This window comes from Halobacillus karajensis (genome assembly GCF_900108515.1).
Lineage (GTDB): Bacteria > Bacillota > Bacilli > Bacillales > Halobacillaceae > Halobacillus > Halobacillus karajensis.
This window is the reverse complement of the sequence record NZ_FNWW01000007.1, coordinates 173,015-230,685: the sequence shown is the minus strand read 5'-3', so window position 1 is coordinate 230,685 and position 57,671 is coordinate 173,015. Positions and strand designations below refer to the sequence as shown.

The following is a 57,671-nucleotide window of genomic DNA, read 5'->3' as shown; positions in this document are numbered from 1 at the left end:
CATTACATTTCTAGAAAAATATTTGGGGTGGAAAAATAGGAAAGAATTTTTTAAGGTTAGGTCATAATAGAGGCCGCCGCTTTCATAAGTGCGCCTCTTACTTATTTTTTAGGAAGATTAACTTTCGATGTTTTACATCGATTTAAGGAGGTCAAGTATGAATATGTTATTCGTGAAGAGTTTAATAAGTTGGATTATAAAATGGATGAATTGGAGAAAGAGTAAACTCAAACCATGCAAAGAGTCCAGCATGCTGAGCAGAAGTTGGACATAATTGAAAGTAATTCTACGTGTGGATCCTGCGCCTAATCCTAGGGAATTTATTTTGGGGGGCATTTTAAGTTTGGTATTCAAATCACCTAAACAGGTGACATCTTTAGGAGGGTTGTTATAGGTAAAATGATATCATGAAAAACCCGTCCCTTCTATTCGGAAAAGATAACGGGCGTCCATCGTTGGCCCCCCTGTTTTTATTTAAGATGATGTTTATCGGCTATTTTTATGGCATTATCCGAGCGTGAATTGGAACGTCAAATTCAAACGAATGTCGCTTATCGTTGGTTTTTGAACCGTCCAATGCGTCTTCAAAGATACCGACATCTTTCAGGAGGTCTTCGATGAAATCGTGCTTCAGGCGATGAACCACAGTATGGTTCCGTTAAGAGTGCTCTTTACCGTCTCTGCTCTCTTGAAAGCTAATGCCAATAAGAAGAAATTCTCCAAACAAGATATCCATGCAGAAACGGTGGATTATATCGATGAACTCAATGAAGCTGCCTTGGAGGATCGGGAGAACCACGGAAAAAAAACTCTCAAAGAAAAGAAAGGGGTGAAGAAAACTAAGGAAGTAAAAGTCAGTGATACCGATCCAGAAAGCGGTTATTTATATCGGGAAAATAAGACGGAGGTTCTTTATCTGGACCACTGTACGACGGTTTTGAAGTACAACATTATTACGGATGTTCACGTGCCACCTGGAAATACCCATAATTCCAAGCCCTACTTAAACCGCTTGGATCTCCAAGTGAACGATTCGACTTTCCTGTGGAAGCAAGAAAAAGCTTGTAGAAAAACACGAGGTTTCTCTACAAGCTGCAAACATTTCAATTAAATGGAGGATGTGTGTTTAAAACATTGATTGTATAGCTGTAAGTAAAATATCCATTGTGTATTCCGTAGACGAAACTGTAACTCCCCTTCAGTGGAATTCTACTAGGGCATCGAGACTTTTGGCTGATTATACATGTACATCATCCGTAGAATCTATCATATGATGCTGTGCGAGCTCCAAAACTACTAGTGCTTGATTCTTCTGCACTCACAATAGTTGAAAAGGTGCTAAAGTGGAAACAAGGGGGCGGTTCTACGGCTTCCGACAAGAGGCATAATAATCCCCCTCTTTTTATTTCTTTAAATTCGAGGCTTCAGGGAAAAAGGGCGATACTGCATCATGCCTATCGCTATTATGCTGACGGAGCAGATTAGAAAAGCATGATGCCTAACCCCCATTCTGCTAAAGTGGTAATGGACGGGGGGCAGGCACAGACCCCAAAGTCTCGCCTTTCCATTCAGGATAAAGAGGAGTGAACTAATCCTGCATCTTTCTAATAACAGCCCTTCCTTCTTCCCTGATAAATACATAAGGTATGACAAGGTGTACATTTCATTAAAACGGAAGGTCGATTTTTCCTAAGAGAAGAGGTTGAAATGTAACCCTCATTAATTAGGAAGTGAGGTGAGCGGTGTGAGTAATAAAGAAATCAAACATGCATCAGAGAAATTGATTGATATGCTGGTAGGGACGACACTGAAACGTCACAATGCTGAAATTGATGGAACAAGTCTTGAGGAAGAAGAAAAAGAACAACTAAGGAAGATTGTAGAGGACCTCAAGCAAAGTGTGGAAGCTCTTAATAAAACAACGAAAGAGAAATAGTTTTATTTTGGGGAAAGTGGTTGTTAGCCTTCGCAAAAAGGGCCTTTCCCACATATACAAATGGTATAGCCATTAGAGAGGAGGGGATATCATGGGAGTAATGTATTCCAATGGGAGACCTGTCTATAATACTGGTAAAAAAACCTGTAAGCCAAAGTGGAACGCTTTAGATCCTAAAATGTGTCATCCATTTGATCAGAATGATACGCAGGATGCAAATCAGGAGATCAAAAACTACCAACAGTCTTTTGAATCGATTTTCATTAAAGATTCCTGTGACGTTGAAGTGACGACTACGGATACTCAAGCAGCTCTGAATGTTCAAGTTGGACTACAGGCTGCAATTGCGTTAATTATAAGCGTATCGATTGCAGACAGTAGTAAGGCGGATTTGGTAACACAGGATCTTTTTGAGAAGATTAAATCCAGCCAGGTGAATCAACAGCAGACGTATATTGAAAATTCACGTGGAGTCAAAGTGTCAACTACAGATACTGATATAGCGGTTAACGCTCAGGTGCTATTGCAGGTGCTTTTAGCTCTAATTGCTAGGCTGGATATTCTTTAATCTGAAAAATGAAAACAAGGGGAGTGTCATGAGGCACTCCCTGCTTTTATTTATATAGAATAAGTATCTTTGAAACACCTGGACTGATTTCTTGTGCTTCAGTCTCATGGAACTCTCACAATAAACTAATTCCTAAAAATTCCCTTAATCCAATCAGCACGTCTTTTCCCTTCTGATTGCGATACACAAACCTCTTTTATGCCCATCCGAATGGACAACCTTTTCCAAGCTTACTTCACTGGTAGTCGTATCCCAGGTAAAAACAGGGAGTGGGGATGGATGTTAGTGAAAGAAATTTACAGAAGAAAAATGCTGGCTAGCTGGAAAACATGGCTTTTTCCTACGGGTATGAAATACTGGTGCTGGAAACGTACAATGAGTAGGAAAGTGCCATCCATCCTTCCAATCGATCATCTGCTTTCGTAATCACTCCTGTCGCATCATCAGTTAATAATCGATAAAACCGAAGTTTTCTAAAAATCCAGTTAGGAGGAGTTCCCTAGCCTCATCCTCCCTGTTGATGAAACGGTTTTAGAGCTAGGAGCAGGTAAAGGGGCCCTAACGACCGTTTTAAACCAGAAAGCCAAAAGGGTTTTAGCGGTGGAGTTGATGATTAACCCGTCAGCATCGTTCCAAAGAGGTATTATGGTAATGGGAAAAGGTGCTGCAAAGAGGTTCATAGCGAAATATATGAAGGATTCCTACGTGTTAGTATGGAGGAAGTGGTTTGATATTCAGTATGTAAAAGGTATTTCTAAATTAATTTCCAGCGACGAAAGTGGACTCTGCCATGGTTAAAATTAAAAGGATGAAGAAATCTTGAAAAGAGGGAAGCTAAAGCATTTAAGGGGTTAGCGGAGTACCTGAAGTATCCAAAGGCTAAAGCCAATAATGTATTGAGAGGAATCTTTACCCCCCCTCAAATGAAACGCTTAAGAAAGAATTTAAAATTAAATCATAAAACAACTATAAACTCCTTGACAGAATAACAATCGAGTATAGTTTTTAGAACAATGGTTCAATATGTCCAATGTCATACTGCAGATTGATCGTCTAGCTGTCCATCAATTTGATCGAATAGGAATCGTCGGAAAAAATGGGAGGAAAGAGCACATTGTTAAAATTGCTTGCAGGTTCGTGCAGCCTACGAATGGAGGGGGCGATCGACCGACACGCAGACTTCGGCTATTTTGAACAGGTGGAAGGTCCAAGTGTTAACGAAGCTGACCCTAAGCTGTTAGGAAAGTGGCACGTACCTAAACATTCGGAGGCCGTTAGTGGAGGGGAAGAGACGAGGATGAAACTCGCTCAACTTTTTACGCATTATTACGAGTGTCTATTGATTGATGACCCGACGACCCATTTGGATTAGGATGGCACCTCGTTTTTACTGGAGGAGCTTCGGTATTATTATGGAGCATTAATGATGATCAAGCCACGACCGCGCTGTACTCGATGAACTTGTGGCCACCATATGGGAAATAAATGATGCAACAAAACCAGGCTCATGAACAATACTTGAAAGAGAAGACACGTCTTGAGAAAGCAGCTTAAGAAAAATGAATAAAGCAAAGAAGTTCGCGGACCATGCTTCCATAGCAAAGAAAAAATCTAAGGCAAAAGCGAATCGCATGTTTGAAAATATCCGCTTATGAAGGAACTATTTTATTTATAACCCATGATAAGAAATTTATAGAAAATGTAGCTGATTTAGAATTTCAGATATCTGGAAAGGAATTTAGGGAAAAGATTTAAGACATTAGCAAACCAACAAGGACTCCTTGGTGGTTTTTTGCCACTTTTAATTATTTGTTTCCTCATTAACAATCTCTATACGCTTATTTATGAAGTCCCATTTCGACTGGATACCAATCATCATTTATAGGGATTAATGGACAATAAAAAACCTTATCATATTCCAATTTTTTAAAGGTATAATTAGTTTCACTCAAATAAGTTATAATTTAAGTATATGGTGGCATGATGTGCTAATATCTTAACCCCGGATATGAAAGGTTTTTGTAATCTTATAAAATAGTCTTGACTGATTTTTTCAAATAATAGTGGTAAGAAAAAGCCTCTAAGTAGTTCAAGGTTGTCTATTGAGAGGTTTTTTAGGGGTAGATAATAAAACGTAAGTAGTCTATTCCTCTAGTTTCATCAAAAAAGCGTGCATGAGAATTTCATGCACGCTTCTTCTACGATTAGTCTTCGTGATCGCATCTTACAGCGTCATTCACTTCTTTTTGAGTAGCCATCAATGGTGTTGTAGGCTCCAAGCAAGTAATGCTGCAGAAACAGTCAAGGTCTACTGTGATACAAACACCTGTAGAACGAAGGTTTCTTACACTACCACCCGGGAAATAGTCGCAAACACGGTTTCTCTTTCCGGATGGACCAGGTTGTGAACCGCCTTGAGTAACTGGAATCAAAAGTTCAAGTTTGACACAGTCTTTCTTTCCATCTACAAATTTTTTCGCTTTGAAAATCGGTGATTCCAAACATTCCAGAGCAAAGTTTGGAGACATACCTAGTTGACGTCGAACCACTGAACTTCCGATAAAAGGCTTGCAATCTTTACAGTACAAAATGAATGGAACTATTGTTGGGCCATTACCATTACCATTTCCTGTCGGTGAGAGCAATTCACGAATAGAACGCTCACAACTTACGTCACAGCAGTTGTCGCGGCTCGCCACCTCATCTTGTGCTTTAATGATTTCATCGAGGACTTCTCGGACGCAATTTCCTTTTCCTTTTGAATGACATGAGCTCATCCATATCTCTCCTTTATTTTTTAATTCCTTATCATTCTATGTTGTTTTATAACTGTTGCTTGTATAGAAGTCTATTCTCTAGCGAACCTTCAAGGTTTCTAAGAAAAATAGACGAACAGTATATGGGGAACTGCCAATGCTTTCACCTTCATATGCATGATTTATATTACTTATAATTATTATAGGTGTAGGTTCATAGTCAACCACACCCCATGATAATTTCCCTACGGTTGATGCAAGAAATAACTGGTATTTTTTATGCCAAAAAACTCATTAAAAGGAGAAAACTTTAATTAATAGACGGAGGAATAGTTATAATGAGCAAAACACTAATCAATGGATTATGAGATATGTGAAGCCAAGGGAAAAAGGATACCATCTTCAACCATAGGAGAGTTTTTTCCAAAGAACTGAATAATAAAGTCTAATAAAAACAGTTCAAAGTTCAATTAATCTTGAAACCGATCCTTAAATAATCGGGGTCTGAAATCAAATAATTAAATACAAACAATAAGGATTAGTAAAAGGAGAAGGCGATGGTAAAAAGAAAACTTTTAACAGCTTTAATCACTCTAATAGTTTCAGTTCCTTTATATAGTTTTATTTCTAAAGGGCCTGTATCTGATTACGTCGGTTTTTTTCTCTTTATTTTAACTATTGCAGTTTTATGCGGGACACTTTTATCAATTTTCATTGGCTACCTTGAAAATAAGATCAATTTTCATAGCTTTTCATTACGGTTCATTCTACATATTATTATAGCCTTACTGTTAACTGCTATCTTTGTTGAAAATAGTTACTTCCAGATAACCTTTTATTTAGCTTTACCAGTTGCTGTTGGTTATTTCGTAATTGATGAAGTGTTAAGAACTAAACTGAATAGTACGATATAATTTAGGAGGCGATTGCTCAATAGAGTATTTGTCTTTGTACAAATGCATAGCTGTATTTAGCTTTTTAACTAATTTGAGCATTTTAGAGAATGGGTAATATTTTAAATATCTTGGAGGTTCATTAATGGAGGTTGTAGGAATAAGTGAAATTTCCCAGGCTAAAGTAATTGCGTTTCTTAAGAAGCATTGGGGTAGTACAGAAATGGTTATTTCTTCTGGAATTTATGATTGTAGTAAATTGAATGGGTATGCGGTATTAGATAATAACACGGAAGTTATTGGTTTAATTACTTACATAATTACCAACAACGAATGCGAAATTATTTCATTAGATAGTATAGAAGAAAATAAAGGGGTAGGGACTTCTCTTATACAAGCAGTAGAGGGATTTGCATTAGAGAATGAATGTAAATACATAAACCTTATAGCCACTAATGATAATTTGTTAGCGCTTAAGTTTTACCAAAAGCGAGGCTATGTTTTAGCAAGGATATTTAGAAATGCAGTTGAAGAAGCAAGGAAGTTGAAACCTGAAATTCCCTTGGAAGGTAACGATGGTATTCCTATCAGAGACGAAATAAAGTTGGAAAAGTTTTTAGGCTAACTGGCACGTTAGTTTAAAGTTCTAGTAAGTTTTAACTAAGCTTTTCGGGGGTGAACATTTATTCAACAGTGTAATTATTGCAAGGCTCGTTTTAGTTGGGCTAAAGTTTTTGTTTCACTAAATGTAGCATACAAACCAATTAAATGTAATGTATGTGGTTCAGAGCATAGAATTACTACTTTTTCTAGATTGTTTCTATCTTTATTTATAGTGGTACCTATTGGTATTTTTACTTATTTCGTTAATATAAAATCCTCTCTCTCAATCTCTAATGCCATAATAATAATGATTGTTTACAGTGTGATCTTTATTTTACTACTTCCTTTCTTAGTGAAATATAGATCTGTAGAATAAGTGGCCTTACAAAGGTACCAATTACATGAATTGATGAGTATCTTAAGGATTAGGGGCTTATCTGTAGTAAAGCTAAGCCTCTTTTTTATGAGTTTTTTATCCGATTTGAAATCATTGGTAGTTGCAATAGTTCACTTAAATGATGGATAAGATTATTTTGAAAATTTATTGTTGTTAGAGAGGGTGCATTAATAGTTTTTATGGCTGTTTGGTTCCCAAATATAGTAGTTCAAACCTCTAATCCATTTGTGGATGTGGCCTTTTACTATAGCTCCGGCTGGTATCGTATTTGCAAGCGGAATTTTTGGTGAATAGCACTTAATATTATTATGCTGTTTAGATTTTTATCTTATTGTTTGCCGGATATTTTATTAATACATAACTGACGGAACACCATAAAATCTATTGGGTGTTAAATTTATTTAATCTTGATTATTTAGCTAGGGGAGGCTTAACCGACTCAAAATATGCCTCTTTTAACTGTTTGAAGTAAATATTGAATAAAATTAATTACCTATTTTTAGGGAAATGTTTTTATGCGAATGCGGAGGTGGACAAATGATTAAAAAATACAGCAAATGGTCTGTTATATTAAGCGTTATATGTGCTGCGACCATTTTTATGTCCTACGAGATTGCACCGACAAATCCTGAAGGTGCGATGAAAATTCTGATACAAGTATTTTTTATTACTGCTATAATCATTGGTTTACTTAGCCTTATATTTAGTTTTTTAGGGTTTAAAAACAAAGAGAGAGGATTTTTAAAGCTGGTAGCACCTATAATTGTAGTATTAGTTTTATTGGCATTCCTTTTCTCATTTGTTCTGATGGTACTCAGCTTTTTATAAGAATATCTTAAAATCGAGTCTCCTTTAATCTGCCTGGTGAATGTGATTCGATTACGTTCAAGATATGGACTTTTATGTCGTAGCAGTGTCGGGAGGAACGGATGCCACCAGTGTGAAAGTTTTTTTCTCTTTACACTATAAAATTTAAAGTCCATTCCTTTTTTCACATAACGGGAAATAGGTTCATAAAATACATCATAAATTATAAAGGAACGAAGCCTATGGAGGATATATGCCTAAAAGCACCTCAGGTATTTGATTGGATTTCGAAAGAATCAAATTTCAGTTATGTTTTAAATTATCAGATTGCTGCATGAATACTGACCGTATTTGTAATACGTTTAAAGTTTCTTGGTCTACAGGAGCAAAAAGGTTATGGACCAATCAAAGCTTTAACATTATAAACACCGGTACAATCACAGTAAGTCTCAGTCAGGGTGGTGGGAAGCTAGACGTTCTTTTAAATGGAAATCATACCTTCTCAGTTACCCAGGGGGAAATAAGAAGTCAAACATTCGAGGATTTACAATCTCTAGAAGTGAGATGTGCTGATGAAGCAGGGATATGTAGGGGAGAATACCATCTAAGTTTACATCAAAAGCATGCAGTGCCTTTTACTTTTAAAGAAGACACTTTAGAATGCTACTTAGTGGATTCCAGTGGGGAAAAATTAGAAAGGGATATTTGATATTTGTTATTTAGAGTGTTCTGAAGTACATCAACGAAATGGACGGCTGGTAGAAGAGTTTCTAATGCCAGATGGTGAAACTATTGAACTCCAAAGGGTGGTTCTGCGAAAAGAAGGCTGGGTCGTTATTAAGTTGCAACAGAATAATGAAGAAGTATGCAAAGAGATCCTTCCTTTTTCTTTTACAGAACAGTTTTTTTATGCGCACCTGAAGGAACCAGAATTGAGTGTGAAATCACGAGCTTTAGCTGTATACCGGTGGTTCATCATAAAAAATCTTGCTGTGAAATCTGTATAATAGCCTAGGCCAAAGTATCCAAAGTGTACTTGACACTACTTTTAGTGTACAAGGGAACTTTTGTACTCCAAGAAGCTTAGTAATGAACAAAAGAAAGGGGAGCTGTATTTAATTATCAATTTACCAATGCTGCATTTCTAATTCTTAACTTCCCCTTCTATCCCAAACCACTCTAACTGAAAATGTTGAGAATGATTACATACTGTCACCAACTGATGTTTAGCGTCTTCTTAGCCTTAAGATAAACGAATCAGCGTTAATGCAGCTCCCGTGGCTCCTCCTCCTACTAAGACAACAGTGGCTATTAATCCGAAAAACTGAAGGGAAATGTTGTCCCCTGCATTTAAAAATAAAATAAGGTCATTGTTATAATCTGAGGTAGAAATAGCAGGGGATAAAATCGATCCAGGTATAGGTGAACCATTTCTAACCAACCTTGTTCTCCCTAAAAGTCCTAAAGTTGTATTAATTTGATAAGTAATGTAATATAGTCCACTTACCGGTACTGTGAATGTATTATTAGCTCCATTAACAGTAAAACCATCTAAATCTTGATTGTTAGGGAGAGGTATATTTGTCCCTCCTAAGACTACAAGTATAGTACTTCCGGAAGTGTTTGATGCATACATAGAGTTATTGGTTACCCCTCCACCACCTGGATCAGAGGAGTCGTCACAAAATGGGATTTGCGCACACATATATCTATTCTTCCTTTCTATCAGGTATGGGGAGATTCATTTAAAGGTACTAACCATTAGAACTTATAATTTATGGAAAAAGAAACTTTGACATTTGAAGAGCCGGTACCAGCCCCAACTATTCCAATTGAATTGATGTCATTAAGGGTGATGGATCTACACTCTCCAGCAGCTAGCACAAAATCCCCAATTGCCTCACCATTCACATAAAGTGCTGCTGTCGGGGAAGTGTCAGTTATCCCATTATTTTCAATCATTATGGTTCCATTGATTACAAAGTCTGTCACGTCCTCCCATACAGTAACTGGAATCCCACCAGTGTCTTCTAAAGAAATCGTGCAACATACAGCATCATTGACACAACAGTATGTATTGTTAATACAACTTCCTAATTGAGCCATATTTGCTCCTCCAAACCAATTTTTCATTCACCACATAATATGCTTAATTTATATAGATTGATTGGACAGTTGCTTTTATGTACCAACAATTGTAAATATGAGAACGAAGAAGTAAATTGAAGAATTCCTGAATTTGAATTAAAATAACTGGAATTGTATATGTGGTCATCAAAAAGTATACTATCATTAACTGCTTAAACCACTGAAAGAGCTACAAAAGTTCAGAAAACTAATGAGAAGCCTAAAAGGGCTTTAGTCATTTTTACAATCACGAGCGATTACAAATCGTAGTAATCATAAATAGCCCCAGAAACAGATTTCTTTCGTTTCCTTTTTTAATCTGTGATAATTACATACACGCTTAAAAAAGGAGGCAGAACAATGACAAACCAAAGAACAACGAAACCTTTATTTGAAACTTTTACTAGTGATAAATTAAATCTTCCAAACCGTACCGTAATGGCACCGATGACACGCGGGTTTTCACCTGGGAACGTTCCTGATGAGGAAGTGGCGGCGTATTACCGCAGACGGGCTGAGAATGAAGTCGGGTTGATTATTACAGAAGGAACGGGGATTGACCACCCGGCTTCTGTATCTGGTGCGAATATTCCTGTGTTTCATGGCGAGAAGGCGTTGAAAGGCTGGGCGAATGTTGTGAGAGAAGTACATGAGGCCGGCGGTAAAATCGCCCCGCAGCTGTGGCACGTAGGAATGACTCGCAGCAAAGGGGATCTTCCAAATGAAGAGGCATGGCCGGTGGGGCCATCAGGCCTAAGTTTGGATGGGGAGAAAATAAACGAACCATCATCTACAGAAGAAGTAGAGGCGCTGGTGGAATCCTACGCTAAAGCAGCAGCGGATGCAAAGCGCCTCGGCTTTGATGCTATTGAAATCCATGGTGCTCATGGTTACTTGATCGACCAGTTCTTCTGGGGAAACACCAATAAACGCACCGACAGATATGGCGGCGATTTCGTTAAGCGCACACAGTTTGCCGTGGAAATCGTAGAAGCGTGCCGCCGAGAAGTTGGGGGAGATTTCCCAATCATTTTCCGTTTCTCCCAATGGAAGATGAATGACTTCCAAGCGAAATTGGTCAACACTCCTGAAGAGTTGGAACGCTTCTTACAGCCGCTTGTTGAAGCAGGCGTTGATATTTTCCATTGCTCGACTCGTAGATTCTGGGAGCCGGAGTTTGAGGGCTCTGACTTAAATCTTGCAGGCTGGACGAAGAAACTGTCAGGAAAACCGGTTATTTCCGTCGGTTCTGTAGGGCTTGATGGTGTCTTTACGGACTTCAGTGGTGCCGGTACAACGAGTCTTGACGGTTTAATGGAAAAACTTGATCGTGATGAATTCGACCTTATTGCCATTGGCCGTTCGTTATTAATGGATCCTGAATGGGTAAAGAAAGTCCATGAAGGTAGAATGGATGATCTGTTAGCCTTTAATAAAGAAGCGCTACACAAATTATATTAATGATAAAGTTCGAAGACAGGCGTCCTTATTTCAGGACGTCTGTTTTTTTGTCATTTGCAAAAACCCCGGGATGCATTAGATTTTATGTTTTTTCCCCATGGAAGTTATATGTTATTTTGGTACAATATCCCTGTAATCTTTAACCAAATTGTTGTTGCTTCTATCATTTGTACTGTGTGATTGCTGGGCCTCGCACACGTACTCATTTTTCCAATTAAACCTTGAAAAAGAGAGGGGTGGCTTTGTTATAGGTTAATTTTGTTAAGTATAATCCTAATTCAACTGAGAGGGGGATTCGATGTATAAAGTATTGGCATATGTACTAGCGATTAGTCTAGTTGTTATTGCAGCAGGTGCCTATGTGATAAATGATTATTTGTTTTCAGAAACGACCTCCTCGGCACAGGAGGAGGTTAACCAAGAAGAAGAAATAGAGAATATGAGAAAGAATGGCGGTTTGGTTTCATCTGAAGAACAAGAAAAATTCAAAGAAGAAGGGTTGAACCCGTTCGGTGATAATGTTTCAAAAGACGATCTCATGTTAAAGAATATATTCATGGGATGAGTCACCAAAAAGTTAGAGCTGCTGAAAAGTGGGGATTCTATGAAATGACCGATGAAAGAATCAACTGGCTTAGAAGTGCAGTTCAAACGAATAATGATCTAATGGATGCAAAATTGTATAAGGAAATATTAAATAAGTGGAGTAAGCGAGATTTCACCACGATAGATGTAGACCACAATCGTTGGAGATTAGAAAGAGGAACGGTAGGTAAAGCTAATGGGGTGTTAACTCCAGAAGAGGAAAAAGAGTTTATAGAAAAAAATCGATAAGATCTGCCAACAGCGGGCTTATCTGCTTTCTTTTTACTTAGTAATAAATAGTTCAAAATAAGCAATTTGGCCAAGGAGATAGCCTTTGGACTGAAGTATACATAGTAGAACCATGTTTAGATTCGATAATTCATTTTATTTTTAAGAATAACTCCCTCCGAAATTTTAAGAGGGAGTTATTATATGTATTTCAATTAGATTATCCAGAAATTAATTTTCGGTGTTCACATCTGCCATCTTATTAATAATGAAGTTTATGGTATCAATTGTTTTTTGCTAGGAAGCATTCTGTTCTGCGAATTCAATGGAACTATTATAGCTGGAAAACTTATAGATTATATGTCCTATAAACACTCCAGATATCCCTAGCAAGATTAGGGTTAAAAAAAGAAGCAGGGCTTGTAAAGGTTCCGATACATATCTACCAAGACTAGCTAGATTCACAACTACTATTGATCCAAATACTACAGTTCCAAGTACGATTTTAATCAAAGACTGGATAGGTACCATTGGGGTAGATAAACTAAGCTTTAGGATTACGCCTAACCATGGTCATCTATATGGCCGTTCTTCCTGAACCGGCAAGTCATCCCAGAAAGAAACCTCTTTCTCATTGATTGTTCCGTCTGCAATTGCTCTTGCTGTCGCATCCATGGCGATAACGGCTTGCTTCGTCAGGTAACCATTACTTTTTTGGCCTAATACTTCGAAATCGTTGGCATTATCGGCAGTGCCTCGGATCTCGAGTAAAAGGGTAGAAATATCGTAGTCATGGGCAAGTCCATAAACACTGATACCGTTATCGTAAGCGGAACCTTTCCCTGCGTAGTTTGCCAGGTGTCCCCAGCCTTTTGGTTCGATGGCATCATAGACAACAGCACCTAACTGTTTGGAACCTTGTAACACCTCAGGGTCTGTGTGGTCAGGATGTGATGGGAAAATAGCACCAGAAACATATTTTCCGTCTTTTACCCATTGGGCTCCTTGATGGTGAAGGTCGATCATGTAATCTATATCGTATTTTTCCAATACATTGTTATGAAGTGCCTGTGTTTCTGGCTGTGTTTTCGCATCATGGTCACGATTTAAATCTATCCCCTTCGCATTCAGGCGTGTCAGATGACGATCACCGCTTGCTGCGTAATTTTCTAACTCGTAATTCACATCTCCCATGGCCCCGTCAGCATTATACATAGGGATGATCAGGATATTTACATCATCAAAGAGCCCTTTTGACTTCCCTGTACCAAGTTGCTTGATGAAATCCAAAGAACCTTCCGTTGTCAATGCTTCATCACCATGTTGTTGAGTGATATATAGGATAGTCGGGTTGGCCGGGTTTTGCATATATTTCACCAAATGTATATCCCGTCCTTTGACGGTTTCGCCAATGACCTCTAATTCCATATTAGACTGCTTTTTTTCCTGTGTTTTAAGGAAATCTACCATTTCGCTGTATGTATGGAGGATAGAGGTGTTGATCGTCTCATGTCCCTGATAGTCCGGGCCGTTTCCTGCTGCTTGAACAAGAGGAATGTCAGCAAAAACTCCTCCGGCTAGTACGGTGCCTGTTAAGGCTATGGTTACTAGTTTTTTCATAAAAATGCCTCCTTTATTTACTACTTTCGACAAAAAATAGCTATGTTCCTTTTATAAAAGAGGAATCAAAAATTTTGGGAAACAAATGGTGAGGTATTCATACATACCCAAATAGATTAACCATATTGCTGCTCTTTTTTGATTCACTTTAGGGCGTTAAGAGCGACCTTGGCAGCCTGCGCAATTAGCGCATCATCATATTTGGCCTCTTCCGTATAATGACGGGACATAATTGAAATAATGATTGGTTCTCTGTTTGGCGGCCAAACAACGGCAATGTCATTTCTCGTTCCATAACTTCCGGCCCCACTCTTATCGCCAACTTTCCATCCTTCAGGTGCGCCCGCACGAATCAGTGTATCTCCTGTCGCATTTCCCTGCAGCCAATTCGTGAACCGTTCACGCTCATCATCCGAAAGTAAGTCACCGACTGCGAATGCCTGAAGGTCAGTGGTAAGAGCTTTTGGTGTGCTGGTGTCACGATTATCTCCTGGGGTGAATTCATTCAAATCTGGTTCGTATCGTTCGGACTGGGTAGTGTTATCGCCGATTTGTCTTAAGGCTTGCTCAAATCCATCAGGACCTCCTAGTACCTTAAATAAGAGGTTCCCTGCGGTATTGTCACTGGTCCGGACCGCCGCTTCAGCAAGTTCCAAAAGGTTCATCCCTGTGTCCACGTGTTTCTCGGTTATCGGAGAATAGGAAACCAAATCATCCTCGGTATAAGTAATGACTTCCTTAAGCTCATTCATAGTCGACTGCTGTAACACGATAGCAGCCGCCAATGCCTTGTAGGTGGATGCAAAAGCGAAACGTTCCTCAGGTCGATATCCGAAGGTCTGATTTGAGCCAGTATCAATCGCATAGACACCGAGCCGAGCATTATACTCATTCTCGAGTTGAGAAAATTTTCCACTTGCATTTGTTGTTTTTCCCACTTCGTTTTCCTCTTTAGATGAAACATTGGTTGAATTGGTCGAATCAAAACAGGCAGCAAGTGTAATCAATACGAGCAACGACATAAACATTTTAACCTGACGCATGCTGAATTTGGATTCATAGATTTTTTTCAAATAGATAACCTCTTTCCATTTTTGATCATCGAAAATTGCACTAGCTTCTTTGGTTTAAAAGTGGTAAGTCTGTAGATTTATTGGCCGTTTGCTATGTCTTATCTCAGAGAACATATCAAAATTACTTTCCTTTTTAAATTTACCAATTTTTTGATTACATCAGTAGTGTTCTATTATAAATCTTTTGATTCAAATGGCAGAGGTACACTTTGTTAAATTGTACCTTACCTCTATCTACTATAACACTCTCAATAATTTAAATAACCATGAAGGTGTTCGTCGATTATCAAAAGCCTGGTAGATTAAAGTTACCTGGAATCCAAGTTTTCAATAGACGGGGGCTTTCAGCACATTTTAATCAGGTAATAAATTTGGATAAAAAGTTTCCCGGTAAGGGGCATTAGTTTAGAATGAACACCTTCAAGATATCTCGGATTCGAGCCTTAAATACACATGGGAATTATTCCCTATTTCGTGAAATACTCTGTAAACCAAGCGTAAAGAATTCTTAAGATTAACTTTAGCCATTTACGAGAATAGGATAGGAAGGAATATATCTTTTAAACCTCCGGAGGTGGCTTTCTATGAAAGGGATCATATTAGCAGGCGGAAACGGCACTCGATTGTCTCCAAGTACCAATAGTATGAATAAACATTTGTTAGCCGTTTATGACAAGCCGATGATTTACTATCCTTTATCGATGCTGATGCTGGCGGGTATCAAGAAAATCATGATTATTAGCTCACCAGAAGATTTGCCGAGGTTCAAACAATTGTTAGGGGATGGAACGTCCCTTGGGATTTCGCTACATTTTAAAGTTCAAGAAGAACCGAGAGGGATTCCAGACGCTTTCATAGTTGCGGAGGATTTCATCGGAGAGGATAGTGTCACATTAATCCTAGGCGATAATATTTTCTACGGGCAAGGTTTGACGGACATATTAAGAAAAGCAGTGAAAAATCATTCTGGAGCAACAGTATTCGGCTACCGTGTAAAAGATCCAAAACGCTTTGGAGTCGTTGAATTTGATGATAACCAAAAAGTAGTTTCGTTAGAGGAGAAGCCGGAGGAGCCCAAATCAGATTTTGCTGTAACTGGCTTGTATATCTATGACAACAAAGTGATCAATATAGCGAAGAAACTTCAGTTTTCCGATCGTGCGGAGTTAGAAATAACCGATGTGAACAAAAAATATTTAGAGAATGACAGGCTTGATGTGGAACTGCTTGGCAGAGGATTTGCCTGGCTGGATGCAGGGACTCATGATGCTTTATTTGAAGCTTCGGAGTTCATTAAAAACATTGAACAGCGTCAAGGGTTTAAGGTTGCTTGCATTGAAGAAATTGCCTATTACATGGGATACCTCCCAAAGGAGAAACTGCTTGAAATCGGTGAATCGATGGGAAATAACGATTATGGAAAATATTTAATCGATATCTCCAGCCGTAAGCACGTAGAGCAGTACTGGGGTGTATCAGATCACCATCCGTCATTGAGGGTGGTCGAAAATGAATAAACCAAAAGTTCTTTTAGTTACCGGAGGATTAGGGTTTATCGGTTCACATTTTATCCATTACTACTTAAATAAATATCCAGAACGAAAAATTGTAAACATGGACAAGCTGACTTACGCGGGGGATACTGACAATCTAGCAGACGTCCAATCAAAGGATAACTATTTCTGGATTCACGGGGATATCGCGGATCAAGCAACGGTCACCCAAGTATTCAAGGATTTTGATATTCAAGGTGTACTCCATTTTGCAGCTGAATCCCATGTGGATAAGTCCATAGAAGATGCGCTGCCATTCATCACTTCAAATGTGCTTGGTACAGGTGTTTTACTTGAAGCTGCCAGAAAAGATTGGCAGGAAAAAGGAGAAATCTCTAAGCGTAGGTTTCATTTAATTTCAACAGATGAAGTCTATGGAACGTTAGGAGAAAAGGGAAAGTTCACCGAGGAAAGCCCTTATAACCCGCGTAATCCTTATAGCGCAACAAAGGCGAGTGCGAACATGCTTGTGAAAAGCTACTACACTACCTATGGGATGAATGTAGTTTTATCCAGCAGCTCCAATAACTATGGACCTAGACAGCATAAGGAAAAACTCATTCCAACGATCATTAGAAAAGCCTTATCTTTAGAGTCCATCCCTATTTATGGCGATGGGTCCAATGTAAGAGACTGGCTTTATGTTGAAGACCACTGCAAAGCCATAGATATGGTCTACCATCGCGGGAAAGTGTCGGAACTTTATAACGTAGGTGGAGGCAATGAAAAAACGAATCTCAAACTTACCCGTATGATTTGTTCTACGCTTGACCAGCTTGTTTCTACCGTATTAGAAGGAAGTGATTACAGGAGTTTCGATGATCTTATTACCTTTGTGGATGATCGACCTGGCCATGATTTAAGGTATTCGGTTGATGACGCGAAACTTAGAGGGGAGCTAAGATGGAAACCAGACGTTAGCCTTGAGGAAGGACTTGCAAAAACAATAGATTGGTATATCACTAATAAGTATGAGGTATTGCAATGATTTCTGTAGTCGTGCCTGTCTACGGCTGCCGCACGTGTTTAGACGAACTTTGCAGCCGCATAACCCGAACGATTGAGAGTATCCCCAGTGATTATGAGATTTTGTTAATTAATGACCATAGCCCTGATCAAGCTTGGGATAAAATCCAAAAAATCTGTGAAGAAAATCCTCAAGTGAGGGGATTTGATCTTTCCAGAAATTTTGGTCAGCACCATGCGATTACGGCAGGACTTGATCACACAAAAGGAGACTGGGTGGTCGTTATGGATTGTGACCTTCAAGATCAACCGGAGGAAATCAAGCGATTATATGAAAAAGCCCAGGAAGGATATGAGGTCGTATTTGGAGCAAGAGAAGTCAGGAAAGATAGGGTTTTCAAAAGGTTATCTTCTAAACTGTTTTACAAAGTTTATGATTATCTGACTGATCGGACATCTGATTATACAATCGCTAATTTTAGTATCTGCTCAAGCGGTGTGATTGAGAGTTTTCGAGATATGAGAGAGCAAAACCGCTTGTTTCCCCTTTTTATCAAATGGATGGGTTATAAATCTACAACGATCCCTGTTGAACATGCGAGCAGGTCAGAAGGGAAATCCTCTTACAACCTTAAGAAAATGATATCGTTAGCGACAGATGTAATCATTTCACAGTCGAACAAACCTTTGCGTTTATCCATTCAGTTCGGTTTTTTAATGTCATTAGGGTCATTTATCTATGGTTTATACTTATTTTTTCGTTATTTTTTCTTAGCACAGCCTGTCCAAGGATGGACGAGTGTAATGGTGTCTATCTATTTTATCGGCGGTATTATCTTCTTTAATTTCGGGATCATCGGATTATATTTAGGAAAAGTTTTTAATGAAACGAAGGGGCGTCCATTATACATTATTCGCGAGCGGACGGATGTAAAGCATGAAGAGAGGGTTCACAATGGCAGCTAATCATTATCTTAAGAAAACACCATGGGATAAACGAACGTTCAACATCGAGACATATGAAGTGGTTTCAGAAGAGGAAGGAGCATTAAAAGAGACGGAGAATCGGAAAGGGCATTTTACGCTTAAAGCGGATCCTCATTCTCCTAAGGGGCTCTTGGAAGCCTATGGTTTTTACTATGTAGATACACTGCTTCAACCTGAGTGTAAAGCAGTAAGGCTGAAGTCTTTTGAGAAAGAGGGGATCATCATAACTAAGGAAGGTGATCTTGATTCTATCTTGATAATAGCAGATGAAGCCTTCGCTCATGGACGTTTTCATCGAGATCAAAACGTGCCTTCCCCACTTGCAGACTTACGCTATGTCCGTTGGCTGAAGGATTTATTTCATCAAGACCAGGTGTACTTTTTGTATTATCAGAAAGAGCTGGCTGGATTTATCGGCTACGAAGGAAATAAAATTCTGTTGATGGGTGTAAGTGAGACCTACAGAGGAGCAGGGTTGAGTAAACCGTTTCTTTACACAGCGTGCAGACAGTTAATATCAGAGGGACATGACAAGCTGATCACTTCGATTTCCGCCATCAATCAAGCCTCCCTTAATCTTTTTTATTCCCTGGGCTTCAGGGTTAGAGGAGCCGTGGATGTTTACCACAAATTTAATGATGAAATTGAAGAGGAGTAGAACATGGGGTACTTGTATATTATCGGGACCATCCTGTTCACTGTCTACGGACAATTAATGTTGAAATGGCGGATCGAAAAGTTCGGGAGCCTTCCGCCTGGAGCGATAGACAAAGTGTTTTTCCTGCTTCAGCTGCTTTTAGATCCCTTCATTTTGTCAGGTTTTTTTTCCGCGTTCATCGCTTCGATCTTTTGGATGGGGGCGATGACGAAATTTGATATCAGCTATGCCTACCCATTTATGAGTTTATCTTTTGTTTTGGTATTCCTGCTTTCCGTCTTTTTATTTCAAGAGCCTGTTACGGTGCAAAAAGTAGTCGGACTTAGCTTTATTGTTATAGGAATAATCATTACCAGCCAATCTTTGTGAGGTGGTCGACTTTGATCCCATTTAATATTCCGTGTATTACTGGAAAAGAAGAAACGTATATTCATCAAGTGTTGAGTAATAAAAAGTTTTCTGGCAATGGCCCATTTGGAGAAAAATGCAAAGACTGGCTGGAATGGAGGTTGTCTAGTAAGAAAGCATTATTGACCCCTTCTTGTACAGCAGCATTAGAGATGGCTGCACTGTTAGCCGATCTGAAGGCCGGGGATGAGGTCCTTATGCCTTCTTATACGTTTGTTACAACAGCTAATGCTTTCGTGCTAAGAGGAGCGACGCCTGTATTTATAGATATCGATCCTCAAACGATGAATATAAATACGGATTTGATCGAACAAGCGATTACTCCTCACACCAAAGCCATTGTGGTCGTCCATTATGCTGGTGTAAGCTGTGATATGGATAAAGTGATGGACATTGCCGAAAAGCATGGTTTGTTTGTAATCGAAGATGCTGCCCAGGCGCTGTTAAGTACATTTAAAGGCAAGGAGCTTGGAACGCTGGGTCACTTTGGCACGTTCAGCTTCCATGAGACGAAAAATTATACTTGTGGAGAAGGCGGGGCCTTACTGATTAACGACAGCCATTACATCGAACGAGCGGAAATCATACAGGAAAAAGGGACCAATCGCTCCCAGTTTAAACGTGGCCAAGTCAATAAATATACATGGCAAGATATCGGTTCATCCTATTTACTGAGTGAGCTGAACGCAGCATATCTACTGGCCCAATTGAGAACAGCTGATACGATTTACGAAGACCGGATGGAGTCATGGAACCATTATGCAGAGGGCCTGCAGCCATTGATAGAAAAGGGGAAAATTGACGTACAGCAAATTCCGGACGAATGTCAGCATAATGCCCATATGTTTTATATAAAAACTGCAGATTTGGAAGAAAGAGAAGACTTGCGGGCATACCTTGATCGTAAAGGAATAATGGCGGTCCCCCATTATGAGCCTCTCCATTCGTCTCCGGGAGGAGAAAAATACGGCAGGTCCGCTGGCGGTGAGCCGCTTACTAAACGCGAAGGAGAAAGACTTTTAAGACTGCCTCTCTATTATGGGATGGAATCAGAGGATGTGGGTTATGTGGTTGAACATATACAAAAGTATTTTAAAGAATAAATGGCTGATCCTCTCATGCCTTATTATTGCAGTGTATCTCATGCCTTATTATCTGCTTGGAGAAGAGACGCATATCCGTGTGCATGACAATTTGGATTCGAATATTGTTTGGTATAAGCTTTTGGCAGAAAGCGGACAGATTTTTGCCTCGCCAGGGTCGACCTTGCCAAACGTCATCAATGGTCTGCCCCGAAGTGCGTTATCTTCAAGTATGGATTTGATGGTATGGCTTTATGTTTGGTTTGAGCCTTTCACTGCCTATACCATGAACCAGACGATTATGCGATTTGCCGCCTTTTTCGGTATGTATGCTCTGCTTAATTTTTTATTTAGAGAAAAGGGTGATTTTGATTTACCGCGGGTAAAATGGATTTCTGCAGGGGTATCTTTGGGGTATGCACTTTTGCCCTTTTGGCCCTCTGGAGCGTTATCAATTGCCGGTTTGCCTCTTGCATTGCTCGCGTTCCTCAAGGTACGGAAGCATGGCAAAAGAACGCCGGTCGGTTATTGGTTCATTATAGGGCTGCTTCCTTTTCATTCAAGCCTCATTCTTACTTTTATATTTTTCCTTGGGTTGATGGGAATCTTATGGCTGTTTGACTGGATAAAAACGAAACAGATGAACCTCTTATTTCTGACCGCTATCATCAGCATGGGAATGATTTATTTAGGGAAAAATTATTTGCTTCTTGCCGGCATGTTTATGGAAGATACGTTCACCCCACACCGGGTTTCCTTTGATCTTGGACATAAAAGCTTTGGTGATACACTTCAGCTGTTCAGCAAAAATTTCATTTGGGGCCACACCCATGATATAAGTTTGCATCAAAAGGTAATTCTCCCAACCGTGATTATCGCTTTTCTAATCGCCTTTTATAAGAAAATCACCTTTCATTCTCTTGCCTTTGTGATGACACTCAATATGCTTTTATCCTTTTGGTATGCCTTGTGGTACTGGGAAGGGTGGAGGCTGATAAAGGATCAATGGATGCTTTTGAACGCCTTTAATTTCAGTCGCATACACTTTCTTAGTCCATTATTATGGTATTTGGCGTTCGCGTTTGCTCTGATTATCCTTGTGAAGCAGATAAGATGGGGGATAGCAGTGGCCGTGGTCCTCATAGGTATTCAGATCAGCCTGCTTTTCCAATTGAATGAGGAAACGAAATATAAAGAAACCGGAACACCTACCTTTGAAGAATTCTACTCGGAAGACCTTTTCCGGGATATTAAAAGTTATGTAGGTAAAGCCCCTTCTGAATACCGTGTGGTAAGCGTCGGCATGCACCCGACCATCGCACAATATAATGGCATGTACACATTGGACACCTATAATGTAACGATTCCTTTATCGTATAAAAGACAGTTTCGTGAAATTATTGCCCCAGAGCTTGAGAAGAATCCCCGGCTTAGGAATTACTTTGACGGTTGGGGCAGCAGGCTGTATATGTATGTCGCCGATTTAGGAAAAGATTATATGTTTTCTAAAAATAGTACGCAGGTGATTAAACAGCTTGAAATCAATACGAAGATATTAGAGGAGATGGGGGGCGATTATGTTATATCCGCTCTTCCTATCGCGAATCACCGCCATATCGGTCTCGAATTAGAGAAAGCTTTTGAGAATGACAGATCCCCATTGAAAATCTATTTATATAAAGTAAACCCATAAAAGACCCCTCAAACATTTATGGTGTTTGAGGGATTTTTATATCGGCTCTAAATTTGGGTGGGGTAGATAGGAAAATTGGTATAAAAAACACGCGAGATTCAATCTTTAATTGCCTAGAAACAAGCATTTGCTGACTAATGATTCTACTTTAAGGCAGTAGGATGAAATATTTTAATAGGGTCATTTACTCTAGGAAAGTGAGTGCAAAAAGTTGTAAATAAACTCAAAAGAAGGATAAAATTGGAAGGTAAATCACGAAATAAAAAACTTCCTTATTGTAGTTAAGGAAGTTTTTTAACATTCAAGTTATTGAGTTGAGAGAAGATATTGTTTAAAATTCTTATTTTTGAACAATGATTTGTTTGTTAGCCATTCCAATGTAATTATTGTGGCCAGAATCCGAATATAGTGTAACCTCTACCAAATAGGCATCAGAATCTCTTCCACCTGCTGTGTAGTCTCTAATTCTACCAATATCAAAATACTTGGTAGGGGTTCGGTAACTAAAATATCCACTAAATGCCTGGCTAGTGGCGCTATGCCCCCATTGATCTAAGATTTCCATTTTATAGTACAATGTCCCACAGCCACTTGATGTTGCCCAGGCATCAACTGTACTAGCATTTGGGCCATATACACCGTAATCAGAATGCACGGTTACAGTACAGCTACCATTCTTATATGATGCGGCATGAGCTTCATTCGAAGGAACAAATGCAAATACGCCTAGTATCATAAGAGTAATCCCAACGAAAGGTAAAATCTTTTTCATCTTTTCAATCCCTTTCTTTCTGTGAATTTATATCAATATTAACATTTATTGGAATATAAAACTATAGTTTTCCAAATTTCGCAAGTGAGGTTAAAAACAGTGGTGTTAGGAGGCTTTTAATAGATTCACTTTCCCAATTGTTTAGCATCTTCTCGAATGTTACTTTCAGGTTATATTAAACTCGGAGAGAGTAGTAATCAAGACTTCAACAATAAGGGCAATTCTTGAACAAAGGAACCACCTTCGGTTTTATGTTTAAGGTTAGCATTAGAAGAAGAAATACAGATAAAGCATAAATTAAAAAAGGACTGCGAAAGGTCCTTTTCTAATTATCAATTACTATGTATGTGTTCTTTTGCATTTTTGGAAGAATGATCCAGCCCTTTCCTTATTTAATCGGAGAGCTTTTGCCCCAACTTGTGCTTTACTCATATGGAATGACCAAATAACATGGCAATATCCTCAAGAGTGGACTGACCCATGGCTTAGCTGAATGCATGAATGATCGGGGGAGATAGAAAGGGGGCAACCTTGACTAAAGGGGGTGAAAGTGATCCTTTTTTACAAGTATAAGGAGTGGTTAAATGGAGTATGCACTGCTGTTTGGCATCTTATTAACCCTATTACCGTTAGCAACTATAAGAAAGATCAAAGGAGAAAATTGGTTTCAGAGAGTATTGCATATAGGTTGTTTATTAGTAGGAATGATTCTATTACTTGGCTTCGCTATCCAATTCACAGATTTTATAGGTGAATACTAAATGCGCAGTTTCAAATCAGTTCGTTAATCTTTAACTTGAAACCTCAATAAACCGGGGGCGCTTTTCTATTATATTTGCTTAAGAAATTAATCTTATTAAACAAACTATTCCGTAGTAGATATTTCTAATGGTAAAGAGGTGTAAGTGGGGAGGTTAACAACGTGCCAACTTGCCAAAATTGTAAAAATAAATGGTCTTGGTCTCAGACAATGAAGCAACAAATGAAGTTGAAGTCTAAAATCACGTGTGATTATTGTGGGAAAAGACAGTATTTATCTGAAAAATCTCAATTTAAACATGCGGTTCTTTCATTCATGGTTATGCTCATTTTAATTTGGATTTTTAATAAATCAGATGCAGCATTTGTTTTGAATATAGTCTTCTTTATTATTGGTATTACCGTGATGAGTATACCTTCTCCATTTTTAACGGAGTTATCTAATGAGAAAGAGCAACTATAAATTCTTCCAGATCAAGTCTTACGGTAAGGAAGGCAATTGAATTGTCAATATGGACGATCGCTTTTCCACTAATGAAGCAGGTTGATGGAAGAAAATTAAGGAGTGAGTGAGCATTGAATGTACTAAAAATGGTAAATTACATCCTGGCTGCCATTGGGTTTGGTCTGGGGTTCTCTCATTTATTTATTAATGATGTTCAAATACCATCAAATATATTTATCCTTTTTTTGTTCATTTTCTTTTTCCTAATGGGAATTGAACAAGTTAAGGGAAATCAACGTAAAAGAGGGTATTTATATATTTTTATGGCTGTTATTTTATCTTTATCAGCGTTAAAAGATTTGGTTGGCTTTTTATAAATGATGTTGCCCCTTACTTAAGCTAAGGGTGAATTAGTTTAAAGTTTGTTGCAAGATATCTCGGATCAAGTTTTCCAGTTCTATAACAAAGCAAATCTAAGAAATAAGGTTTTCGTAACATATCATTCCAGGTATATGGAAGAGTTTTATCTCGCAACAAACAATAGCTGATAATTCTGTCGTTTAAAGACTAAAAAGAGACAACTATTGGTTGCGCTTTTTTAGGAACGATCATATTAAGATAGTAGATTCCTTGGAAGCAGGTAATATCTTCAAAACGTAAAGAGTTATTAGTAATGCTCCATATTGTAGCAAGGTATCTCGGTTTCGTGTCGAGGAATAGGAGGTTTTACTGCAGAAAAGACCAATAATTCACGAAGGTACTTTAACAAAAAACAACCACCAAAGTGGTTGTTTTTTCGGTGTTTAAATAAGAAGGTTCCATATGTATTTTATCCCATTCCATAATGCTATACCTAAAATTATTACAAGTATAAGTTTAAGAGTGTTTTTCATCATGCACCTCCAAAGCTTTGTATATGTCTTACGGAAAAAGTTTCTAAAAGTTTCATTTGATTGAATGGCATTTATCGGTTCGACAATTATACGTGATATTTCTCGATTTTGAGTCTTTAACTATAGGAGCTTAATTTCCAATAAGTGATAAATGTCCTTTTTTATCATGTAGGTAGCTGAAACCATAGGAAGTTAATTTCGTATAATTGATATAGAGTGTATAGGGGGGATAGCTATTAGTAGTAAAAAGAATTTTAAGTTAAGTTATGGGAATTTTCATTATTTAGTAGCTATAGTAGCTCTAGTTTCTTGAAGTATGAAGTTATGAAGTTTTATTGAAACGGTTTAAGGAAAGGGGAAGTAAATTGAAACAACTTCTTGTGAAATTCATCTATTTTACTTTCACAATAATAAATTTTCTTGTTTTATGGAAAGTAGTGGGGGGAATTTGGGAGGCGTTTGTTCCATTAAATTATATAACGAATTTATTTGCCCTTATAATAGTAATACCGATAATGATAGCGGTATCATTTATATTTTCCTTTAACATTTAAAATCATAAGACATTCTTGGTAAAACATTTACACTTTTTTGATGAAAATAAGGATGCCCCCTTGAACTCAAGCCTTCAGGTTTAGGGGCGAAAGTTGCAGTGGCTATGATTTATAGTGCTAACGGAGCAGGTTATTATAGAAGAATGGAGGGATACGATGTTACATAGCTTTAACTTGTCTGGAATAATTATATTAATCATTGCTATCATTCTAGCAGCTGTCGCTTTAAGGAAAGTATTTAGTAAGAAATAAAATTGTTAAAGTAATGGGGGTTCGTACCATAGGGATAATATCGTTTTTAATGCATTTGAATAATATTAGAAGGTAAAGGGATAGGACATCTTTTTTTATCTAGAGAAAATCACCCTTCAAATGACTTACTTTTTCACCCATAAATTTATTTGTAAATTAGTAATCGTCACCTCTATGAGAGGGTCTTCTTTTAAATCAATATTTTTCATTTGGTTTGGAGGAAATAAATAAAATCCAAATTGATCCCCATCGCGGTAATTTAACCCAGAAGATCCAGAAGGAGATAACTCATAAGGTTCGCCTTTATACGTTGCTTCGGCTTCCGCTTTGAAATGAGTGGTAAAACTGTTATTATTACGTGCGTGTTCCAAACCAGAAATTAATGTCGCACCACCCGAGTCATAACTTCCACTTGATCTGAAAGTTACTTCGTATTCTGAATCACTATGTGTTACTTTCGTTACATAAATTTTATTTTCACTATCCTCAAAAAGCACTTTTCCTTCATTACTCTCTATATCACTTAAATCAATTTCCACGGTATATTTTCCTTCCTTAGGAAAGGTCTTATGATAATAATCCTCTATGTTACTAGTTATATAGCTGATACCTTTGGATTGTAACTTAATGCCTTCGATTATTCGCGGTATCAGCAGGATGCCAATTGCCACTATTGCCATGAGGATATATAACGTATTTAAATTAAATATTCTTTTTCTCATCATATCTTCCTCCTCATAAAACCCAATGATAATCTATTAAAACTAACAGGGTCTGTAAAAACCTTACGTCCATATTACCATAAAATTACAATGGTTTATGGTTAGTTGTTAAGACATGGGGAAAACGATCATAGATTAGTAATCGGGTTAAATTTACGTAAGTAATGATGTTTACACATAAGGAATATCTCCATGGATTGCTATTTCCATGGTGGTAGATACTTGTTTTCTTCAATCAATGAAACTATTATCATCATACATTTCTTAAACTTCTTGATAGGCTTACAATGAACTAAATAACCAGTTACGGTGGATTAGAGCGTTTCATTCAAGTCTTCATGAAACGGGGCATTAATTCAACATCTACTCGAAGGTGATCCTATGAGTAAATAGTGAATTAAGGAGGGGAGCATGTCAAAGTTGGATTTAGTGAAATTCAAAGAAAATGACTTCAAAGAAGGAAGAAAATGATCTATTCATTTCGGGTGAAGGTTTATGCAAACCAACTGATATAAATAGAAGAATTTATAATGAAAAAAGGTGGGATTCGAATGAAGCAACGGTTCCGTGTAGGAGAAGTGGCCAAACTATTCCAACTCTCTACTTCGACACTTCGTTACTATGATGAGATTGGGCTTTTCCAGCCAAAATATATAGATACTGACACTCGTTATCGTTACTATACCATTGAACAATTTGTCGTACTTGATACCATCATCTTCTTGAAGAAAAACGGTTTTTCCATGAAGGATATCCGGCAGCAGCTGGAGCATCGCACCCCTGAAAATACGAAAGGTCTGCTGGAACGAAAGCTTGGAGAAGTGGAGGAAGAAATGGAGCGGTTGAAGAAGGTTTCCGAGAAAATCAAAAACAAAATTTCTACGATCGAAGAGGGACTTTCGCTTAGCGCCACACCTTCGTTGGTGTATCGCCGCTTTCCAGAACGTGCGATTTCTTATCTGTATAATGATACGCCGATCGATTTGATGAAAGAAGCGGATGCATTGTATTTAAGGGACTTAGAGGATCTCTCTTCAGCCGGAGTCGGTTATGATGGATTTTTTACTGGCGATTTTGGGACTGTTGCCGAAATAGATAGCCTTAATAAAGAAGGGGCTGTAAAATATCGAGCTGTCTTTGAATTGCTTCAACAAGAGAAGGAAGGTTTAAAGACATCATACCTGGATCCGGGGACGTACGCTTGTTATCCACATCACGGACCATATGAAACGATCAAATCCAGCTATTCCTTTGTCTTAAAACGTCTACAGGAAGATGGCTATCGAATGACCGGGGCCCCACTCGAAATAGCCATGCTCGATGAGTCAGTTACCCAGGATAAAACAGCCTTTGTAACCTGGATTCAAATCCCGGTGGGTGAAAAGGATTGACCTTCAAGCTACTTGAAGGTTTATACTTTCTCTTGTGAGAAATTGCAGGAGGAATTATAGATGAATGGAACTCATGAAAGTTTAAAACATCAACCAGTTAAAAAAGTGTTTTTTCAATATTTATTTCCATCTTTATTAGGGATGATGCTGATGTCGGTGAACATCCTGATCGATGGAGTTTTTGTTGGTAACGGGGTAGGATCTGAAGGGCTTGCTGGAGTCAACCTCGCTATGCCAGTGTTCTCGCTGATTTTCTCAATCGCACTATGGATCGGTATCGGTGGGGGGACCATATATTCGATCCGTATTGGAGAGGAAGATAGGATTAAGGCGAGAAGCGTATTCTCGCTAGCCGTTGCCAGTTCATTGGTGCTTTTGCTCGTCATCGGAGTCATCGGTTACTTTAACGTAGAGGTGATTGCGAATTTGCTTGGAGCAAACGCCTCTACCCTTTCCCATACCGTCGACTACTTGAAGGTTCTTTTTCTGCTCGGTTGGCTGATTTCTGTACAGCAGTTGCTCAGCATCTTCGTTCGCAATGATGGAAGCCCGACTTTGGCGATGTTCGCTCTTGGCATGACAGCAGTCGTAAATATTGGGTTGAATTACTATATGATTTTCATTCTAGAGTTAGGTGTTTTTGGCGCGGCGCTTGCCACTGTCCTCGCAAGCGCCGTCGGGTTACTCGTTCTCTTGCTCCACTTCTTCAAAAAGTATTCAAATTTGAGGAAGCTTTCCTTCCAATGGTCATGGCATACGCTTGGAAGCATTTTCTCCATTGGGTTCCCGAGCTTCCTTGCAGAAGCAGGAGTTCTTGTCTTTGTTGCCGGTTACAACCTGGCGATTGTCGGCTTGCTTGGTACGGAAGGTGTCGCCGCTTTTTCAGTCGTTAATTATTTGCATGGCTTCATGTTTCTATCGTTTTTTGGCATAGAGTCAGCACTGCAGCCGATGATCAGCTACTATCACGGAGCGAAAGAAAAAGTCCGTATCAAAGAGAGTGTGAAGATTGGTGAGAAGGCAGCATTCACGCTTGGGGGGATTCTCCTTATCACCGGTCTGCTCGCTGCTCCCTTTCTCGTTTCACTCTTTGGACTTGACTTAGAAGAAGTTCGTAAATTGGCAGTTCAGGGAATTCGGTTGTTTTTCGTCGGTTATCTTTTCATTGGGTTTAACTTCGTTTACATGACTTATTTTCAGTCCATCGGCGAAATTCGTCCATCGGTTATCATCATTCTATTAAGAAGCTTTGTTTTTATCTTGATCCTGCTATGGGGACTGCCAAAACTCATAGGCATCGCTGGTGTCTGGCTCGCACTCCCGCTTGCGGAAATGATGGTTGCTTTGCTTCTCTTCTTTTTCACAAGAAAACATGTGGTAGGCAATATTTATAAAGCCAGGTTTTTACTTCGGTAGAGGATGCTTTAGTGGAATTTTTTCTTGTATAGTAATCTGCTGAAGTAGAAAGGTTATTAAACCTAACTTAAACTCAAGTATTAAAGAATAGAGGCGATTATCCAAGAGAGGATGATCGCCCATTTTTGGTTTAGAAGCCGTTTATGAAAATAAAAGTGCACTTATTATCAAAGGAGTAGGTTGAAACGGAGCAAATTTATGTTATCTGTCTATCGTCAATCCTCCGAAGTAATTCAACTTGTTATTGATCAACGATTAAAAAAGGAATCGAGTTAGGTATCATTCTATTGTTTGTGATGCAAATCCATTCTACCCTTATAGGTTGGGGCTTATTAGGAAATGAAATGATTATAGCGACTCTTATTTTACACATCGTCTACAGCGGGATCCCATTTCCAAATCCAGTATTATTTCCTATGAATCCAGCGAGTACTATATGGCCCTTTTTTTGCTCATGCATCATACTTAAAGTACACTTTAAGTTAAAACGTGGTAATTGGGATCCTGCCTGAACCTGAGCGTTCAAGTGGTAAAAGGCGTGGCTGGTAGAGGGATTTAGTAACCATCGAAAACTGGAAACGCATGGCGGAATGGAAATGTTTTAGAATTAGAAGAAAAGAAGAGACAAATGGATGTGATGATCCAAAAGGGATTATCCTGTAAATGTCTAACATGGTCCGATTGTTATGATCAAATCAAGGAAAAGGGTACCTGTATATAAGAAAAGGGGGAGACGAGTGTTTACTAGAGAAAACCTTGAAAATAATCAGGTGTGGTTTTATATGATTAGTTTAATAATAGCAACCATATTTGGTTTTCTCACGCCTTTATACGCTGAAAGTTTAGGATCGTTAATTTCTGCCATTATTGCATTGTTGATGTATAGTATGTTTTCTCAGATTCCATTTACGTCATTGAAAAAAGCATTTGGAGATCCAAAATACTTGAAAGCCTTACTAACAATTAATTTTATTATTGTACCTATCGTGGTTTGGCTGTTATCTCAATTTTTGCCCGAGAGTCCAACACTGTTGATCGGTTTTTATTTAGTACTATTAACTCCTTGCATTGATTACGTCATCGTGTTTACTTCTTTAGGTAAAGGAGATGAAAAACTAGTTTTAACCGCTACTCCCCTTTTGTTTATCACGCAAATGTTATTTCTACCCGTGTATTTGTGGGTGTTTATGGGGAGAGAGGCTGCAGGAATTGTGGAGCCTCTACCATTTTTTGAAGCGTTTTTTGGTTTGATTATTATACCTCTTGGGGTTGCTTTATTATTACAACTCGTAGCGAAAAGGGGAGCTTTGGGAACAAAGGTATTGGACGTTTCTGCTTGGTTACCTGTTCCTTTAATGGCTTTGACTCTTTTTATCATTGTGGCTTCTCAAATCGTTAAATTGCCTACATACGTGGACCATGTGATAAAAGTGATTCCTTTATACATTGTTTTTATGTCGATAATGCCCATCATAGGTAAATATGTAGCCACATGGTTTAAATTAGAAACGAAGTCAGGTAGGGCACTCATTTTTAGTGGCTCAACAAGGAACTCACTAGTTGTTCTACCACTTGCTTTAGCTCTACCTGAGATAGGGAATGTGGTTGCCGCTGTTATTATTACCCAAACGATCATAGAACTAATAAGTGAACTTGTTTACATACGCGTTGTACCCAATTTTTTATTGCGTGATAAATAAAGGGATAGATGGGCAATCCTTAAGAAAGAATTGGTGTTTGTGGCTGTTCAATAACAAGTGCCACGCTACACTTTTGTTATTTTACCTTGATATAGAGTCTTTGATAAATTGAAGGGGGATGAGGTGACTAATCTTGGAAAAACAAAGCTTTTCTTGGAGACAATCAGTAAAAAGGACTGGATTTTTTCACTTCTTTTAAGCCTTACTGTTTCACTTTTAACAGTGGGGGTACTAGGGAGTTAGGATCGTTATGTGGTAGTTTAATCATGTATAGGAAGGGGTTCATAGGAGTCGAGAAAAAAAGAAAGAAAATGACTATGTTCCATGTCTTTAGTAAATCAGAAACCTCTGCTCCGAACAGGTCAGAGGTTTATCTGTGCTTATGAATAGACTTCCTTGGTGAATAAAGATAAAATCATAGTTTAACAGCCTGAAGATCTTGGAAATTATACTCAAAGGTCTTTAAATAATAGAAAAAATAGAAGAAGGTGTTTAAACATGTTACATAATCCAAAAGGGAAAGAGAGAATTGGGCTCGCATTTCTTCTCGGAATGCTTGGTATTTTAGGGCCATTAAACATCGATATGTATCTTCCCAGCTTTCCGGGGATCGCATCCGATTTAGAAACAAACGCGTCACTAGTTCAGCTCAGCTTAACGACCTGTTTAATTGGACTTGCCGTCGGGCAAATCGTCGTTGGCCCTATCAGTGACTCGCAGGGGAGGAAGAAACCACTACTCATTTTCCTTTCCCTCTTCGCAGTCGCGTCCCTTTTTTGTGCGCTTGCGCCTAATATCATTGTGCTCGTCATCGCTCGTTTTCTCCAAGGCTTCACGGCTTCTGCGGGTGTCGTCCTTTCACGAGCCGTAGTGCGTGATGTGTTTTCGGGAAGGGAATTGACCAAGTTCTTCGCCTTACTCATGGTGATTAATGCGACTGCTCCGATGATTGCACCGATGACAGGGGGAGCAATTTTGCTTTTACCATTCGCCACATGGGAGACGATCTTCTTCTTTTTAAGTATCGTAGGGGTAATAATCGTTTTAACAGTGGCAGGAAAATTACCGGAGACTCTTCCAATAGAAAAACGGATTCCGAGCTCTGTAAAAGAATCGATCCTTACCATTGGCCGCCTGCTGAAAGACCGCTCATTTATCGGTTACGCCCTGACTATCGGTTTTGTCCATGGGGGTAGCTTCGCTTATGTATCTGGAACACCTTTCGTTTATCAGGGAATCTACAACGTATCTCCTCAGGTATTTAGTGTCTTATTCGGTATTAATGGCCTGGCGATAATTACAGGAAGCTTTTTAGTAGGGCGTCTAGGAGGTATCTTCCACGAAAGAAGTTTGCTTCGGAGCGCTGTCCTGATCGCTGTAAGTGCCACAGGTTTCCTACTAGTGATGACAATCATTGAAGGGCCGCTGTATTCCATAGTTATCCCTATCTTTATTTATATGACAGCGATGGGAATGGTTTTAACAAGTACGTTTACCCTGGCGATGGAGCATCAAGGCCACAGAGCAGGGAGTGCCAGTGCCGTGCTGGGGATGCTGCCCTTGTTATTTGGCGCCGCTGTCTCTCCATTGGTCGGTCTTAATGAAACGACTGCTGTACCAATGGGGGCTATTTTGTTTGTGACGGCATCAATTGGAGCTACTTTATTTTTTACTATGACGGAAAAAAGAGAGCATGCACATGCATGATTGATATTTCTTCTTTAGCCCAAGGAAGCATAAAATACGGTGACTGCCCTTGCTTCGCTATCATTTAAATAGAGCGGGGCTGATCCGTTATTATTCCCCAAATCAAAACATAGTCTTTAACAATAGGCTCAAATCTTAAGTTCTTTCCGAGAAGAATGAAACGAAAAGTATTTTTCTTCGTACATATTATATGAATGATATAAAATTGGAGCGGAAATTAATATGGACCAACAATATTTTGTAGGTTGGGGAACCTTGGCTTTGATAAATGCAGCGCTTGCTCAAGGAAAGAATAGAACGGGACTAAACTGGTTTTTGCTTTCTCTAGTATTGGGCCCATTATCGACACTTCTACTATTGTTTGTTGAAAAGAGAAAGTAGAGCGTAAATGGAAAGTCAATCTAGAGATGTTTTGTTTGAAATATCGTTGGGCTTACCTTTAATGAGTTCATGAGCAAAAAGAGTTTAATGGTGACAATGATTCCGTTCAATCGTACTTATGGTTAAAAACAGATAAAAGAAATGTAAAAAAAATGAAATGAATATGAGGAGGTTTTTATATGAACGTAGGCGTCATTTATGGAAGTACAAGATCTCAAGGGAATACAGAGAGGTTAACCGAAGAAGTGATTAAAAGCTTACCTGACGTAACTAAAATTGACCTTAAGACGTATCAATTTAAGGATATTATTGATCAAAGGCATGATGAAAAGGGATTTTCCCCTGTAGAAGATGAATATGATCAAATGATAGATCAAATCCTTGATTGTGAGGTTTTGATTTTTGCTACTCCGATTTATTGGTATGGCATGACGAGTGTGATGAAACGTTTTATCGATCGGTGGTCTCAAACGGTAAGAGATAAAAATTATCCAAACTTTAAAGAGAAAATGAGTCAGAAACAAGCCTACATTATTGCAGTTGGAGGAGATAATCCCCATGTGAAAGGACTACCGCTTGTTCAGCAATTTATGTACATTTGTCAGTTCATTGGATTGAATTATAAGGGATATGTCCTAGGAGAAGGAGTTAAACCTAATGATATTTTAAATGACAAGAAAGCTTTGGAAGATGCGCAAAAGCTAGGAGAATGGTTAAGTTCCCAAACGAAATCCAGAAGGCAAAAAAATAACGGAAAGAAGTATTGATTTTTACAATCAGCTTGGACCTGAAGGTAAGATCTCTTCATCTGGTTGGGCAGAAGGCGAACACCCTAAATATCCGGAAGGTGTCACTGACAATACGCATTCTCAAGAAAAAGGTGCGAGCAAATGGCTGAACTGGTTGCAGAAGAGATATACCGATTAAAGATTCCCTATCTTCACAGCCATCTATCAAAAGAATTAAAGATGAATTTTTGTTATTAGGGTGTATATACAAAGGTTATTTTAATGATCTGATGCGACTCTAAACAAAGAGTCGCATCTTTTTTCTATAGTGGAAAATTGATACTGTATTAGATTTGAAACAATTAAAATTCTCATAGAATGTCCATGGTGTTTTGTCATAACCCCGACATTGTACAATCAACGAAAAATAGTAAATGACAGGGTTCTTTTAATGTAAGATTCTTAAAGGTAAGCGCATGCCAATTTTGGATCTATTTTAGCCTATGAGGGCTTTGACGAGATGTGTTCGTATCATGGACGTTCAAGCACGGTGGCCAGCATACGGTGGACAACCTCGTGATCACGCAGATCGTGCAAGCGGTACTCTTTACCTGGTAGAGTGTACCACTCCTCAGCGCCAACATAAGTAATGGTTAGCGAGAGTATACCATTGTCATCACAAATGGTGCGCAGTTCGAGATCCCCGCTTATCACGCCGACCTCAGTAGTCATGACACCATGGGTTGCGGTGAAGGTCGTTGATTTCTCTTCCATTCGAATGGCCCCCTTCTGTTGTTGGGTGAATGTGTTGCAAGTACTGCCGGTCAGCCGTTGACAGCCCTTGCAGACGTACGAAAAAACTTAGTATTGGCAAGTGTTGAGCATGCTTTGGAGCGCGGATTTCTCAGATGGTTGCAGTGTCAGATCCCAACTATACTTCGTTTTTATCCACCATTTCGCGTAACCGCAGTGGGAGCTGTAACGTGGTGGTTGCCAGGTCGAAGGATCCTGGTCGCCCTTGGAGCGGTTGGTGCTGTAGGTGACTGCGATCAATTGTGGACCATTGAGATCGTTGGCGAAATCCTCGCGCTTCTGCGTGGACCAGTTGCTGGCCCCGGAACGCCATGCTTCAGCTAAAGGGACGATGTGATCGATGTCGAGATCGGAGGGCGAATACACGGTGACCCCGTCATAGTAACTGTACCATTTACCTGATGTCACTGGGCAATCTCCGGAATAGTAGTCGGCGTCACGCTGGAGCACCAACTGGCGGGTGTCACAGCCATTACCCTGATAATCCCAATGCGGGAACTTGTCGCGGGAATAGCCGCTCATAGAGCCTTCGGGCCTCACAGTCAGCGTGTCTAACTGAGATTGGGCGGCAGACTTGGACGGTGTCTCAGGTGGAAACGCAGAGGCCGTTGGTACATCAAATTGGTAGCCGGCAAAGAACAGGACCAATGCAAAGATAAACATCAATGATTTCTTAAACATAGAAAATCCTCCTCTATTTATTTTATACCAACATCTCTTTTCCTTTAATGAATGAGATGCTAATACCAAAGGAATGCTTTCATTCAGCTCGGAATGGGAAAGGGGAGGCTTCATAAGTTTTGAACCTCTTTGAAATGTAATTGAGATTAATAGTCTCTTTATAAAGAGGGAGTACAAAGAGTAAAAATTAAAAATGTATTTCCACTTGTAATGGTAACATGGATTAGTTTTCCTGTTAGTTAATAAAATGTAAATCGTGGATAATTTTAAAGGTGGTTCATGGGGTGAGATTTATTATGAGGAAGTTATTATTACTCTTAGCCTTTTGTATTGTTCCTTTAATGGCATGCCCATCTCAAATGAAGAAATAGAATGGTTATGGAGGATTAAATGAAAACGATATGCTTTCGATTAACCAAGAAGAAGCGATATCAGCTTGTGAACAAGTGATGGAAAATGCAAAAGGATCAAGCCAAGCTGTGGATGTAATGAAAGAAACCCCTGATCACGATATAATGATTCGTTATGAAAAGGGTGGTACCCAAGGTTTACATCTTCTGCTTGGAAATGCAGGGGAAGAAAGCATACTCTTGTATACCGGTCATGAAACAAATGGTTTTATTGTGGCTCCTAAAGATCCAAACGAAATAAGAAAGTTATTAAATGTTTAATAAAAGCTTATTCAGGAATCGGAAACCGTGGTGGATATAAATATAGTAAATTCAGGGAAGGGGGCGTGAATTTATGTATGGTGCAGAGCCTGTCTTTTTGCCAAAATTGACATTGTGGGTAGTTATGATTTTATTATTTTGGTTAGCATTTAATAAAATAATGAGAAAGTGGCTAAATGTAGAGAGAAATAATTTTTTTTCATATAACCATGTTAACGAAAAACATAAAAAAATCGATTGGACTATTAGAATTATTACAATGATCAGTCTTTTGTTAACTATTCCTATAAGCTTTACGCAAAATTTTTGGCTTATACAACCGTGGTTTTTAATCATTATTTTTGTGGTTGTTTCTGAAACGGTTAGAGCAGTTATGGAACGAAAATATGCAGAAAATCCTAATGCTTATAAGTTCACAATTAGTCAAATAATATTTGTTCTCCTATTGTTTTTTACATTATTACAAACTGATCTTTTTGGATTAGTATAAGTGATGAGAAAGTAAACATTATGAAAGTAACGTGTGATGAAGCTTAAAAACAAAGATGATCGTCCTTTTTGGGTTTAAGTTAAAATAACATGTTCTAAATATTTGTTTATCAGCACAAATGGTCTCCAAATTATGTTAAAAATTCCACGTTACCAGCAGATATTGAAATGAGGGTGTAACTTGGATTTTCTAACGGAAAAAGTCATATATATTTTTTTATTTATTTTAGTTATCCATACCATTGAAACCCTGGCTTATGCCGTACGGTTATCTGGAGCGCGAGTAGGGTTAATTGCATCTGCTTTGTCTTTATTTAATTTAATGGTGATTGTTTCAAGAATGGCTAATATGATGCAGCAACCCTTTACAGGGAGTTTGGTTGATACAGCTCCAGGCTGAAATACTCTATCTTTTGTAGAAAACCAGTATAGGGGTATTATCGGTGCTTCTACGATAGGCACGATAGTAGGCATTATTTTATTACCGACTTTTGTGGCGCTATTTTCAAGGTCTATTATCCATCTTTCCAAACAAGGTGGATCGGTCCCTTCATTATTTAGGACCATTTTTTCACTGGACTACATGAAACGTGGCTTAAATCAGATGCATTTTCCGAATAGAACGTATTTAAAAGGTTTTTCATTCGCTCATATTCCCAAAAGATTATTTTTGATAAATATGATTGTAACGGTTATTTATACAATAGGGGGTTTATCAGCTTTGTATGCGGCTCTTTTAACCCCGGAAAGAGCTTCTACTGCCATAATGGCGTCGGGGTTAATCAATGGAATCGCTACTATTTTGCTGGTTGTGTTTGTAGATCCGAGAATTTCAGTGATGGCAGATGACGTCATTAATAAGCGAGGGGATTATTTAACATTAAAGAATGTGTCGCTTATGATGATCACTTCGCGGTTGCTAGGGACAATACTGGCTCAATTTCTGTTTATTCCAGGTGCCACATACATTGCGTGGTTCACTAAATTTATCGTTTGAAACAGGAATTTATTCAGCTGGCAGTTGTAGAAGTTCTACTTATGACATAGGAAGGATCGTATTAGGTTGTATTTATTTTTCTCTATCCTTTTATCAGCTTTACTAGGTTGGGAACTAATGATGGCTGGACCACTATTTGGAGGAATTATGGCATTTGGAATAATCACTGGCTGCTTATTTAGAGGCCTTTATCTTTTAAATAAATTGGTCGCAGAGTTAAACGACAAGGACTGAATGATGTATAGTTGTAATATTGAACAGGTATCGACTTGTTAATTAAGTATCTCGATTTCTCGAGAAACGAGGGTGGAGCTGAAAATCAATGAAACGATTTTCAGCTTTTCTTTTTATCTAGGGCATGGCAGAAGATCAGAAGATACACTTGAAACCTTTGGGGAAAGGAGAGGGATGGGAAGAGGGAAGCAGTTAGAAATAAATGCGACCCATTAACAATGATTATTGTGGATGGTAACGGTGATTTCCTAGTCCTCCATTCCCATCACGAAAAGGATGAATGGGTCGAATTGAGTATGAACCATGCCCGCTTTTATGAAGAACGAAAGCGATCCTTTCCACTTTTTTAGACATGTATTTAATACGGAAGGTCACTATATTATTCCTTATGTATTAACGATCGATTCTATCTTTTCCCTCTATATCCATCAGCAAATCTTCGAGAAACGGTAGACCTTCATTATCCCCATTCACACTCACCACTTTCGATCCAATCAAGTTAGCAAAATGGAGGGTTTTCTTGAGTGGCCAATCATGAATGAGGCCATACAGAATGCCGGCGTTAAAACCGTCTCCAGCACCCACGGTGTCGACGACCTGGCTCGGCGGGATCGGAGGAGATTCGATGGTTTCTCCCTCATGATAACCGACTGAACCTGCTGCACCTTTCTTGAGGGCAACATAAGAGATCCCCAGCTCTTTGGCTTGCTCGATGATCTCGTCTGTATCCTCTGTCCCCAGGATGATTTCCATTTCTTCTTTGCCGGCAAGAAGAATATCAACGTCTGGTAAGAGTTCGGCAAGATGGGTTCGGGCTTTTTCCTCCGTCCATAGTTTCAAGCGGATATTCGGATCAAAAGACACCTTCACGTGATGTTTCTTCGCAAGCGCGATTGCTTGTTTTATAATGGGGATGTTGTGTTCTGCATCCACGCCAGGCAATAACCCCGTGAGGTGTAAAATTTTGCTCCTCTTGATGTAATTCTCATTGACATCCTCTGTCGAAAGAGCTAAGAATGGGGAAGGGTGGCGGTAGTAGGTAGTGTTAATCCGTCCATCCCCTCGGAATTCCTTGAAGTTCAGGGAAGTCGGATAGTTTTTCGTAAAGGTAACTTCGGAGACATCCACGCCTTCGCCTCGAGCAAAATGGTGGATGAAGCGGCCGAATTCATCTTTTCCCAACGCACTGATCCAGCCGGACTGAAGCCCGAGCCGGGCACAGCCAATCGCTGTGTTCAGCTCAGCACCTCCAACTTTTTTCTCAAACGTGGAGACAAACCGCATCGGCCCATGGGTGGTTGGATTGAAGGCAACCATCGCGTCGCCCATCGTAATCACATCCATTATCGCTGACCTCCTTTAGGTTTCTCCAAGTAATGAAGCTCGTCGTCCTGTCCTAATATTACACGATCGGCTAACTCAACAAATAACCCTGTTTCCACAACACCTACCAGCTGAATCAGTGTGTTATGAAGTTCAGCAGGATCAGTAATCAGTGGAAACTGACAGTCTAGAATATAGTTGCCATTATCCGAAATAAACGGCTGATTTTCTTTGTCCCTTAATGTGATGTGGGCGCCCAAGTGGGAAATTCTTTTGGCGGTGACTTCCCAGCCAAACGGAAGGACCTCCACAGGCAGCGGCCGGTTTCCAAGCTGAGCCACTCTTTTCGATTGATCTGCAATAATGATCACTCGTTTGGAAGCTGTGTTGACAATCTTTTCTCTGACGAGCGACCCACCGCCTCCTTTAAGCAGGTGAAGGTTCGCATCGATTTCATCTGCCCCATCAATGGCGAGGTCAAGTTCCTGTATCTCGTGAAAAGTTGTGAGCGGAATCCCGAGATTCTTCGCCCAGCTTTCTGTCCGTTTAGAAGAAGGGATACCTTTGACGTTTAATCCTTGCTTTACTTGTTCACTAAGTTTCTTAAGAGCCCAATACACCGTAGAGCCGGACCCTAATCCGAGTGTCATTCCATCCTCGATATAATTAACGGCGTTCTCGCCAGCTGCTTTTTTGCCACGATCATTTGCTGTGATCAATTTTTCATAATAGGTTTGTTCGGACATTAAGTTCTCCTCACTTTCGGTGTAACTAGGCGTGAACGACATCCTTATTCACAAGATAAGCTGGCTCTTTGCCGGATAAAGCATCGGCCACGTTCTGTGCGGTTTTCTGTTTTAATTCGAGTTCTGATTCCACCGAATAGTAGGCAGAATGGGGGGTAATGATGACATTCGGCATGGACAGCAAAGGATTGTCCTTTGCCATTGGTTCCGTTTCCAGTACGTCGAGACCGGCACCGGCAATTTCATTCGCTTCAAGAGCACGGATTAATGCGGGTTCATCAATTACCGCCCCCCGTGAGGTATTGATAATATAGGCACTTTCTTTCATCGCTCTAAATTGTTCATCACTGACCATGCCTTTCGTGTGTTTGTTCAGCGGCGGATGAACGGAGATGTAATCAGATAAAGCACACAATTGTTGTAGGTCGACCAACTTCACCCCTAATTCTTTCGCTAAGTCATTGGATACAAACGGATCATAAGCGAGAATCTCTAATCCAAACGCTTTTGCTTTGAGAGCGAGTCTCTGTGGAATGTTGCCGAATCCAATTAACCCGAGTGTTTGACCGTGAAGTCGGTAAATCGGTTTGGCTACTTTTGAATCCCATCTGCCATTTTGGACCGATTCGTTTAACTGGACCACTTTCCTTGCACAAGCCATTAGGAGAGCAAACGCATGGTTGGATACTTCATCCAGGGAATAATCGGTCACATTCGTTACCATAATGCCTTTTTCAGTAGCGGCGGGAACATCAATCGTATCAAAGCCCACACCGTAACGGGCAACAATTTTACAGGTAGCTAACTGGTCGATCACCTTTTTCGAGATCGGGGCATACTGACAGATGATACCGTCGACTCCGTGGGCAGCTTCGATGACATCTTCTTCGGTGCGGCACTGGGCCGTAATCACTTCGGCACCTGCCGTTTCCAGCACTTTTTTTTCCGGCTCTAACGTACTGTAAGTATAATCAGCAATTAAGACTTTGAATTTACTCATGATCATCTCTCCTCTTTGGTATGTATCAGTTTTCTCTGGCGATATTGAGCAGGGGGAAGTTGATCCAGAGAATAAAATCGCAGAGTTTATTATCCTTATTTATCTATCATTTCCGGGCTCAGCTTCATGTTCCCATCTTCCACATTATAAACCTTTGCTTGCATTCTGTTGTAAGCGGATACAAAAGAGCCCGAGTTGAGAGAGCTTTTTCTCAATGTGGTTAACCCAGCCTGCGATTCTCTGTCATATAGACGTTTGATTCGACTACTGTTTAATTTTGAAATTTTGAAAAAATATTTCTTCTTAGTTAGTATTATACATAAAGAATTTTTCTTGTAAATGTAGAAAGGGCTAAAATTATTCGGTGCTTCCCCAGACTACGATTATATATTAGGGAGGTTTGCAGCTATTTGGGACTTGGAGGGAATACAAATTTTGTGGAATGTCAGGTACACGAGCCTATTAGATCAAAGAAAGAAGGTGGATTTAAAAAAGCAGGGTCCTCAGTGGCCCTGCTTTTTTAAATGAAAGACATTATTCCGCTGGAAGGGTTATTGTAAAACGGCTGAGGTCTTTAAAACGCTGCGGTCCACCCTGCATCTGCTACGATAACAGTCCCATTTACGAAGCTCGATTCATCAGAAGCTAAAAAGAGGGCAACCTGTGCAATTTCTTCTGCTTCCCCCGTTCTCGGCATTACACTTTGTACTGCTTTCGTACGCTCCACACCGAATTCGTTAATATTTTTTATAGAGGAGCCAATATTTGTTTGAACTCCCCCTGGTGCAATGGCGTTACAGCGAATTCCTTTGTTTGCATACATGTACCCAGTGTTCTTCGTAAGCCCCATTACTGCGTGTTTGGAGGCTCCATAAGCTGCGCCGGCATGAGCCCCATTCAATCCACCAGTTGACGCGATATTAATAATCACTCCTTTTCCTTGATCTAAAAAGATTGGGATCGCCCTGCGCATGGAACGCATGACTCCTTTTGTATTAATATCAAACAGTAAATCCCATTTTTCGTCACTAATATCTCCTACCGGTTCAAACCCGTCCATAATTCCTGCATTATTCACTAAAATATCCAACCTTCCAAATTCATGGACTGCTGTATCAATCATATGTTCGATATCATGTAAGGTTGCGGCGTTCATTTGAACAGCTTTAGCCGATCCCCCTTGGCTGGTAATCTCTTCTGTAACCTTGTGGGCCCCTTCTTTATTTAGGTCAGCTACTATGACTTTTGCTCCTTCCTTCGCATAGAGTTCGGCAATGGATTTTCCCATGCCTGACGCTGCCCCTGTGACAACAGCCACTTTATCTTGTAATTTCATTAGAAGAATCCCCTCCTATTTAGTCGTTTACTCATACTGGTTTTAAAAATCCGCTGTTACAACCGATTGTTACCAATAGGCATAGTTAAGAAGTAGTCTAAATGATCGTTTAATAATGAAACGAGATCACTATTTTTTTCATTTTCCAGCCATTTTTCTACAGATACACGAAAAGAAGCCATATAGATGGCGACAAGGAATCTTATCTCGTTAACATTGGCATTCTCAAGGCGGGAGTAAAGCGCGTCACAAATGGCTGGCTCAGATTCCAACAGGCTATAGAGAAACATTGAAGAGATAGAAGGGGTTTGCATGGCCACTTGATAACGAATCTGAAGATTGGACCGCTGTTTCTGATACTCAATAGCCAGGGACTCAAAGACCTCTCTAAGAGCAACGTGTGGTAATGCTGTTGTTTCTATTTGATTCAGCGAACGAATTCCGTCCCTTTGCGCTTTACGAATGAACCCTAAGAGCACGTCCTCCTTGGAAGCAAAATAGCGAAAGAAAGTACGGGAAGACATCATTACTGCATCGGCAATGTTCTGGATAGAGGTTTGCTCATATCCCTTTTCATGGAAGAGCCGAAGTGCTGCTTCTTCAATATCTGCTTTAGCCTGATGCTTCTTACGTTCCCTCAAGCTGGTTGTTTTTTTTTCTTCATGTTGAGAAGGTTTACTGTCACTCATTTAAAAAATTCCTCCGTTGACTTTTGTCATACACTGACATTATACTCGATGTAAACGTACATAACAAGTTGAGGTTATTTGAATACAAGGTCGATGTTGTACGTTGATCTGTTTTTTTGAGATGGGGAGTTGATGATGACTAACCTTATCCCTGCACCCATACTAAACCATTTTATTTTTTGAGAGGAAGGTCGACATGAAAAATTCGGAGCAAGTCGTACCCAATGAAGTATTAGGCTTACTTAGTGGTGAAAGCGTCGAAAATCCCTTTCCATTATTAGCGAAATTGAGAGCGATTGGATCTGTTGTTCCTATACCGAACCCGTTAGGAGAGAGGGATCGTCAAGCCTGGATGGTTACCCAAATGGACGTGGCCATGCAAGTGATCAAAGATCATGCTCGCTTTACTGTGGATCCGAGCTCGATTGATGGAAGAAATATCAGGGGGAACTTTGTAAGCCATGATGATTCTTCTGCTCCATCTACTTTTTTTACCGGAAAATCCATGCTCTTTGTCGATGAACCCGATCACAGACGGCTTCGGAAGCTGGTGTCGAAAGCTTTTACACCAAGATATGTGGAAAGCTTACGCCCACGCGTTCAAGAGATTGCTGACGAATTACTGGATCAGGTTCAAGAACAAGGGAAGATGGATATTGTGAAGGACTATGCCTATCCATTGCCGATCAACGTGATTTCTGAAATGCTCGGGATCCCACAATCTGACCGGAAACAGCTTCAAGTATGGTCGGGGGCTATTGCCCAAGGAATAGGCTGGGGCAGACAAGAGCCGGAGGTCGCAAAGCATTTACGAGATTTCGGAGAATATACAGCTAAACTTGTGGATGACAAGCGACATAACCCTGCCGATGATTTGATCAGCCAGTTGATCGCAGTGGGGGAAGATGAAGATCAACTTACCGAAGAGGAACTCATATCGATGATTACTCTCTTGATCTTTGCAGGTCATGAAACAACATCGAACCTCATTGCTACTGGCACTTTCATGCTACTCGATCATCCAAAGCAATTAAAAAAGCTTAAGGCTGACATTGGTCTGGTCCCTTCCGCCGTCGAAGAATTGCTGCGCTACAATGGTCCTGCCACAAGCGTAGGCCCACGCTTTGCCACCGAAGATGTGGAGCTTGCTGGACAGCAGATCAAAAAAGGGGATATGCTCCTTGTTTTAGTGAAATCGGCCATTCGAGATGAGGGCAAGTTTGACCAGTCGGAGGATCTGGATATTACGCGAAAGATCAATCGTCATCTCGCTTTTGGCCACGGCATCCATATGTGTTTGGGAGCTCCATTAGCCCGCATGGAAGGAGAGATTGCGTTTTCCACACTGCTAAGACGCATGCCCGACTTGCAACTTGGCATTCCTAAGGAGGACGTCAGTTGGCAGTTCACGCTGTCTACACAGGGATTAGATTCTCTGCCCGTCAAATTTTAGGTAGGGAGGCTATTTGTCCAACTTACGATCTTCATATTTAACTAAATAAAAGGTGAAGCGACCATCACTTACCAATTTTATGGGTGATAGTCGCTTTTTTTGTAAACAGAATCTCTTCATAGTAAAAGAGGGGAGGGCTTAAAAAAGGATCGTCTACATTAAATGGAGGTATGGAAGAGGGGCTTCTCTTGTGAAATACAGGAAGCATTTTAGGCTTTATAAAAGAACCAGGTGATCATTCACCTGATTCTTATCATATTAGGATATTTAATTTTAATCTGTTTTTTTCTGCGAGATTCATGTTTTCTCTCTTCTCTACATAAACGTCAAAAAACAAGCCGTTAATTTTGTAAGGGTTCTTCAGTATCTACCCAATTTTGCGACCATTTTTCTAATTCCTTCATAAGAGGTTCTAATGCTAATCCTTTTTCTGTCAATGAATATTCGATTCGAATAGGGGTTTCCGGAAACACTTCGCGTTTTACAATTCCTTCGTTCTCTAAATGCTTTAATCTATCCGATAAGAGTCTTCCACTAATTCCAATAGATGATTCAATGGTACAAAAACGTTGCGGACCTGAAAGCAACTGGTAAATAACCAAGCCTGTCCAACGTTTACTTAAGATGCCCATAGCCTTTTCAAACTTAGGACAGAGTTGAGATGTATTCATACTTTACCACTCCTCTTCAGCTATTTTACCACAATCATACAAATGGTAACAAAATTACTTAATATAATTTTGTATATTGACATAAGTAGATTATTTTATTAAACTTACTTACGAAAAGTAATTAAGTTGGGAGTTATAGAAATCTTGGCTTTAATAAACTAGATAAAGGAGTGGTTAAGAATGAGCAAACACGAGACAGGAGCTTTCATTCTAAGAGTCATATTAGGAGTTATATTTTTTGTTCATGGCTTAGATAAATTCCAAGCAGGTATTGGAAACACTGTCGGATTTTTCGACTCCATGGGGATCCCCGGATTTCTTGCTTATTTTGTAGCGACAATTGAGCTTGTTGGCGGGATTGCGATGATTTTGGGGATAGGAACAAAGGTGGTTGCCTATCTATTTTCCATTATTATGCTGGGGGCCATTTTTACAGTTAAACTTTCTGCTGGCTTTCTGGATGGATATGAATTCGACCTTGCGTTACTAGGCATGTCTATTTATGTAGCGCTTTCTAATAATACAGCTCTCTCATTGGATAAGGCCATGTTTTCCTCGAATCAAGATTCGAACGAAAAGGCATCCTAAAGAGAGGTTATCAAAAAAAGGTGAATGGGATCTTTGTAACGTGTGAAAAAGCAATAAACAGAATTTGAAGGGATGCCTAATATCTGTTACAGATATTAGGCATTTTCTGAAAATCGGAAAAATAGACGAGGAGGAGTTTCGGTGTCCTTTCATCGTAAACCCATAACATTTGTAAATCATGTGAAAATTCAAGTGCAAAATTTAGAACGCTCCCTTCACTTTTATCAAGAGGTAATAGGGTTGAAGGTTCTAAAGAAAACCACTAATATAGCGAAGTTAACAGCCGATGGGGAAAATTGCATCCTCTCCCTGGAGGGGCAGGAAAATGCATCACCAAAGCAGAGAGGGACAACAGGATTATATCACTTTGCTCTCCTGGTACCACGCCGTTCAGATTTAGCCAATATTGTACGTCATTTTAGGACAAAGGGGATTCAAATGGGTTCTTCTGACCACCTTGTAGGTGAAGCTCTTTATTTAAATGATCCGGAGGGAAATGGGATTGAGGTTTATGTGGACCGTAATCCTTCAGAATGGAAGTGGAAAAATGGCGAGGTCGCTATGACAGTCGATCCGTTAGATTTTTCAGATCTTCTTCGGACAGGGAACTTGGAAGAATCATGGAAAGGTCTTCCTCCTGGTACTATTATGGGCCATATACATTTACATGTTTCTCAATTAGAAGAAGCAGAGGAATTTTACACAAGAGGCCTCGGATTTGAAGTGGTGAATCGATTTGGTGAGCAGGCTATTTTCATCTCAGCAGGTGATTATCATCATCATATTGGCTTAAATACGTGGGCTGGTATTGGAGCTCCTGCACCTCCAATAAATAGCGTAGGATTGAAATCGTTTACAGTGATTTTGCCCGATGAGGAATATAGAAAAAATGTGGTCACTCGTTTAGAGATGATGGGGGCAACTGTAACAAAGGAGAATGGAGTTTTTATGACTGCGGATCCATCTGGAAACGGTATTCACCTAGCTGTTTGAAAGGAAATAAGAGAAAGACTTGATCCAAAGTTTCAAGTTAATGAGGCAACAAAAGTGGCCATGGCATTTTTTATCCAACATTAAATCACCGTATTTTCTTCATGTGAAGGGGCGATAGCTACTAGTGGCTATCGCTTATTGTGTTTAGGCGGAAGATCATTATGACTTCTATATTTATGAAGGTACAGAAGGGGATCCTCACATTTTTACATATAAAAGAGGCCTGGAGGTGGAGGATAACCTCCAGAGGCTCTAGGTGTGTGATTCTTTTAAAGAAATTAGTGATTTACTGCATGATAGGAGTTGATCAATCCGTGCTCAAAGTATGATCCTGTTCCGTTAATAGGGTCGGCAGTTTGCTCGATAGCTGTACGGATTTCAGTGTTTGAACGTCCTTGTGAGGCAAGCAAACCGGCTAGTCCGGCGACATGAGGGGAAGCCATGGATGTCCCAGAGTAACTGTCATATTTTCCTCTTAGTACTGTCGACACAATATCTACTCCAGGAGCTGTCACATCGACCCACGAACCGTAGTTAGAGAAATAGGCAACTTTATTGTTAGAGTCCACAGCACCTACGGCAATCACGTTCTCATAAGACGCCGGTTCAAATGTTGTAGAAACGCCGTCGTTTCCAGCAGCAGCTACAACGACAGAACCGCTATTCCATGCATAATTGACCGCATCTTCAAGAGTTTGGGAATCACAGTCACATCCAAGAGACATATTGATAACTTCAGCGCCTGCATCAGCCGAATAGCGAATGGCATCAGCGATATCATTAAGGGATCCACTACCATTTGCTCCTAATGCTCGGACGGCTAGAACCTTCGTTTCTGGGGCCATTCCCGCTACACCTGTAGCGTTATTGGTTTCAGCCGCGGCTGTACCAGCTACGTGGGTGCCGTGACCGTTTAAATCTTTAGGGTCGTTATCATTTTGAGCAAAGTCATAGCCAAGAATCGTTTTATCATTCAAATCAGGGTGATCATAGTACACACCCGTATCAATGACTGCAATTTCTTGACTACTATCCCCAAAGGTCATATCCCAAGCGGCAGGAGTAGATGTATTTTGAGGTCCGTATTGATCGCTGTATAACGTGTCATCTGGGGTGAAAGCCGCGTTAAATGTATAGTTAGGCTCTGCGTATTCCACATTAGGGTTGTTCTTTAATGCCTTCAACACAGCATCCACATTTCCAACTTTAAGTACTTTAAGTTGAGTCTTGACAACGTTGCTATGGTCATCAACAACAGTAGCGCCTAACTGATTCAACTCTTTTCCAGACAGAGATTTTCCTGGTTTCATAGTGACAACCAGTTCACCTTTTTGAACGTTTTTAGCTTCCGTCGATGAATCGACTCTGTGATTACTATCAATTTGAGGGGCGGCAAAGGTTTGTCCTGCAGATGGTAAAATGGCTATAGAAACAGCAAGTGACAATGTGGCAAGGCTTTTAAATTTCAAATTCTACTCCTCCTTCATTAGTATATTTTAAGTATTCTGAAAATACTGTCTATTATCCTGTTATTTAAGTGTTGGGAAATTAACTGACTATAAGGTGTCCTAAAAGGTGGTTTCTTCCGATGACTTTCCCAAGTTTCGGCCATCATCTATCCGTGCAGAGCTAAAATATAGGAATGGAAACAGCTAGGATCGTTGTAGAGTAGGCTTAATGAGGGGGTAACATTTTTAAATGAATCGAAATAAAGAGAGAAGGACGGGACGTGTTAATTACACGGCCTTCCTTTTCTCTTGGGTCACTGGTTTGGATCGAATGGTATTCAATAGAACACTGAAAAGTGCCACTACTAAAATGATTATTATACCGGACAATGAATGGTAAGAGGTAGTTATTCGAGGGTCCAGTAATTGGAAAACGAAAGTGAATAGGGGGATAAATGAAAGGGACATCATTACAAAAAAGCTTTCAGAATATTGGATTCCTACCTGTAAGAAATATAGGGGGAGGGTGACACCTATGAGAGATACCATGAGAATCCATAACCAATGTTCAGATAGGTGTTGCGTCATACTCCCTTGTTGTATGGAAAGGAATAAGGATAAGAACACAATTGCATAAAATCTATGAGCCAATATTTTGGAAGAACTCCATTGAGCTACGCTTAGTCGCTTAGAAAAGATAGCGGCTAATGCTGCGCAGAATCCACATAGTATAGAAGAGAGCAATCCTAACAAGGCAACGGGGGCAGATTCAAACTCTATTCCTGAACTTCCATGCAGGGTGCTGAAAACCAAAAAAAGACTGCCTATGAATGCTCCCAATCCTAAAAGGAGGTCTAATCTATTGATTTTGCTGCCATATAATATTCTAATGATGGCCAAGGAAGAAAGCGGTCCAATCCCTATTTCAATAGCTCCAACAATGGCAGGTTCTATGTACTTAAGGGCAAAGTAGAAGCTCATAAATGTCCCTGCTGTACTAAGGTTAATCCCAACTATATCTTTTAAAAGTTTTTTATCCTTTGTCCGCTCCTGAGTGGAGTGGATTAGTTGGACTCCATGGAAAAATAAAGCCGTAATAAGAAAGCTAATAAAAGTGAAGAAGAAGGGACTCGTTCCCTGGACTCTGTTGGAATAAAAAACATTACTACCGGAAGTTAACAATGCGGAAACTATTAGAAAAATAGTTCCAATCAAAGTGTAGTTTTTAACTTGTGACAAGGGTATCCTCCTTGCTGTAGCATTTTCCTTTTTATGTATATTGTTGCAATTCTATATTTGTAAGGCTTTGTTGTCAACGCTTTTTTAGTCCTTTTATTAAGACATCAAATCCTTCAAAAAAGGGGCTTATCTATAGCGAAGATAAGCTTTTTTGTCTGAATGCTGAATTCGATTTGTAATCATTGGAATGGGGTACAGTAAAAAGGACATTACCATTCATTATTGTGGTATTAAACGGTGAAGGAACCGAAGAGATTTTTCGATACTTTTAATGGAAGCATGAAAAGTTAGGTTCGTTTGCTTTTTTCCAGGGTAGATAATAGAAGTAATTCAAACTCATTAGAATAGATTGGTGATCGTATGGGGTTCTTTTACTATATTAAGAAATATTTTAAAATGTCGAGACGTCAGCGGAAGAGTGAATTAAAAGCAACCCTTTGGTTTATGCCTCTTTGGTATATCGTTGGAGCGATCGGCTTATCCGCTTTTACCTTTTATCTTGATTATGTGGTGGATGTCAGCTTATATCTGCCAGCCGCGGTCGGTTTTAGCGGACAGACCCTGCAGGTGCTTTTGAGTGCATTGGTAGGAGGGGTCTTGACCTTAAGCGCTTTTACAATTAACTCGCTGCTCGTCGCCTTGACGACGTTTAGCGGGCAGTTTTCTTCCAAAATGCTTGTGAACTTCGTTAGTGACCGAGCGACCCAGCACGTACTCGGTATTTTTAACGGCAGTTTTATTTATGTGCTCTTAAATTTCTTATACGTGACACATGAAGAAGAGGAGTATATCGTTGCGACACCTGTCTTATCCATTCTGACAGCTATTACGGCTGCTGTGACCTTTATTTATTTTATCAACCATACAACCACTTGGATGCAGGTTCATAATATCAGTTTCAATATGAATGCTAAGTCAAAATGGGTGCAGGCATCTTTAGAAAAAGAATTAAAGCCTTATCATCTTGAGAGGGAGGTAGTGAGCGAATCCTTCCCCCCAGAGACTGATGGAAAGATTATAAAAAGCAGCCAATCTGGTTATCTTCAAGTCGCTGACTTTTCAAGGCTGATTAAACAGGCGAATCGAGACAACAGCCTCCTGAGATTCGAGGTCAAAATTGGAGAATTTATTGTAGAAGGTGCACCTGTGCTTACTTATTGGGAATACGGGCAAACCGTTAATCCCGAGCGCTACTCCAAGTTCCTGGAGATCGGGGTTAAACAGACAGAAATTCAAGACCTGGAGTATGGGCTAATTAAGCTTGCGGAAGTGGCCATCAAGGCTTTAGGTCATAATGACCCTCTCACGGTTACGAATACGATTCATCAGATTGCTGATTTGTTGAAAAGCATTGGCCAGTCTACGAATTTCTCTCCCTATCTTTTTGATCAGGAACAGGAGCTTCGAATTATATTGAAACAAAAGGATTTTCGCTATTACCTTCATAAAGGATTTGCCTCCATTCGTGAGTATGCGAACCGGAACTCGACCGTTATGGTTGAACTTTTAACGATGGTATCCTTATTGAGTAAAACGATGGATCAGGAGGTACACGACGACCTATGGGAATTTGCGCACCAGACTATTTTAGGGTTTGATAAGGATAGCTTGTATGAAAATGATTGCCTGTATATATTAGAGCAATTATCCGAGCTTGCTAAAAATACAGGTAATCAGAAGGATTATCTATTTCTGCTTGAATATATGCTGCAGCGAGTCAGTACGAAAAGTGCCTCAAAGATGCCGTTTTCACCTTAAGCGATCCTGAGCATGAATGGCCATGCGGAATGGAGTTTTTTTATTTCTTCGGCGATCGGAGCGGGACCCCTATATAGGAGTGATGGAAATTTAATATTCTATGATCTTCTATATATGAAAAACAACTATTGGAATAAAGACACGATTTACATCTAACATTGTAAATAACCGTATGAGAAAAGAAAACGCGATCATTAAGGTAATCATATTAGAAAACTTCCTGATAGGGTATCCGGAAGTCATTTTTCTCAATGGCTTGTGTGCGAACAGGCTGGCGAATGTCAGCCTGTTTTTTGATGCGGATGGATTGAAGCGATCATGGGGTGGAGGATGTAAACAAAAATAATAAGAGAGCTGCTGCTTCCTAATGGTTCACCAGAATAGCCCCATCAATAAGAGAAACAATAGGTTTGTCATAACAAGCGCGACAAAGTTAGTTTTCATTGTTATTGAATGCGCCTCCATTCCTCCTCTATGATTAAGTTAGAAAGTTTTTATGATCATACTTATTGAAAGGAAGAGTTTTATGGCTCAATCAAATATTAAAGTTGCCGTACAGAAATTTGGTAACTTTCTCAGCTCAATGGTTTTACCGAACATTGGTGCTTTTATTGCATGGGGATTAATCACGGCCTTATTTATTCCGACCGGTTTCTTCCCAAATGAACACCTAGCCCAATTAGTGGGTCCAATGGTTACGTACCTGTTGCCGCTTTTAATCGGTTACACAGGGGGTAAATTGGTTCATGACCAACGTGGTGGCGTTGTAGGTGCAATTGCAACGATGGGGGTTATCGTTGGAGCCCCTGATACACCGATGTTCATGGGAGCCATGATTATGGGACCGCTTGGTGCCTATGTAATTAAGAAATTCGACCAGGCCATCGATGGGAAAATCAGGTCTGGTTTTGAAATGCTTGTCAACAATTTCTCTGCAGGGATCCTTGGTGGTATTCTGGCGATTCTTGCCTTCTTAGGTGTCGGGCCGATGGTTGAAGGTTTTACAAAGTTACTTGTTGTAGGAGTCGACTGGTTAATTGGAGTTGGATTACTGCCTTTAACAAGTATTCTGATAGAACCTGCGAAAATTTTATTCTTAAATAATGCGATCAACCATGGTGTTCTCTCACCAATCGGACTTGACCAGGCACAAGAAACGGGTAAATCGATTCTATTCCTTCTGGAAGCTAACCCTGGACCTGGTCTTGGTGTGCTATTAGCTTTTATGTTGTTTGGGAAAGGATCTGCCAAACAGTCAGCACCGGGAGCGGGGATCATCCACTTCTTTGGTGGGATTCACGAGATTTACTTCCCGTATGTGTTGATGAAACCAATGTTGATTATTTCTGTTATCCTTGGAGGAATGAGCGGAATCTTCACGCTTGTGCTTTTAGGCGGAGGACTTGGAGCACCTGCCTCCCCTGGTAGTATCTTGGCGATTTCAGCTGTTACCCCTCCAGATGGAATGGTATATGTAGCCAACTTCGCAGCTGTACTTGTAGCTACTGCGGTGTCCTTCATCGTTTCTGCTCTGGTGCTTAAAACAGGTAAGCAGACAGATGAAAATATTAACGAGGCGACCAAGAAGATGGAACAAATGAAAGGGAAGAAGAGCTCTGTTGCTGGGAATGTAACAGAAGAAGCCGTTAATAACGGTGAGTTCCCTCAGGAAGTCAACAAGATTATTTTTGCATGTGATGCTGGCATGGGATCTAGTGCCATGGGAGCTTCCCTTCTGAAGAAGAAAGTAAAAGAAGCCGATTTGGACGTTGCGGTTACAAATACAGCGATCAGCAATATCCCTGCAGATACGGATATTGTAATTACGCAGGAAGAATTGACACCACGGGCGAAAAACAAGATGCCGAATGCTTATCATATTTCGGTAGATAACTTCTTATCAAGCCCAGAGTACGATCAATTGATCGCTAGACTACAAAATGATATTACAGAAGAACAGGCAGAACTTGTGCAAGAATCTGAAGAAGATGCGGTAGACGCAGAACCTAACATGGATGAAGATGATGATTTGTTGCTGGAAGAAAACATCTTTATCGGCAAGGAATTTTCTACAAAAGAAGAGGCGATCCGTTTCGCTGGTGAGGCCCTAGTCAAGGCTGGTTACGTTCAAGACAGCTATGTGGATGCAATGGTTGAACGTGAAGAAATCACTTCTACTTATATGGGCAATAACGTGGCGATTCCTCATGGCACAGAAGAAGCGAAGAAAGCTGTCATCAAATCCGGATTTACGGTTGTTCAAGTGCCGGATGGGGTAGATTTTAACGGAGAACAAGCGAAAATGATCTTCGGAATCGCCGGTAAAGATGGCACACATTTAGAAATCCTTTCTGGCATTGCCGTTATTTGTTCCGAACAAGAAAATGTCGATCAAATGATTGAGGCGAAATCAGCTAAAGAAATAAAGGGTATTATCAACAGTAAATAAGCGGCTGGAATGAGAAAGGCGGGGGTACTCCTGCCTTTCTGTTCTGCTTTATATGCTTTTTTTCTCTTGAAAGAGGGGCATCTTAATTAGTGAAATGAGTGAGAAGAATGTTTATTACCTCAAGGGAAAAATCCATCATTGATTTAATTGTCCGAACATCGGGAAAGCATACCGTTCACTCTCTTTCTTCATTCTTAGATGTTAGTGTGAGAACAGTTCAAAGGGATCTGAAATCCATCGAAAAGATTTTACAGCCATTTGATCTGGAGTTGAATCGGACGGCGAACGATGGTCTTTTTATCGATGGTAAAAATGAACAAATTTTCAGACTCATCCAAAACTTGGCTGGTGTTCATCCGACCGATGAAACGCCTGAGGAAAGAAAGCTGCGATTGCTTATTATCTTGCTGCATGAAGGCCCTTCTATAAAAAAACAGGCGCTTGCCAACGAGCTTGGGGTCAGCAGTGCGACATTAACTGCGTATCTGGATGATCTGGCGGATTGGTTAAATAAATTTTCGATCACCCTTATAAGAAAAAGAGGAGTAGGGGTGAAGCTGATCGCAGAGGAAACGAATAAACGGCATGCGCTAGCCAGTTATTTTTTAGTCTATTTTTACGAAGAGTTAATCGAAAATTTGTACTTGCTGGAACAGGGGAAAGAGTGGAAGGAAAAAATACTCGGTTATTTTTCATCTTCCTATTTATTAGTGATCGACAAACTTGTGAATCAAAAGATCAATAAGGGTCAAACAAGGTTAGCCGATAGTGATTATATCGGACTCATCGTTCATATATGTGTGACGATCCAGCGGACTCAAAATCATTTCTTGCTGGAAAAGGAATATAAACAAGAAAATGAAGCTGATAGTGAGTTTCAATTAATGAAAACGATAGGCGAAGAGTTGGAAGGAGAACTTTCGACCTCTATTACAAATAGCGATATTCATTTCTTAACGATTATTTTAAAAGGTTCAAAAGTTCAGGCTGCTGATGTCGCCTACTATGATAGTGTCTTGCTCGGAAAGTTGATTAAAAATGTGATTCAGGATGTTTCTCATATGCTGAATGTCGATTTGTCCGATGATTTTTCTTTATTTCAAGGATTGTTAGCCCATATGGAGCCCTCGATTTTTCGCCTGAAACAGCAGCTCGAGTTGTTTAATCCGTTGACAGAAGAAATAAAAGGAAAGTATCCGGTCTTATTCATGGCTGTTAAGAAAAGTTTGGAAAACGAATTTGATGATATCGACTTTCCAGAGGATGAAGTGGCTTTTATAGTCCTTCATTTTGGATCAGCCCTTCTCATGCATGAAGAGAAAGTAAGAATTAATGCTGTTGTCGTTTGCCCCACTGGAATTGGTGCTTCTAAGATGCTGGCAAGCCGTATTCAAAAAGAACTGGCCGAAATCACGAATGTGGAGATTTTATCGATTAAGGATTTCCAATTAGCCAATCAGCATCATTTTGATCTCGTAATCTCTACGGTCAGGCTCCCTTTTACGGATATAGACTACATTCTTGTCAGTCCCTTGTTAAGTGAAAAAGATATTGGGTTTATCAAAGATTACCTTCAAAATAACTTGGAAAAGTTAACGAGAAAGAAACGGTATATAAACCCGAAGGAATCGCAAGACCCCCCACTTCCTGTAAGTCGGCATGATGTAAAAGAGCTCTTGCAGGAAATCAAGGATGTTCATTCTAGTATGGATGCTATTTTAGAGAACCTGCACGTTTATCGTACGCAGGGGAACGGAGGTCATTTTAAGGTTTTAGAAGAGATGGTGGATCAGGCAGAACAAGAAGGGATTCTGACAAATGCCGCAAACGTCATGCAACAGTTGAAGGTGCGGGAAAAGAAAGGCGGTCTTGGAATACCTAACACGAACATGGGCCTTTTTCATTGTCGAGACGACAGTGTCCAGGAGCTCATTTTTCGAGTCTCCCATCTAGGTACGCCATGTAAGGTTAAGGGAATGGACGGCCAGGAAATGCAAATGAAGAACCTGCTTTTAATGCTGGCTCCTGAAAATATGAGCAAGCGGGAGCAGGAAATCCTTAGCATCATTAGTACAAGTTTGATTGAAAGTGATGTCGCTATGATGATTTTCTCATCTTCGAATGAAGCGATGATTCGAAAAAAATTGGAAGATTTATTTTTAGACTATCTGAAAAATAATTTGATAAAGGAATGATGACCGTGAAGCAAACCGTTCATTTTGGAGCAGGAAACATTGGCAGAGGATTTATAGGGGCGCTATTTTCCCAGTCTGGTTATCACGTAACATTTGTGGATATTGCAGACGAAATCATTCAAAAAATAAATGAAGAAAAAAGCTATCAGGTTCAATTAGCGACCGAACAGAAAGAGTCGGTGACGATTGAACATGTATCCGGGTTAAATAATATTAAACAAGAAGAAGAAGTGGTAGCAGCGATTCAAAACGCAACTTACCTGACAACAGCGATCGGTCCTAACATTCTACCAAGGATTGCCCCTCTGATTGCCCGGGGGATCTCTGAACGCGTGTCTGTGACTAATGAAAAACTCTATATCATTGCGTGCGAAAACCAAATCGGTGCTACAGACATTTTAAAGAAACATATATTTGAACATCTTGACGAAGAAACGAAGGGGGAAATCGAAGGAAGTGTATACTTCTTTAATTCCGCTGTCGACCGCATCGTGCCGATTCAGGACCAGGATTCCCTGGATGTGCTTGTCGAACCTTATTATGAATGGGTCGTGGAAACAACAGAGACGATTCCGACCGTTGAAGGAATGAAAATCGTAGAGGACCTGGCTCCGTTTATCGAACGAAAGTTGTTTACGGTTAACACAGGCCACGCGGTTATTGCTTATCTCGGTTACCTTGAAGGAAAAGAAACCATTGATCAGACGCTTTCTGATGAAAAAGTGGCGAATCAGGTCAGGGAGACACTTAAGGAGACGGGCGCCTATTTGGTGAAAGCGTATGGCTTGAATGAAGCTGACCATCTAAATTATATCAATAAGAATATTGAACGCTTCAAAAACTCATACCTGAACGATGGCGTCACAAGAGTCGGACGCGCACCGATCCGTAAACTGGGACCTGAAGACAGATTGATTCGTCCAGCGACACAGGCGCAAAAAGCTGGATTATCATATACAAACCTGGCTAAAGCAATCGCAGCAGCGTTATTATTCGATCATCCACAGGATGAAGAGGCTGTGAAAATTCAGGAAATGATCAATGAATACGGACCTGCTTATGTTCTAAAAACGATAAGTAAGCTGGATGAGGACAGTGATCTTACCAAAGAAGTGGTTCGTCAGTACCATGAATTTAAAAAGTAATTCTTAATTAAAACATACCATTTAGGGCCTGATTTAAAATCAGGCTCTTTTTTTTATTTTTTGAGGAATGGGAGATTTAAACGAGGGGATATCATAGAGGAATTATCCTTTTTATGCAGCAATAAAGTTTGCACCACCTTGACATGCAACCATATAGTTGCTTATACTTGCTATATGAATGGGAATAAAGATACGATATTCAAAGCACTTAGTGACCAGACTCGACGACTGATATTAGACGAATTATCCGAACGCAACGAGCTGACATTGTATGAACTTACCGCACGTCTCATTATGAAGCACGACCTTTCCATTTCACGACAAGCGATAGCGAAACACCTTTCTGCATTGGAAGATGCTGGGCTCGTTAAATCTGAAAGAAAGGGAAAGTATCGAGTTCTTATATTCAACAATGAACCGCTTAAGCATTTGTTGAAGGGATGGATAGAATAATCTCATCTCGAAACGTCAACGACTAGAGGAGGACAAACATTTTGAAAATCATTGTTAACAGTATATTTGTAGATGACCAAGATAAAGCGTTGGATTTTTACTCAAAAATCTTGGGATTTGTAAAAAAGCATGACGTGCCCTCAGGAGAATATAGGTGGTTAACGCTTGTTTCTCCCGAT

Annotated in this window: 55 protein-coding genes and 3 pseudogenes (1 of these 58 cut by a window edge); 41 read left to right on the top strand and 17 right to left on the bottom strand. The window is 39.8% G+C overall.

Annotated features, from left to right (window positions below; all coding sequences use genetic code 11):
* Positions 1-411 precede the first annotated feature (411 nt).
* From BLW54_RS15465 to BLW54_RS21250, 6 genes and pseudogenes are all read left to right on the top strand, one after another.
* Positions 412-1,053: pseudogene (locus BLW54_RS15465) on the top strand (transposase); the annotation flags it as partial.
* 691 nt (positions 1,054-1,744) lie between these two features.
* On the top strand, positions 1,745-1,936 hold the full coding sequence (locus BLW54_RS15460) for a hypothetical protein (protein ID WP_139254199.1): 192 nt from the start codon (positions 1,745-1,747) through the stop codon (positions 1,934-1,936).
* A 100-nt stretch (positions 1,937-2,036) separates the two neighbouring features.
* Positions 2,037-2,504, top strand: coding sequence for a spore coat protein (locus BLW54_RS15455; RefSeq protein ID WP_074735698.1), 468 nt, complete (start codon positions 2,037-2,039; stop codon positions 2,502-2,504).
* 279 nt (positions 2,505-2,783) lie between these two features.
* Positions 2,784-2,930 carry a hypothetical protein gene (locus BLW54_RS20775; protein WP_167358827.1) on the top strand — a complete coding sequence of 49 codons (147 nt, stop codon included), beginning with the start codon at positions 2,784-2,786 and terminating at the stop codon, positions 2,928-2,930.
* Between the two features lie 84 nt (positions 2,931-3,014).
* Positions 3,015-3,490, top strand: a pseudogene (locus BLW54_RS21015) (class I SAM-dependent methyltransferase); the annotation flags it as partial.
* A 128-nt stretch (positions 3,491-3,618) separates the two neighbouring features.
* Positions 3,619-3,876, top strand: a complete 258-nt coding sequence (locus tag BLW54_RS21250) for a P-loop NTPase family protein (RefSeq protein WP_074735675.1) — start codon at positions 3,619-3,621, stop codon at positions 3,874-3,876.
* 832 nt (positions 3,877-4,708) lie between these two features.
* Here the strand turns inward: BLW54_RS21250 and BLW54_RS15440 are convergent.
* Positions 4,709-5,281 carry a CotY/CotZ family spore coat protein gene (locus BLW54_RS15440; protein WP_074735671.1) on the bottom strand — a complete coding sequence of 191 codons (573 nt, stop codon included), beginning with the start codon at positions 5,279-5,281 and terminating at the stop codon, positions 4,709-4,711.
* 536 nt (positions 5,282-5,817) lie between these two features.
* Here BLW54_RS15440 and BLW54_RS15435 point away from each other — a divergent pair.
* The 6 genes from BLW54_RS15435 to BLW54_RS15410 all read left to right on the top strand — a co-directional run bounded on the left by BLW54_RS15435 (position 5,818) and on the right by BLW54_RS15410 (position 8,967).
* Positions 5,818-6,174 (top strand): hypothetical protein, encoded by a 357-nt coding sequence (locus tag BLW54_RS15435; RefSeq protein WP_074735669.1) that lies wholly within the window; start codon positions 5,818-5,820, stop codon positions 6,172-6,174.
* Between the two features lie 124 nt (positions 6,175-6,298).
* Complete coding sequence (locus tag BLW54_RS15430) at positions 6,299-6,778, top strand: GNAT family N-acetyltransferase (protein WP_074735667.1); 480 nt, start codon at positions 6,299-6,301, stop codon at positions 6,776-6,778.
* Positions 6,779-6,838: 60 nt separating this feature from the next.
* Positions 6,839-7,132: a TIGR04104 family putative zinc finger protein gene (locus BLW54_RS21330; protein ID WP_083391552.1), complete on the top strand. Its 294-nt coding sequence runs from the start codon at positions 6,839-6,841 to the stop codon at positions 7,130-7,132.
* A gap of 558 nt (positions 7,133-7,690) precedes the next feature.
* Positions 7,691-7,981 (top strand): hypothetical protein, encoded by a 291-nt coding sequence (locus tag BLW54_RS15420; RefSeq protein WP_074735665.1) that lies wholly within the window; start codon positions 7,691-7,693, stop codon positions 7,979-7,981.
* A gap of 259 nt (positions 7,982-8,240) precedes the next feature.
* The gene (locus tag BLW54_RS15415; RefSeq protein WP_074735663.1) at positions 8,241-8,669 is read left to right on the top strand and encodes an S-Ena type endospore appendage; all 429 of its coding nucleotides are present in this window, start codon (positions 8,241-8,243) and stop codon (positions 8,667-8,669) included.
* Positions 8,670-8,733: 64 nt separating this feature from the next.
* Positions 8,734-8,967 (top strand): hypothetical protein, encoded by a 234-nt coding sequence (locus BLW54_RS15410; protein WP_074735661.1) that lies wholly within the window; start codon positions 8,734-8,736, stop codon positions 8,965-8,967.
* A gap of 236 nt (positions 8,968-9,203) precedes the next feature.
* On the opposite strand, the gene BLW54_RS15405 is transcribed toward BLW54_RS15410, so the two are convergent.
* Together BLW54_RS15405 and BLW54_RS15400 are read right to left on the bottom strand one after the other, a co-directional pair.
* Complete coding sequence (locus BLW54_RS15405) at positions 9,204-9,665, bottom strand: BclA C-terminal domain-containing protein (RefSeq protein ID WP_074735659.1); 462 nt, start codon at positions 9,663-9,665, stop codon at positions 9,204-9,206.
* A 56-nt stretch (positions 9,666-9,721) separates the two neighbouring features.
* Positions 9,722-10,066, bottom strand: coding sequence for a DUF3992 domain-containing protein (locus tag BLW54_RS15400; RefSeq protein ID WP_074735657.1), 345 nt, complete (start codon positions 10,064-10,066; stop codon positions 9,722-9,724).
* Positions 10,067-10,447: 381 nt separating this feature from the next.
* Here BLW54_RS15400 and BLW54_RS15395 point away from each other — a divergent pair, with 381 nt between their 5' ends.
* From BLW54_RS15395 to BLW54_RS15385, 3 genes are all read left to right on the top strand, one after another.
* Positions 10,448-11,548 carry an NADH:flavin oxidoreductase gene (locus tag BLW54_RS15395; protein ID WP_074735655.1) on the top strand — a complete coding sequence of 367 codons (1,101 nt, stop codon included), beginning with the start codon at positions 10,448-10,450 and terminating at the stop codon, positions 11,546-11,548.
* A gap of 298 nt (positions 11,549-11,846) precedes the next feature.
* Positions 11,847-12,113 (top strand): hypothetical protein, encoded by a 267-nt coding sequence (locus BLW54_RS15390; protein WP_074735653.1) that lies wholly within the window; start codon positions 11,847-11,849, stop codon positions 12,111-12,113.
* Entirely contained in the window at positions 12,110-12,382 is a 273-nt protein-coding gene (locus BLW54_RS15385) for a DUF6241 domain-containing protein (RefSeq protein WP_074735651.1), read from the top strand. Before BLW54_RS15390 ends, BLW54_RS15385 begins: the two co-directional genes overlap by 4 nt.
* A gap of 552 nt (positions 12,383-12,934) precedes the next feature.
* On the opposite strand, the gene BLW54_RS15380 is transcribed toward BLW54_RS15385, so the two are convergent.
* Together BLW54_RS15380 and bla are read right to left on the bottom strand one after the other, a co-directional pair.
* Positions 12,935-13,981, bottom strand: coding sequence for a M14 family zinc carboxypeptidase (locus tag BLW54_RS15380; protein WP_074735649.1), 1,047 nt, complete (start codon positions 13,979-13,981; stop codon positions 12,935-12,937).
* 143 nt (positions 13,982-14,124) lie between these two features.
* Positions 14,125-15,024, bottom strand: a complete 900-nt coding sequence (gene bla / locus BLW54_RS15375; protein WP_074735697.1) for a class A beta-lactamase — start codon at positions 15,022-15,024, stop codon at positions 14,125-14,127.
* A gap of 614 nt (positions 15,025-15,638) precedes the next feature.
* Here bla and rfbA point away from each other — a divergent pair.
* From rfbA to BLW54_RS15340, 7 genes are read left to right on the top strand one after another with little or no spacing between them, the layout of a single operon-like run.
* Positions 15,639-16,571, top strand: coding sequence for a glucose-1-phosphate thymidylyltransferase RfbA (rfbA, locus tag BLW54_RS15370; RefSeq protein ID WP_074735647.1), 933 nt, complete (start codon positions 15,639-15,641; stop codon positions 16,569-16,571).
* Positions 16,564-17,595: a dTDP-glucose 4,6-dehydratase gene (rfbB, locus tag BLW54_RS15365; RefSeq protein WP_074735645.1), complete on the top strand. Its 1,032-nt coding sequence runs from the start codon at positions 16,564-16,566 to the stop codon at positions 17,593-17,595. The genes rfbA and rfbB overlap by 8 nt, the downstream gene beginning before the upstream one ends.
* Complete coding sequence (locus tag BLW54_RS15360; protein WP_074735643.1) at positions 17,592-18,539, top strand: glycosyltransferase family 2 protein; 948 nt, start codon at positions 17,592-17,594, stop codon at positions 18,537-18,539. The genes rfbB and BLW54_RS15360 overlap by 4 nt, the downstream gene beginning before the upstream one ends.
* Complete coding sequence (locus BLW54_RS15355; RefSeq protein ID WP_074735642.1) at positions 18,529-19,218, top strand: GNAT family N-acetyltransferase; 690 nt, start codon at positions 18,529-18,531, stop codon at positions 19,216-19,218. The genes BLW54_RS15360 and BLW54_RS15355 overlap by 11 nt, the downstream gene beginning before the upstream one ends.
* Positions 19,219-19,221: 3 nt before the next feature.
* Positions 19,222-19,587: an EamA family transporter gene (locus BLW54_RS15350; RefSeq protein WP_074735641.1), complete on the top strand. Its 366-nt coding sequence runs from the start codon at positions 19,222-19,224 to the stop codon at positions 19,585-19,587.
* An 11-nt stretch (positions 19,588-19,598) separates the two neighbouring features.
* Positions 19,599-20,729: a dTDP-4-amino-4,6-dideoxygalactose transaminase gene (rffA, locus tag BLW54_RS15345; RefSeq protein ID WP_074735639.1), complete on the top strand. Its 1,131-nt coding sequence runs from the start codon at positions 19,599-19,601 to the stop codon at positions 20,727-20,729.
* Positions 20,692-22,401: a DUF6044 family protein gene (locus BLW54_RS15340; protein ID WP_074735637.1), complete on the top strand. Its 1,710-nt coding sequence runs from the start codon at positions 20,692-20,694 to the stop codon at positions 22,399-22,401. The genes rffA and BLW54_RS15340 overlap by 38 nt, the downstream gene beginning before the upstream one ends.
* Before the next feature lie 340 nt (positions 22,402-22,741).
* Here BLW54_RS15340 and yqgA read toward each other — a convergent pair whose 3' ends face one another.
* The gene (yqgA, locus tag BLW54_RS15335; RefSeq protein WP_074735635.1) at positions 22,742-23,173 is read right to left on the bottom strand and encodes a cell wall-binding protein YqgA; all 432 of its coding nucleotides are present in this window, start codon (positions 23,171-23,173) and stop codon (positions 22,742-22,744) included.
* 922 nt (positions 23,174-24,095) lie between these two features.
* On the opposite strand from yqgA, the gene BLW54_RS15330 reads away from it, so the two are divergent.
* Positions 24,096-24,395, top strand: a complete 300-nt coding sequence (locus BLW54_RS15330; protein ID WP_074735633.1) for a TIGR04104 family putative zinc finger protein — start codon at positions 24,096-24,098, stop codon at positions 24,393-24,395.
* A 113-nt stretch (positions 24,396-24,508) separates the two neighbouring features.
* A complete protein-coding gene (locus tag BLW54_RS15325) occupies positions 24,509-24,754 on the top strand; it encodes a hypothetical protein (RefSeq protein WP_074735631.1) in 246 nt (81 codons plus the stop codon).
* A 1,447-nt stretch (positions 24,755-26,201) separates the two neighbouring features.
* Here BLW54_RS15325 and BLW54_RS15315 read toward each other — a convergent pair.
* Positions 26,202-26,801 carry a hypothetical protein gene (locus tag BLW54_RS15315; RefSeq protein ID WP_244153527.1) on the bottom strand — a complete coding sequence of 200 codons (600 nt, stop codon included), beginning with the start codon at positions 26,799-26,801 and terminating at the stop codon, positions 26,202-26,204.
* A 548-nt stretch (positions 26,802-27,349) separates the two neighbouring features.
* Between BLW54_RS15315 and BLW54_RS15310 the strand changes: the two genes are divergently transcribed.
* From BLW54_RS15310 to BLW54_RS15290, 5 genes are all read left to right on the top strand, one after another.
* Positions 27,350-28,189, top strand: a complete 840-nt coding sequence (locus BLW54_RS15310; RefSeq protein WP_074735625.1) for a MerR family transcriptional regulator — start codon at positions 27,350-27,352, stop codon at positions 28,187-28,189.
* Between the two features lie 60 nt (positions 28,190-28,249).
* A complete protein-coding gene (locus BLW54_RS15305; RefSeq protein WP_074735623.1) occupies positions 28,250-29,605 on the top strand; it encodes an MATE family efflux transporter in 1,356 nt (451 codons plus the stop codon).
* 737 nt (positions 29,606-30,342) lie between these two features.
* Positions 30,343-31,305, top strand: a complete 963-nt coding sequence (locus BLW54_RS15300; RefSeq protein WP_074735621.1) for an arsenic resistance protein — start codon at positions 30,343-30,345, stop codon at positions 31,303-31,305.
* 498 nt (positions 31,306-31,803) lie between these two features.
* On the top strand, positions 31,804-33,012 hold the full coding sequence (locus BLW54_RS15295; RefSeq protein WP_074735619.1) for a Bcr/CflA family efflux MFS transporter: 1,209 nt from the start codon (positions 31,804-31,806) through the stop codon (positions 33,010-33,012).
* A 560-nt stretch (positions 33,013-33,572) separates the two neighbouring features.
* Entirely contained in the window at positions 33,573-34,160 is a 588-nt protein-coding gene (locus tag BLW54_RS15290) for a flavodoxin family protein (RefSeq protein ID WP_074735617.1), read from the top strand.
* Positions 34,161-34,652: 492 nt separating this feature from the next.
* Here the strand turns inward: BLW54_RS15290 and BLW54_RS15285 are convergent, their stop codons facing one another.
* On the bottom strand, positions 34,653-34,895 hold the full coding sequence (locus BLW54_RS15285; protein WP_035510434.1) for a hypothetical protein: 243 nt from the start codon (positions 34,893-34,895) through the stop codon (positions 34,653-34,655).
* 87 nt (positions 34,896-34,982) lie between these two features.
* A complete protein-coding gene (locus BLW54_RS15280) occupies positions 34,983-35,615 on the bottom strand; it encodes an HNH endonuclease family protein (protein ID WP_074735615.1) in 633 nt (210 codons plus the stop codon).
* A gap of 401 nt (positions 35,616-36,016) precedes the next feature.
* Here BLW54_RS15280 and BLW54_RS15275 point away from each other — a divergent pair, with 401 nt between their 5' ends.
* From BLW54_RS15275 to BLW54_RS15265, 3 genes and pseudogenes are all read left to right on the top strand, one after another.
* Complete coding sequence (locus BLW54_RS15275; protein ID WP_074735613.1) at positions 36,017-36,286, top strand: hypothetical protein; 270 nt, start codon at positions 36,017-36,019, stop codon at positions 36,284-36,286.
* A 73-nt stretch (positions 36,287-36,359) separates the two neighbouring features.
* A complete protein-coding gene (locus tag BLW54_RS15270; RefSeq protein WP_074735610.1) occupies positions 36,360-36,776 on the top strand; it encodes a DUF4181 domain-containing protein in 417 nt (138 codons plus the stop codon).
* Between the two features lie 180 nt (positions 36,777-36,956).
* Positions 36,957-37,772, top strand: a pseudogene (locus BLW54_RS15265) (lipid II flippase Amj family protein).
* A gap of 627 nt (positions 37,773-38,399) precedes the next feature.
* Here the strand turns inward: BLW54_RS15265 and BLW54_RS15260 are convergent.
* The 5 genes from BLW54_RS15260 to BLW54_RS15240 all read right to left on the bottom strand — a co-directional run bounded on the left by BLW54_RS15260 (position 38,400) and on the right by BLW54_RS15240 (position 43,100).
* Complete coding sequence (locus tag BLW54_RS15260) at positions 38,400-39,350, bottom strand: sugar kinase (protein WP_035510438.1); 951 nt, start codon at positions 39,348-39,350, stop codon at positions 38,400-38,402.
* Positions 39,350-40,075, bottom strand: coding sequence for a ribose-5-phosphate isomerase RpiA (gene rpiA, locus BLW54_RS15255; protein WP_051744207.1), 726 nt, complete (start codon positions 40,073-40,075; stop codon positions 39,350-39,352). Before rpiA ends, BLW54_RS15260 begins: the two co-directional genes overlap by 1 nt.
* 25 nt (positions 40,076-40,100) lie before the next feature.
* A complete protein-coding gene (locus tag BLW54_RS15250) occupies positions 40,101-41,075 on the bottom strand; it encodes a C-terminal binding protein (protein ID WP_074735608.1) in 975 nt (324 codons plus the stop codon).
* Positions 41,076-41,649: 574 nt separating this feature from the next.
* The gene (locus BLW54_RS15245) at positions 41,650-42,411 is read right to left on the bottom strand and encodes an SDR family oxidoreductase (protein ID WP_074735606.1); all 762 of its coding nucleotides are present in this window, start codon (positions 42,409-42,411) and stop codon (positions 41,650-41,652) included.
* A 56-nt stretch (positions 42,412-42,467) separates the two neighbouring features.
* Positions 42,468-43,100 carry a TetR/AcrR family transcriptional regulator gene (locus BLW54_RS15240; RefSeq protein ID WP_244153526.1) on the bottom strand — a complete coding sequence of 211 codons (633 nt, stop codon included), beginning with the start codon at positions 43,098-43,100 and terminating at the stop codon, positions 42,468-42,470.
* Positions 43,101-43,296: 196 nt separating this feature from the next.
* Here BLW54_RS15240 and BLW54_RS15235 point away from each other — a divergent pair, with 196 nt between their 5' ends.
* On the top strand, positions 43,297-44,553 hold the full coding sequence (locus BLW54_RS15235; protein ID WP_074735604.1) for a cytochrome P450 family protein: 1,257 nt from the start codon (positions 43,297-43,299) through the stop codon (positions 44,551-44,553).
* Positions 44,554-44,894: 341 nt separating this feature from the next.
* Here BLW54_RS15235 and BLW54_RS15230 read toward each other — a convergent pair whose 3' ends face one another.
* The gene (locus BLW54_RS15230; RefSeq protein WP_035510444.1) at positions 44,895-45,224 is read right to left on the bottom strand and encodes a winged helix-turn-helix transcriptional regulator; all 330 of its coding nucleotides are present in this window, start codon (positions 45,222-45,224) and stop codon (positions 44,895-44,897) included.
* Positions 45,225-45,404: 180 nt separating this feature from the next.
* Here BLW54_RS15230 and BLW54_RS15225 point away from each other — a divergent pair, with 180 nt between their 5' ends.
* Positions 45,405-45,812, top strand: coding sequence for a DoxX family protein (locus BLW54_RS15225; RefSeq protein WP_035510445.1), 408 nt, complete (start codon positions 45,405-45,407; stop codon positions 45,810-45,812).
* Between the two features lie 141 nt (positions 45,813-45,953).
* The gene (locus BLW54_RS15220) at positions 45,954-46,805 is read left to right on the top strand and encodes a VOC family protein (protein WP_074735602.1); all 852 of its coding nucleotides are present in this window, start codon (positions 45,954-45,956) and stop codon (positions 46,803-46,805) included.
* A 278-nt stretch (positions 46,806-47,083) separates the two neighbouring features.
* On the opposite strand, the gene BLW54_RS15215 is transcribed toward BLW54_RS15220, so the two are convergent.
* The gene (locus BLW54_RS15215; protein WP_074735600.1) at positions 47,084-48,274 is read right to left on the bottom strand and encodes a S8 family peptidase; all 1,191 of its coding nucleotides are present in this window, start codon (positions 48,272-48,274) and stop codon (positions 47,084-47,086) included.
* Between the two features lie 267 nt (positions 48,275-48,541).
* Positions 48,542-49,492 carry a DMT family transporter gene (locus BLW54_RS15210; RefSeq protein ID WP_083391550.1) on the bottom strand — a complete coding sequence of 317 codons (951 nt, stop codon included), beginning with the start codon at positions 49,490-49,492 and terminating at the stop codon, positions 48,542-48,544.
* A gap of 396 nt (positions 49,493-49,888) precedes the next feature.
* On the opposite strand from BLW54_RS15210, the gene BLW54_RS15205 reads away from it, so the two are divergent.
* The 6 genes from BLW54_RS15205 to BLW54_RS15180 form a co-directional block, all read left to right on the top strand.
* Entirely contained in the window at positions 49,889-51,250 is a 1,362-nt protein-coding gene (locus tag BLW54_RS15205; RefSeq protein ID WP_167358826.1) for a DUF2254 domain-containing protein, read from the top strand.
* 526 nt (positions 51,251-51,776) lie between these two features.
* Positions 51,777-53,699 carry a PTS mannitol transporter subunit IICBA gene (locus tag BLW54_RS15200; protein ID WP_074735596.1) on the top strand — a complete coding sequence of 641 codons (1,923 nt, stop codon included), beginning with the start codon at positions 51,777-51,779 and terminating at the stop codon, positions 53,697-53,699.
* A 107-nt stretch (positions 53,700-53,806) separates the two neighbouring features.
* Positions 53,807-55,894: a BglG family transcription antiterminator gene (locus BLW54_RS15195; RefSeq protein ID WP_074735594.1), complete on the top strand. Its 2,088-nt coding sequence runs from the start codon at positions 53,807-53,809 to the stop codon at positions 55,892-55,894.
* 5 nt (positions 55,895-55,899) lie between these two features.
* Positions 55,900-57,039, top strand: a complete 1,140-nt coding sequence (locus BLW54_RS15190) for a mannitol-1-phosphate 5-dehydrogenase (RefSeq protein ID WP_074735592.1) — start codon at positions 55,900-55,902, stop codon at positions 57,037-57,039.
* A 174-nt stretch (positions 57,040-57,213) separates the two neighbouring features.
* The gene (locus BLW54_RS15185; RefSeq protein ID WP_035518918.1) at positions 57,214-57,492 is read left to right on the top strand and encodes an ArsR/SmtB family transcription factor; all 279 of its coding nucleotides are present in this window, start codon (positions 57,214-57,216) and stop codon (positions 57,490-57,492) included.
* Between the two features lie 41 nt (positions 57,493-57,533).
* Positions 57,534-57,671: the beginning of a VOC family protein gene (locus BLW54_RS15180; protein WP_074735590.1), read on the top strand. 246 nt of this gene lie beyond the right edge of the window; only the first 138 of its 384 coding nucleotides appear in the window; the start codon lies at positions 57,534-57,536; its stop codon lies beyond the right edge, outside the window.

Coding starts and splice junctions, on each gene's coding strand:
- BLW54_RS15260 (WP_035510438.1), bottom strand. CDS start 39,350: ATGGATGTGATTACGATGGGCGACGCGATGGTTGCCTTCAATCCAACC.
- BLW54_RS15235 (WP_074735604.1), top strand. CDS start 43,297: ATGAAAAATTCGGAGCAAGTCGTACCCAATGAAGTATTAGGCTTACTT.
- BLW54_RS15310 (WP_074735625.1), top strand. CDS start 27,350: ATGAAGCAACGGTTCCGTGTAGGAGAAGTGGCCAAACTATTCCAACTC.
- BLW54_RS15400 (WP_074735657.1), bottom strand. CDS start 10,066: ATGGCTCAATTAGGAAGTTGTATTAACAATACATACTGTTGTGTCAAT.
- BLW54_RS15195 (WP_074735594.1), top strand. CDS start 53,807: ATGTTTATTACCTCAAGGGAAAAATCCATCATTGATTTAATTGTCCGA.
- BLW54_RS15435 (WP_074735669.1), top strand. CDS start 5,818: ATGGTAAAAAGAAAACTTTTAACAGCTTTAATCACTCTAATAGTTTCA.
- BLW54_RS15360 (WP_074735643.1), top strand. CDS start 17,592: ATGATTTCTGTAGTCGTGCCTGTCTACGGCTGCCGCACGTGTTTAGAC.
- rpiA (WP_051744207.1), bottom strand. CDS start 40,075: ATGTCCGAACAAACCTATTATGAAAAATTGATCACAGCAAATGATCGT.
- rfbB (WP_074735645.1), top strand. CDS start 16,564: ATGAATAAACCAAAAGTTCTTTTAGTTACCGGAGGATTAGGGTTTATC.
- BLW54_RS15315 (WP_244153527.1), bottom strand. CDS start 26,801: ATGATGAGAAAAAGAATATTTAATTTAAATACGTTATATATCCTCATG.
- BLW54_RS15290 (WP_074735617.1), top strand. CDS start 33,573: ATGAACGTAGGCGTCATTTATGGAAGTACAAGATCTCAAGGGAATACA.
- BLW54_RS15200 (WP_074735596.1), top strand. CDS start 51,777: ATGGCTCAATCAAATATTAAAGTTGCCGTACAGAAATTTGGTAACTTT.
- BLW54_RS15185 (WP_035518918.1), top strand. CDS start 57,214: ATGAATGGGAATAAAGATACGATATTCAAAGCACTTAGTGACCAGACT.
- BLW54_RS20775 (WP_167358827.1), top strand. CDS start 2,784: ATGTTAGTGAAAGAAATTTACAGAAGAAAAATGCTGGCTAGCTGGAAA.
- BLW54_RS15405 (WP_074735659.1), bottom strand. CDS start 9,665: ATGTGTGCGCAAATCCCATTTTGTGACGACTCCTCTGATCCAGGTGGT.
- BLW54_RS15355 (WP_074735642.1), top strand. CDS start 18,529: ATGGCAGCTAATCATTATCTTAAGAAAACACCATGGGATAAACGAACG.
- BLW54_RS15340 (WP_074735637.1), top strand. CDS start 20,692: ATGTGGTTGAACATATACAAAAGTATTTTAAAGAATAAATGGCTGATC.
- rfbA (WP_074735647.1), top strand. CDS start 15,639: ATGAAAGGGATCATATTAGCAGGCGGAAACGGCACTCGATTGTCTCCA.
- BLW54_RS15430 (WP_074735667.1), top strand. CDS start 6,299: ATGGAGGTTGTAGGAATAAGTGAAATTTCCCAGGCTAAAGTAATTGCG.
- BLW54_RS15350 (WP_074735641.1), top strand. CDS start 19,222: ATGGGGTACTTGTATATTATCGGGACCATCCTGTTCACTGTCTACGGA.
- BLW54_RS15440 (WP_074735671.1), bottom strand. CDS start 5,281: ATGAGCTCATGTCATTCAAAAGGAAAAGGAAATTGCGTCCGAGAAGTC.
- BLW54_RS15410 (WP_074735661.1), top strand. CDS start 8,734: ATGCCAGATGGTGAAACTATTGAACTCCAAAGGGTGGTTCTGCGAAAA.
- BLW54_RS15250 (WP_074735608.1), bottom strand. CDS start 41,075: ATGAGTAAATTCAAAGTCTTAATTGCTGATTATACTTACAGTACGTTA.
- BLW54_RS15380 (WP_074735649.1), bottom strand. CDS start 13,981: ATGAAAAAACTAGTAACCATAGCCTTAACAGGCACCGTACTAGCCGGA.
- BLW54_RS15455 (WP_074735698.1), top strand. CDS start 2,037: ATGTATTCCAATGGGAGACCTGTCTATAATACTGGTAAAAAAACCTGT.
- BLW54_RS15395 (WP_074735655.1), top strand. CDS start 10,448: ATGACAAACCAAAGAACAACGAAACCTTTATTTGAAACTTTTACTAGT.
- BLW54_RS15275 (WP_074735613.1), top strand. CDS start 36,017: ATGCTTTCGATTAACCAAGAAGAAGCGATATCAGCTTGTGAACAAGTG.
- BLW54_RS15420 (WP_074735665.1), top strand. CDS start 7,691: ATGATTAAAAAATACAGCAAATGGTCTGTTATATTAAGCGTTATATGT.
- BLW54_RS15230 (WP_035510444.1), bottom strand. CDS start 45,224: ATGAATACATCTCAACTCTGTCCTAAGTTTGAAAAGGCTATGGGCATC.
- BLW54_RS15295 (WP_074735619.1), top strand. CDS start 31,804: ATGTTACATAATCCAAAAGGGAAAGAGAGAATTGGGCTCGCATTTCTT.
- BLW54_RS15240 (WP_244153526.1), bottom strand. CDS start 43,100: ATGAGTGACAGTAAACCTTCTCAACATGAAGAAAAAAAAACAACCAGC.
- BLW54_RS15205 (WP_167358826.1), top strand. CDS start 49,889: ATGTCGAGACGTCAGCGGAAGAGTGAATTAAAAGCAACCCTTTGGTTT.
- BLW54_RS15305 (WP_074735623.1), top strand. CDS start 28,250: ATGAATGGAACTCATGAAAGTTTAAAACATCAACCAGTTAAAAAAGTG.
- BLW54_RS15225 (WP_035510445.1), top strand. CDS start 45,405: ATGAGCAAACACGAGACAGGAGCTTTCATTCTAAGAGTCATATTAGGA.
- BLW54_RS15270 (WP_074735610.1), top strand. CDS start 36,360: ATGTATGGTGCAGAGCCTGTCTTTTTGCCAAAATTGACATTGTGGGTA.
- BLW54_RS15285 (WP_035510434.1), bottom strand. CDS start 34,895: ATGGAAGAGAAATCAACGACCTTCACCGCAACCCATGGTGTCATGACT.
- BLW54_RS15280 (WP_074735615.1), bottom strand. CDS start 35,615: ATGTTTAAGAAATCATTGATGTTTATCTTTGCATTGGTCCTGTTCTTT.
- BLW54_RS15385 (WP_074735651.1), top strand. CDS start 12,110: ATGAGTCACCAAAAAGTTAGAGCTGCTGAAAAGTGGGGATTCTATGAA.
- yqgA (WP_074735635.1), bottom strand. CDS start 23,173: ATGAAAAAGATTTTACCTTTCGTTGGGATTACTCTTATGATACTAGGC.
- BLW54_RS15390 (WP_074735653.1), top strand. CDS start 11,847: ATGTATAAAGTATTGGCATATGTACTAGCGATTAGTCTAGTTGTTATT.
- BLW54_RS15245 (WP_074735606.1), bottom strand. CDS start 42,411: ATGAAATTACAAGATAAAGTGGCTGTTGTCACAGGGGCAGCGTCAGGC.
- bla (WP_074735697.1), bottom strand. CDS start 15,024: ATGCGTCAGGTTAAAATGTTTATGTCGTTGCTCGTATTGATTACACTT.